This is a genomic window from Pseudomonas putida, assembly GCF_028682175.1.
Classification (GTDB): Bacteria; Pseudomonadota; Gammaproteobacteria; order Pseudomonadales; family Pseudomonadaceae; genus Aquipseudomonas; species Aquipseudomonas putida_AD.
On record NZ_JANHKS010000009.1, the window covers coordinates 112145 to 158608 of the forward strand.

Here is a 46464-nt window from a genome sequence, read left to right on the forward strand (position 1 = left end):
CGGTGAGCACGTGGCCGGAGCCGATTCCGACGCCGAAAATGGCAAAACACAGCATCCGGATATCGCTGGTCATAGGCCCGTCGCGTCTTCGGGAGGCCTTTATGGCAGGGCCAAGCAACCCGGCAAACTCACTGAAAATCGACAGCAGGGTCACCAGCAGGACCAGCAGCAGGCTGACCTTGGGAACCACTGAAAACGGCAGGAACAGAGCGGTTTCAGTCACCACGACGCTGAGTTCGCGGGCGCAGGTGCTCAGTTTCGACTGCTGCCCGAACTCCCCGGCGAGCACCGACTCGACCGCATTGAACAGCATTCGAATCAGCAGCCAGGCCGGAATCAGCAGGAACATCCAGGGATACCACGCAAAGGCCGCGACCAGGACCCCGACCGCGATGGAAATGAGGCCTGCGCACAGCGTCACGTGAATGGCGCGCACACCGTCATCGAACAGGACCTTGGCGACCGGATGCAGGATTTTCTGCAGCCAAGTTTTGAGTGTGGTCAGCATGATCGCGGGCCAGCTCCCTGTGGATAACTTTCTGGGAGCATAGTGCATCTTTGTCCTGTAGGAGTGAGCTTGCTCGCGATCGCGTCGGGTCAGTTATGTGCAGTAGTGCCTGAATGTACGCCATCGCGAGCAAGCTCACTCCTACAGGGGATTTGGAGGGTATGACTTGAACTCATACCCCCTTGAGTTTTTATGGTTACAGCCCGCGAAAATCCCGGTGATACAAATCGCATCACAGCTCACCCACAACAACAAAGAGCGCTTGCGATATGACTTCACTGCACGCCCCCATTCCGTCCAGCCCAATGCGGCGCTCTCCGACTTCCTCCATTCGCCACGCGATGCTCGGCATCCGCGTGCGGTCCTGATCACCCGCATTTCTTCCGTTTCGGAGAACACCCCCATGAAAGAACTCAACCTGTACATCGGTGAAGGCTTCGAAGGCCCAGGCGTCAACGCCGCCCACATCAACATCCTGATCGGCCCGCGCAACGGCCCTGCCGGCCAGGCCTTCGCCAACAGCCTCGCCTCGCCAAGCCAGGGTCACTGCCCGTTCATGGTCATCGCCCAGCCGAACATCCCGGTCAAGCCGATGACCCTTTACGTGAACAAGGCCGCCATTGGCAGCGACCTCCACGGTAACGCCACCTGGGGCGCGTCTCAGGCCGGCATCGCCAAGGCCGTCACCGAAGCGCTGCTCGACGGCACCCTGCCAGCCGAAGCGGAGGACGAGTGGGCGATCGTCACCGCCAACTGGGTCAACCCGGCCTGCGACGACCTGGATGCCGTCTACCTGAACAACTACAACGCCTGCCGCACCGCGATCCGCGCAGCCCTGACCGGCAAGCCCGAGCGTTCGCAACTGGCCGATGTGGTCAACCGCATCAGCAACCCTTTCTACACGCCAAAAGCCTGAGGTCCGCGCCATGCAATACATTCGTTTGGGAAATTCGGGCCTCGAAGTCTCGCGCCTGTGCCTGGGCACCATGAACATGGGCACCCCTGACTGGAAACCGTGGATCTTCGACGAGAAGAAAAGCGAGCCGATCGTGCGCCACGCGCTGGAAAACGGCGTCAACTTCATCGACCTGGCGGACTTCTACTCCGCAGGCGTCGGCGAGGAAGTGGTCGGGCGCATCGTCAAGCGTCTGGCCCGTCGCGAAGACCTGGTCATCACCACCAAGGTCGGCTACGGCACCCGCGCCGGCAAGAACGCCAGCGGCCATTCGCGCAAGCACATCATGGACAGCATCGATGCGTCCCTGAGCCGCCTGGCCATGGATTACGTCGATGTGTTCATGCTGCATTACTTTGACGTGAACACCCCGGTCGAAGAAACCATGAGCGCTATGAACGACATCGTGCGTTCCGGCAAAGCGCGCTACATCGGCGTCTCGACCATGCTCACCGGGCAGTTGGCGAAGATTCTCATGGCCTGCGAGCGCAACGGCTGGGTCAAGCCGATCAACATGCAGTTGCAACTGAACTGCGCCTACCGCGAAGAAGAGCGCGAGATGATTCCGTTCTGCCGCGACCAGGGCCTGGGCGTGTCGGTATTCAGCCCGCTCGCGCGTGGCCTGTTGACCGGCGACGTGCAGTCCACCCGCAACCAGACCGACTTCTTCACCCAGCAGATGTACAGCGACGAAGCCTCGTTCCAGATCGCCCATTCGGTGCAGCGCGTGGCCCAGCGTCGCGGCGTGTCCAACGCGCAGATCGCTCAGGCGTGGGTCGCCAACCATCCGGGTGTCGATTGCATGCTGGTCGGCGCGGACACCACGCAGCAATTCGACAGCGCCCTGGCTGCGCTGGAAACCAAACTGGATGCCGATGAACTGTACGAGCTGGAGCGCAACTACACCCCGTGCGACGTCATCAACGATTACACCGCCGGCAAACGCATCCTGCGCACCGCGCGCCCTGCCACTGAAGTCTTCAGCCTGACTGAGGCCGTAGCATGAGCGCGCTGATTCGCAACGGGCACTACATCGACGGTCAATGGACGACCGGCGGCCCAACGTACCCGGTGTCCAACCCGGCGACCGGCGAGCTGATCGCTCAGGTGCAGAAGGGTGGCGCCGAGGAAACTGATCTTGCCATCGCCGCCGCCGAACGCGCGCTGCCGGCCTGGCGCAAGCTCACGGCCAAGGAACGCAGCGTGAAGCTCAAGCGTTGGAGCGAGCTGATGCTGAGCAATCAGCGCGAGCTGGCGACCCTGCTCAGCCGCGAACAAGGCAAACCCTTTGCCGAAGCCATGGGCGAAGTGGGCTATGCCGCGAGCTTTCTGGAGTGGTTTGGCGAGGAAGCCAAGCGCGCCTACGGCGATGTGATTCCGAGCCACAAACCGGATGCGCGAATCGTCGTGACCAAGGAAGCCATCGGCGTGGTCGCGGCCATCACCCCGTGGAACTTCCCGTTGGCGATGGTCACCCGCAAGGTCGGCCCGGCGCTGGCGGCTGGCTGCACCATGATCCTCAAGCCGTCTGAAGAGACGCCGCTGTCGGCCTTCGCGCTGGCGGTACTGGCCGAGCAGGCAGGCATCCCGGCGGGCGTGTTCAACGTGGTGTCCGGCGATGCAGTCGCCATCGGCGGTGCGCTGCAAGCCTCGACCGTGGTGCGCAAGCTGTCGTTCACTGGCTCCACCCGCGTCGGCAAATTGCTGATGCGCCAGGCCGCCGACACCCTGAAAAAGGTCTCGCTGGAGCTGGGCGGCAATGCGCCGTTCATTGTCTTCGACGATGCCGATCTGGATGCCGCCGTCAAAGGCGCCATGGCCTCGAAATTCCGCAACACCGGGCAGACCTGCGTTTGCGTGAACCGCTTCTTCATTCAGGACGGCGTGTACGACGCCTTCACCCGCAAGCTGGCCGAAGCTGTGGCTTTGATGCGCGTGGGCAATGCCCTGGAAGGCGACACCGAGCAGGGCCCGCTGATCAACGACGCGGCGCTGGGCAAGGTCGAGCAGCACGTCGGCGATGCGCTGGAGAAGGGCGGCAAGTTGCTGTGCGGCGGCCAGCGTCATGCGCTGGGCGGCACCTTCTTCGAACCGACCGTGATCACTGAGGTGAACGATCAGATGCTGATCGCTCAGGAAGAGACCTTCGGCCCGGTGGCAGCGTGCTTCCGCTTCAAGGATGAAGCCGAGGTGCTGCGCCGTGCCAACGACACGCCGTTCGGCCTGTCGGCGTACTTCTACAGCCGCGACATCGGACGTGTGTGGCGAGTGGCCGAAGGCCTGGAAGCAGGGATGGTGGGCATCAACGAAGGGCTTGTTTCCACGGAAGTGGCGCCATTTGGCGGCATCAAGGAGTCGGGCCTGGGGCGCGAAGGATCGCGTTATGGTCTGGAAGACTATATGGAAATCAAATACTTGCTGATGGGTGGGCTTTAAAAGGTAACCCTTGATCGTTCCCACGCTTCGCGTGGGAACGCATCCTGCGACGCTCCGCGTCGCGACGGTGACAGGGCGCGGAGCGCCCCGATCTGCATTCCCACGCGGAGCGTGGGAACGATCAACCACTCGCTATGGAAAATTCTGGTTTCGCTTCTCCGTCAATAACAATAACTGGAGGCAAACATGTCTGTTCAACCGGTAAAAATCGATGATCTGCCCATCGGCAAGTTTCACATCAAGATCGCAGGCCTGACGTTCGGTGCGCACTTCACCGATGGCTACATCCTGGGCCTGATCGGTATCGCATTCACCCTGCTCAGCCCGCAGTTGCACCTGGATGCCTTCTGGCAGGGATTGATCGGCGCCTCCGCGCTGATAGGACTGTTTCTGGGCAGTCTGTTTTTCGGCTGGATTTCCGACCGGGTCGGGCGGCAGAAAATCTTTCTCGTCAGCTTCGTGCTCATCACCCTCGCTTCGGTCATGCAGTTCTACGCCGAAACCGCGATGCAGCTGTTCCTGTGCCGGGTGTTGATCGGCATCGGTTTGGGGGGCGACTTCAGTGTCGGCCACGCCATGCTCGCCGAGTTCTCGCCGAAGAAACATCGCGGTGTGCTGCTGGGTTCGTTCAGCGTGATCTGGACCTTCGGTTACGTGGCCTCGACCTTCGTCGGCACAGCGATGCTGTCTCTGGGCGACGACGCCTGGCGCTGGATGCTGTCGTCTTCGGCCATTCCCGCCGCGCTGATTCTGCTGGCGCGGATCGGTACCCCGGAATCGCCGCGCTGGCTGATCAACCAGGGCCGGGTTGCCGAGGCTCGTGCCATCGTCAAGAAGCACCTGGGTGACAACGTGGTGCTCGACGAAGAGCGCTCCAGCGACACCCGCTCCGGCTACGCCATTCTGTTCAGCCGCGAGTACCGTACCCGCACGCTGTTCAACTGCCTGTTCTTCGTCTGCATCGTGATGCCGTATTTCGCGATCTACACCTTCCTGCCATCGATCCTGCAGAAGATGGGCCTGGCTGAAGGCTTCGGCACCGAACTGATGCTCAACATGCTGCTGATCCTTGGTGCGCTGATCGGCATCTGGTGCACGATCAAGTTCACCCGTCGGGGTTTCCTCATCAACTCGTTCATCATCCTGGCCATCGCGCTGTTCCTGCTGGCGGTGCTGCCCAGCAGCTCGGCGGTGCTGATGGTCGCGGCGTTTGCGCTGTTCACCCTGGTGTTGTCGGCGGTGAGCAACCTCGTGGGCGTGTTCCCGGCCGAAAGCTTCCCCACCGAGGTGCGCGCCAGCGGCATTGGCCTGGCGACTGCGGTGAGCCGCCTGGGTTCGGCGATCAGCACCTTCCTGTTGCCGATCAGCGTCGCCGGGATCGGCCTGAGCCCGACCATGGGCGTGCTGGCCGCGATCCTGGCGCTCGGTGCGTTGATATCCTGGGCCTGGGCGCCGGAAACCAAGGCGCTGACCTTGAGTCAGGCGTGTACGGTGAAGGAAGAAGGAGAGCCGATGGTCGCGCCGGCGGATGCCTCGCTCACCTCGCGAGCGTAATCGATCCATCCGTAGCGGCACGGCTTGCCGGCGGGGGCGATCTTGAGGGCGTCCCCGCCGGCAAGCCGTGCTGCTACGGGGGCGCGGTTATGGGTTACTCACCAGACTCAACCACTCGGTAAACAGCTTCACCTTCGACAACCCCTGCTTGTCGTTGGGCACGTCCAGCCAGTAGCCGTAGGGGCCGAGCACTTCCACCGGGGTGATCGGCAGCAGGCTGCCATTGGCCAGTTCGCGCTCGATCATCTGCCGGTCGATGACGGCCAGCCCGCCCCCTGCCAGGGTGGTATTGATGACCTGATCCAAGGTGCTGAATTCCAGGCCCTGGGTTGCGTCGACATCGATCCTGCCTACCGCACTCAGCCAATTCTCCCAGACCTTCAACCGCTTGCCTTCGTGCAGGATATGCAGCAATGGAAAGCGCCGCAGGTCCGGCGGCTCACCGTTGTCGAACAGCTCGGGACTGGCGACGGCGATGTGCCGTTCCATGACCAGCAACTGGCTCTGGCAATGGGTATCCGCTTCAAGGCCAAAGCGGATATGGCAATCCACTTCAGCATAACCCTCGTGGCTCGCCTGGTTGGTAACACTCAGGCTGATGTCCGGATAGCGCTGTACAAAGGTGCGCAACTGGACCGACAGCCAGCGCGTCGCCCAGGTCGGTGGGGCGAGGATCCGCAGGCGCTGGCGCAGGTTCGGCACCCGCACGGCCTGCAGGGCGCGTTCGATGTGATCGAAGGCCTGTGCCAGGTTCGGTGACAGTGCCGCCCCCGACTCCGTGAGGGAAAGCCCCTGCGGGGTGCGTATGAACAGGGTGACGCCCAGGTAGTCCTCTAGCTGTTTGATCTGTCGGCTGATGGCCCCCTGGGTGACGTTCAGCGACAGCGCCGCCTTGCTGAAGCTGCGATGCCTGGCCACCTCTTCGAAGATGCGCAAGGTGTTCAGCGAGGGTAGTTGACGCATCGGGCAGGGCTCCGGCACCGACCTCTGAGACACCGACACATGCATGTCGGGAGGGGTGGGCTGTGTTGATTCTTGGCGAATTTTTTGTAGGACGTATCTGACGCTGTGACGCAGGCCGATGCAAGGCCTTGGCGTAGAAAAACCGGACCTGCTCGCGGTCGTGAGGGGCTAACCTGTCTGCTGGCTGTCTGAGTGAAGAAATCGTCATGTTTGCCCTGCAGAGCGGGACGAAAATTTCACCACAACTGTTATATCGTAACGCCCCATAAACTTTGTGTTTCATCCCGTGAATTCACCACGGGCAGCGGGGCAGGAAATGCAATGACTACAGCGTTCAGCAGGTTCTGGAGTGTCGATGCGGGTTGATCTGGATGTTGAGGGTGTTGAACCGGCGAGCCTGCCAAGGTTTCAGCGAGCGAGCTTTCAGGCGCGGCGCCTGTCCCGGCTGACATACGTGCTGGGTGGCCTTGGCGTGCTGGGGCTGGTGGTGTCGCTGTTCGTCGATCTGTTTTCCCCCAATTCGCTGTGGACGGCAGTGCTCACCAACAGCGCCGCGAGCCTGTTGGTACTGGCCTCGGCGTTGCAATCGGCCTTGGTGGTAACCCTGTGGCGCGCGCAGGTGCTGGTGCCCGTCGAGGCTGGCAGCGAGCCCGATGCCGAAGAGGCCGCGGAGCCTGGCTGGTATGACCGCCTGCTTTCGCGCATCGGCGGGGCAGGGGCGTCGATGGCGGGGCAGATCGGCGTGCCGGTGTTCTGGCTGGCGGGCTGGTCGCTGCTGGCGCTCATCAGTATTTCCATGATCTGGAACCTGAACCTGGTCGGCACCTCCGTGGGGCTTGCCGGCAGTATCGTCGCGGGCCTGTTGCTGCTGGTCGCATTCGGCTTGCTGGTGCTCGAGCGCCAGTTCAGCAACGATTCCGAAGCCAGTTGGCCGGAGGCCGAGCAACTGGCGCAGATTGCGAAGGTGGCAATCGGCACCTTGCTGGTGGCTGCGTTCTGTCTGTTCTTCTCATCGCCGGATCGCGTCTGGCCCGCTCGGTTGGCGGTGCTGATCGGACTGCTTCCCGGGCTTGTGGCGGTCGAGTTGCTGACCCGTGCGTTGCTTTCGGTCTTCAGCCCGCGCAACGAACGGCTGGAGCCACGGCTGGTCGCCAGCAGTTTCGTCGCCGGCCTGCTGCGCTGGCCACCGCGTCCGCTGATGGCGCTGCAGAACGAACTGCACAATCGCTTCGGCATCGACCTGCGTCAGGTCTGGGCCTTTACCTACATGCGCCGGGCCATTTTGCCGGTGCTGGCGGTCATTGTCGCACTGGGCTGGGCGTTGAGCGGCGTGCATGAAATCCCGATGCAGGGCCGCGGCATCTACGAGCGTTTCGGCAAGCCGGTCGAGGTGATGGGCCCAGGCTTGCACGCCGGTTTGCCGTGGCCGTTCGGTACGGTGCTGGCCGTCGAGAACGGTGTGGTGCATGAGCTGGCGACCAGCGTCTCGGAAGGCGGCAGTGGCAAAGACGCTGCTGCACAGCCGATGGCCGACCTTGCCGAAGGCCCGCCGCCGACCACCGCCAACCGCCTGTGGGATGCCACGCACATCAATGACAAATCCCAGGTCATCGCCAGCGGTTCGGGGGACAAACAGAGCTTCCAGATCGTCAACATGGACGTGCGCTTCGTCTATCGCATCGGCCTGAGCGACGAGGCGGCCATGGCCGCGACCTACAACAGTGCCGACATTCCGAGCCTGATCCGCAGCACGGCCAGCCGCATCCTGGTTCACGATTTCGCCTCGCGCACCCTCGACGAACTCCTGGGCGAGCAGCGCACGGATCTGGCCAATGACATTGGCAGCGCAGTGCAGCGCGATCTCAAGAAGCTCGACAGCGGCGTGGAAATCCTCGCCACGGTAGTCGAGTCGATCCATCCACCGGCAGGCGCGGCCAATGCCTATCACGCTGTGCAGGCGGCGCAGATCAGCGCCCAATCGCTGATCGCCCGCGAGCGCGGTGCGGCGGAGGACAAGGCCAACCTTGCGCAGTTGCACGCCAGCATTGCCCACGATCAGGCGGCGGCGAATTCCCGCGAAGTCATGTCCACGGCACAAAGTGCAGACCTGCGGTTTACCGCCGAGCAGCAAGGTTATGCCAAGGCCGGCCAGGCGTTCTTGCTGGAGCAGTACCTGAGCCAGCTGACACAGGGCATGACCCACGCCAAATTGCTTGTACTGGATCATCGTCTGGGCGGCACCAGCGCGCCCACCATCGATCTGCGTTCTTTCACTCTCCCGGTCGACCCTGCGGCGTCGTCCAAGTCAGCCGACCAGCCATTGGCTGAATAAGGAGTCATCCCTTGAGTCTGTTTCATTCCCACGATCATTCCGGCCACGACCACGGCGGCCATGGCCACCACCACGGTCACCATCATCACCACGGCGACGAGTCCGGGCCTGCGCCGTTTCCGTGGCGTCGCGCAGGGCTTGCGGCGGTGCTGATTGCCTTTGCGGTGGCGGCTGCAAGCCTGGTGCAGGTGCGATCCGGCGAGGCCACGGTGGTCACACGCTTCGGCAACCCTGCGCGGGTGCTGCTCGATCCGGGCCTGAGCTGGCGCTGGCCGGCGCCGTTCGAGGCGGCGATTCCGGTGGACCTGCGCCTGCGCACCACCTCCAGCGGTTTGCAGGATGTGGGCACCCGCGATGGCCTGCGCATCATCGTCCAGGCCTACGTGGCCTGGCAGGTGCAGGGCGACCCGGACAACGTGAAGCGCTTCATGCGCGCGGTGCAGAACCAGCCCGATGAGGCCGCACGGCAGATCCGCACTTTCGTAGGTTCGGCGCTGGAAACCACGGCGGCCAGTTTCGATCTGTCGAGCCTGGTCAACACCGACGCCAGCCAGGTGCGCATCGGTGACTTCGAAGATCAACTGCGTCAGCAGATCGACAAGCAACTGCTGACCACCTACGGCGTGCGCGTCCTGCAGGTGGGTGTTGAACGACTGACACTGCCCTCGGTGACCCTCAACGCCACGGTCGATCGCATGCGCGCCGAGCGGGAAACCATCGCCACCGAACGCACCGCCATCGGCAAGCGCGAAGCGGCGCAGATCCGTTCTGCCGCCGAGCGCGACGCCCGTATCGTTGAAGCGGATGCTGCGGTGAAGGCCGCCGATATCGAGGCGCAGTCCCGCGTGGAGGCTGCGCTGATCTACGGTCGCGCCTATGCCAGCTCGCCGCAGCTCTACAACCTGCTGCGCTCGCTGGACACTCTGGGCACGGTCGTCGGGCCGACCACCAAGCTGATCCTGCGCACCGATGCCGCACCGTTCCGGGTGCTGGTGGACGGGCCGCCGAGCCTGGATGGCAAGCCCGATGGCAAGGCTGGAACGCAGCCATGAGTGAGCAAGACTCGATGCAGGCCGAGCGCGCGCCGGTCAACAGCCCCTGGTTGCAGGCCAGCCGGTTGGCCTTCCTGGGGCTGTACGCTGTGACGCTGCTGGCCGCGCTGGGGTGGGCGGTGTCCAACGTTCGGCAGATCGACCCGCAGAACCGCGCCGTGGTGTTCCGTTTCGGTGAGCTGGATCGGGTGCAGAACGCCGGGCTGCTGCTGGCCTGGCCACAACCCTTTGAACAGGTGACGTTGCTGCCTTCGGCGGATCGGGTGATCGAGCGTCACGTCGAAACCCTGCTGCGATCACCGACTGCGCTGGCCGCTGACAAGGTCACCAGCTTCGCCACGCCCATGAGCGATGCGCTGGCCGGATCCGGCTATCTGCTGACTGGGGATGCCGGTGTCGTACAGCTCGATGTCACGGCGTACTACAAGGTCACTGACCCTCGCGAGTTCGTCCTGCAAGGCGAGCATGTGCTGCCGGCGCTGGATCGGCTGGTCAATCGCAGTGCCGTGAGCCTCACTGCCGCACGGGATCTGGACACCATTCTGGTGGCGCGCCCTGAGTTGATCGGCTCCGACAGCCAGTCTGCCGAGCGCCGCGAGCGTCTGCGTGGCGATCTGGTGCAGGGCATCAACAAGCGTCTCGAAGAGCTGACAGCCACCGGCGTCGGCCTGGGTGTCGAGGTGGTGCGCGTGGACGTGCAATCCAGCCTGCCCGCTGCGGCGGTCAATGCCTTCAACGCGGTGCTGACCGCCAGCCAGCAAGCCGATCAGGCCGTCGCCAATGCGCGCACCGACGCCGAGAAGCAGAACCAGACCGCTAACCAGCAAGCCGACCGCACGCTGCAAGTCGCCCATGCCCAGGCTTCCGAGCGGCTGGCCAAGGCGCAGACCGATACCGCGGCGGTGACCGGCCTGGCCCAGTCGATCCAGGACAAGAGCGACCCCGGCCTGCTGCTGCGTCTTTATCGCGAGCGGGTGCCGGGCATTCTCAAACAGGCAGGGTCGGTGACCACGGTCGATCCCCATGACGATTCACGCCTGATCATTCAGGGAGCCGACAAATGAGTGGCGAAGCTGTTCACAACCATGGCACCGAACATAGCCATGACCATCATCACGCTGATGCGCCCGAGCCCGGCAGCATGCTGACCAGCACCGAGCAACGCAGCGCCGCACGCCAACTGACCCTTGCAATGCTCGCCCTGGGCTTGCTGGCGCTGGGGCTGGTGTGGCGCTTCTTTGCCCCCGAGCAGGTCGGCGTCAGCCAGTTGCTGCTGGGTGCGGCCTCGCTGCTGGTGGCCATTCCGGTGGTCAGCGCGGGCTGGCACAGCCTGCGCTATCCAAGCCTGCACGGCATCACCGATCAACTGATCGCGCTGGCGATGCTCGGCGCCTGGGCCACGGGCGACCTGATGACTGCCGCCTTGCTGCCGATCATCATGATCTTCGGCCATGTGCTGGAAGAGCGCAGCGTCATCGGCTCCCAGGAAGCGATTCAGGCGCTGGGGAAACTGACTCGCAGCCATGCACGATTGATCACCGCCGACGGCTCGATCCGTGAAGTGGACAACGGCACTCTGGTCGCCGGAGACCGGGTTGAAGTGCGCGCCGGGGACCGGGTGCCCGCCGACGGCATGGTCATGTTCGGCCAGGCGAGCCTGGACACAGCGCCGATCACCGGTGAGTCGGTGCCGTTGGAAGCGCGCGCCGGCATGGAGGTGTTCGGCGGCGCGATCAACCTCGACGGTCTTTTGCGCATCGAGGTAACGCGCATCGGCAATGAATCGACCCTGGGCAAAGTCATCGCCCTGATGCAGAGCGCCGAGCGTTCGAAGCCGCCGATCACCCGGCTGCTGGAGCGTTACGCGGGCAGCTACATGGTGCTGGTGTTGCTAATCGCCGCTGTCACCTGGTTCATCACCAACAACGCCCAGGCCATGCTGGCGGTGCTGGTTGCGGCGTGCCCTTGCGCGCTGGTGCTGTCGGCGCCGGCCACGGCGATTGCCGGGATCGCTGTGGCGGCTCGCCACGGCATCCTGATTCGCAGTTCGGCCTTCCTTGAAGAACTCGCCGACCTGACATCCCTGGTGGTCGACAAGACCGGCACCCTGACTTACGGCAGTTTGCGCCTGCAATCGGTACAAGCCGAGGAGGGCGCCGGCGATGAGCTGATCCCGCTCGCTGCCAGTCTCGGTTCGGCCAGCAGCCACCCGGTCAGTCGCGCGCTGGCAGGGTTGGTCGAGAAGGATCAACTGCTGGCGCTGCAAGACATTCGCGAACGCCAGGGCCTTGGCGTCGTTGCCCAGACCGAGCGCGGAGAAGCTGCCCTTGGCCGGCCTGAGCTGTTCGCGCAACTGGGCATCGCCACCTCGCCTGTGCCCGATCACGATGGCCCCATTGCCGGGCTGTCGGTCGATGGTGTGTTCCTCGCCTGGTTGCTGCTGGCCGACAGCCTCAAGCCCGAGGCCCGTCAGGCCCTGAGTGAATTGCGTGAGTTGGGCATGGGCCGGCAACTGCTGCTGACCGGCGACCGTCAGAGTGTGGCCGACAGCCTGGCCCATGAGGTCGGCATCAGCGACATCCACGCCCAGGCCCTGCCCGAAGACAAGCTCAACCGGGTGATGGGGGAGATCAAGAGCGGCTTCCGGCCGATGGTGGTGGGTGACGGCATCAACGATTCGCTGGCCTTGAAGGCTGGCGTGGTGGGCGTGGCCATGGGTGCGGGCGGCGCTGACATCGCACTGGCCTCGGCCGATATCGTGCTGATCGGCAGCGACCTGCGCCGCCTGGGGACTTGCGTGCGCTTGAGCCGGCAGTGCCGCAGCACGTTGCAGGTCAACGTCATCATCGGGCTGGGCTGGACGCTGGCGATTGTCGCACTGGCGGCGTTCGGGGTGCTGGGGGCTGCGGGCGCGATGATCGCCGCTATCTTGCACAACCTCAGCACCTTGCTGGTGCTCGGCAACGCCGGACGCTTGCTGCGCTTCCACGAGCCTATCGGCAAAATTTCATAATTGCCTGCAAGCCTTGATTACCGGTGCTCGCGCTGTGAGCACCGGTTTTGACAGGCTTACGTAAGTATAAAAATTCGCTTGAGCTTTGAAGAACTCTGTAACAAATTATGAGTCAGTCACGAAGAGGGTGTTCCATCGCAGGCTTCGCATTGGCTGGAAATCCGGAGTACAGGGCCGTACTCGATTTCAGATTTGTCGTCGCTCTCATAACAAGCCGATAGCCTGACGGTTCCTACTCTGGAGCCGGTTTTGGACTACCCTTTTCCGTGTTTCCGGATTAGGGGGATATCTCAATGCTTGCGCAACTTCCACCGGCGTTACAAAAGCTTCATTTGCCTCTACGACTCAAGCTTTGGGATGGCAACGAGTTCGACCTTGGGTCCGACCCAAGCGTCACCATCGTCGTGAAGGACCCCGCATTGGTGTCCGATTTCAGTCACCCCAGCCTTGACCTTCTGGGCAGCGCCTTCGTTGAAGGCCGGCTTGACCTTGTGGGTTCGATCAGCGAAGTGATGCGGGTCTGTGACGAACTGACCCTGGCCCTCGCCGACGAAGACGACACCAGCGCGCCCACCCGCACGCAGCACGACAAGGACACCGACGCCAAGTCGATCTCCTACCACTATGACCTTTCCAACGACTTCTACCGGCTGTGGCTGGACAAGGACATGGTCTATTCCTGCGCCTACTTCAAGACCGGCAACGAGACGCTGGATCAGGCGCAGCAGGACAAATTTCATCACCTGTGCCGCAAGCTGCGCCTCAAGCCCGGCGAGTATCTGCTCGACGTGGGCTGCGGCTGGGGCGGCCTGTCACGTTTCGCGGCGCGCGAGTACGGGGTGAAGGTGTTCGGCATTACCCTGAGCCGCGAGCAACTGGCGCTGGCGCGGGAGCGAGTCAAAGCCGAGGGGCTGGAGGACCGGGTGGAGCTGCAGTTGCTCGACTATCGCGACCTGCCCAAGGACGGCCGCTTCGACAAGGTCGTGAGTGTGGGCATGTTCGAGCACGTCGGCCACGCCAACCTCGACCTCTACGCCAAGTGCCTGTTCGCGGCGGTGAAGGAGGGCGGGCTGGTGATGAACCACGGCATCACTGCCAAGCACACCGATGGTCGCCCTGTGGGGCGCGGGGCGGGTGATTTCATCGACCGCTATGTGTTTCCCAACGGCGAGCTGCCGCACCTGTCGATGATCACCGGCTTCATCAGCGAGGCGGGACTTGAGGTGGTGGACGTGGAAAGCCTGCGCCTGCACTACGCCCGTACCCTGGATCACTGGAGCACGCGGCTGGAAGAAAAGCTGGAGGTGGCAGCGGCGATGGTGCCGGAGCAGGCCTTGCGGATCTTCCGCCTGTACCTGGCCGGATGCGCTTATGCGTTCTCCAAGGGCTGGATCAACCTGCATCAGATCCTGGCGGTGAAACCCCGCGCCGATGGCAGCCATGATTTGCCGTGGACCCGTGAGGATCTTTACCCCTGACCCTAACCCGTAGCAGCACGGCTTGCCGGCGGGGGCGTCGTGTCAGGCGATGCATATTTGTCTGACACACCGCCCCGCCGGCAAGCCGTGCTGCTACGAGGGATGTTTGGTCTTTAGAGAATCGGTGAAATCAGCCGCGCCACGCGCATCCCCAGACGCTGCAACTGATGCGTCTCGCGACTATCCTGCGTCGAGATTTCAACCGCGTTGGCGAAGTCGTCACTGAGCATTGCCTCCACCTCCCGAGCGAAGTCTTCGTCTACGGTCAGCAGCATCAATTCGAAATTCAGCCGGAACGAGCGGTTGTCCAGGTTGGCGCTGCCGATCGCAGTGATCTCGTTATCCACCAGCACCACCTTCTGATGCAGGAACCCCGGCTGGTAGCGGAACATGCGCACCCCTGCGCGCACCGCCTCGAACGCGAACAGGCTGGAGGCGGCGTACACGGTGTAGTGGTCGGGGCGCGATGGCAGCAGCAACCGCACGTCAACGCCGCGCAGTACCGCCAGACGCAGCGCGGCGAACACTGCCTCGTCGGGCACGAAGTAGGGCGTGGTGATCCACACCCGCTCGGTGGCTGCGTGGATCGCCTCGACGAAAAACAGCGAGCAGGTCTCCTGCCGATCCGCAGGGCCGGTGGCGAGCAACTGGCAGAGCACGCCGTCTTCGGGGTAGTGCTCGGGCAGAATCAGCGGCGGCAACTCCCGGGTTGCCCAGAACCAGTCCTCGGCAAAGGACTCCTGCAGGCACGCCACCACCGGCCCGATGATCGCCACATGGGTATCACGCCAGGGTGCCAGCGGCGGCTTGAGCCCCAGGTATTCATCACCGACGTTATGCCCGCCGACAAAGCCGCGCACGCCATCGACCACCACGATCTTGCGATGATTGCGGAAGTTGATCTGGAAGCGATTGAGCCACCCGCTTCGAGTGGCGAAGGCTTTGATCTGCACGCCACCGGCGCGCAGCTTATCGACGTAGCTGGCGGGCAGGGCGTGGCTGCCGATGCGGTCGTAGAGCACGAAAATCTCGACGCCTTCCGCGGCCTTTTCCAGAAGCAGGGTTTGCAGGCGGCGGCCCAGATCGTCGTCATGGATGATGAAGAACTGCACGAATACCACACGATTCGCCGCCCGGATCGCGTCGAATATCGCGCTGAATGTCGCATCGCCGTTAATCAGCAGCTTCACTTCGTTATTGGCCAGGCACGGCATGCGGCCCAGCTTGGGCATCGCCCGCAGTGATTCGTAGGCGTCGGAGCGCCGTGCGGCGACAGCCTCTTCGATCCAGGGCTTCCAGTTGAAATCGGCGATGGCCTCACGCATCTCGGTGTTGGCCTGACGCCGCGCCTTGATATACGCATCAAAGGTGCTGCGGCCAAAGACGAGGTAGGGAATGAGGGTGATATAGGGGATGAAAATGAGCGGCATGGCCCAGGCGATGGAGCCTTGCGCGGTGCGCACCGTCAGCAATGCATGAATCGCTGCTACGATGCCCAGCAGGTGAGTGAAGCCGATCAGATAGCCGAAAAAATACGGGCTGTGATAGTCCATGAGCGACCTTGTTGCGGATTCGATTGTGTCTAACAGACCACAGCCCGCCGCGATTGTCGCTATTTAATTCGGCCTGCAACTGGTTACCGGATTTGTCGTCTAAGCGTCATTGTCTACGGTAACGACAGGCCGCAACCGAACTGTCTCAGAAAAGAAGGAAACAGGGTTCATGAAAAAGCGCGTACTGGCGTTGATGGTGGGTCTGGCAGCGCCGTTCGTTCAGGCCCAGGTGCTGCAACCCGGATTGTGGGAACTGACGTCGAGCAACATGCAGGTCGATGGACAACAGATGCCCGACATGCAGGTCATGCTCGCCCAGCTGCAGATGATGGCTCCACAGCAACGTGCGGCCATGGAACAAATGCTGGAAAAACAAGGCATTACCCTGGGTGGCAAAGGCGTGCGGGTTTGCCTGACGCCGGAGCAGGTGAAGAACGAACAGATTCCACTGACCGATCCCAAGTCCGGGTGCAGTCAGCAAATTACTGATCGCAATGGGCCGACCTGGAAATTCAAGTTCAGTTGCCCTCGTGCACAAGGTACCGGCACCGCGCAGTTCCTCAGTGATCGCGAGTTCAACACCCACGTTGTGGGCTCGTTCAATGCCACCGGACAGCAGCAGAACGGCAGCATGGACACCAAGGCCGTCTGGCTGGGCCAGAACTGTGGAACCGTTAAGCCTCGCACCTGATTGACCGTTTGTCCGAACGCCCCGTTTACCGGGGCGTTTCTGTTTTCAGCGACCAATCCCCTGTGCATGTTCCACGTGGAACATCCTCTTGTTTCACATGAGTTTTTTGCCCTTAGCCTTTGATTTGCAGCTTAAAAGTCCGGCCAATTCTGTAAAAAGCTTCATCTTCGAGTTTCTTGCGGCATGTTATATTGTTACGAACAATGGTCATGCCTACCAGAGCCGGGATGCTCGTCTTTTTTCGGAACGTGCCATGCATCGACGTCAAATGCTGCTCAATATGCTTTTGGCCAGCGCCGCTTTCGCGCTTCCTTTCTCCGTCAATGCCACGCAGATTCGCAACGCGCGACTATGGCGCTCCGAAAACAAGTCGCGGCTGGTGTTCGACCTTAGCGGTCCGGTGAAGTACAAGACCTTCACCCTGAGTGCACCTGAACGCATCATCATCGACGTCAGCGGTGCGCGACTGGAAGGCGACTTCAGTCAACTGGCGCTGGAAAACTCGCCAATCAAGGCGATCCGCTCCGGTCACTTCGGCCAGGGGGATACCCGTATCGTGCTCGACCTGGCTTCGCCCGTGCAGCTCAACAGCTTTTTGCTCGGGCCTGAGGGCGCGCAGGGCAACCGCCTGGTGGTGGACCTGGGTCATGACGTCGCCACGCACCCTCCCGTGCAGCTGGCCGCAGCAGCGCCTGCCGCCGTCGTGGCCAAAGAGCCGCCTGCGCCGGTGCCTGACAAGAATCACCCCAAGCGCGACATCATGGTGGTGGTCGATGCCGGGCACGGCGGCAAGGACCCGGGCGCCATCGGCTCCAAGGGCGAGCGCGAGAAAGACGTGGTGTTGTCCATCGCCCAGTTGCTGGCCAAGCGGCTCAAGCGCGAGAAGGGCTTCGATGTGCGCCTGGTGCGCAACGACGACTTCTTCGTGCCGCTGCGCAAGCGCGTGGACATTGCCCGCAAATACAACGCCGACATGTTCATTTCGGTGCATGCCGATGCCGCGCCGCGCCTGACTGCATCGGGCGCGTCAGTGTTTGCCTTGTCGGAGAACGGCGCGACTTCGGCGACCGCGCGTTTCATGGCCCAGCGCGAAAACGGCGCGGACCTGATCGGCGCCAACAGCTTGCTCAACCTGAAAGACAAGGACCCGATGCTGGCCGGGGTGATTCTCGACATGTCGATGAACGCCACCATCGCCGCCAGCCTGCAACTGGGCCATACCGTGCTCGGCAGCCTGGAAGGTGTGACGACGCTGCACCAGAAGCGCGTGGAACAGGCCGGATTTGCCGTGTTGAAATCCCCGGACGTGCCATCGATTCTGGTGGAGACCGGCTTCATCTCCAACAGCCGCGACAGCCAGCGCCTGGTGACCGCGCGTCATCAGCAGGCCGTGGCCGACGGGCTGTTCGATGGCATGAAGCAGTACTTCGAGCGCAACCCTCCGGCAGGTTCGTTCATTGCCTGGCGGCAGGAGCAGAAGGCGGCGGAGCAGGCGGTGGTCTGACACCGACGCTGTTCCGCTCCTTGTAGGAGTGAGCTTGCTCGCGATTTCGTAGTGTCAGGTTGCATCTCGGTAGCTGACACGCCCCTATCGCGAGCAAGCTCACTCCTACAGGAGATCAGCGGCAGCCCATTACCCGATCACAGATAATTCTGCTCCGGCTGCCGCTGGAGCTAGACACCCGGCTGATCGTCGTCCAGCCGACTTTCTGGATATACCCCACCCACGCCTCGCCATCCGAGGCGAGCCCCGTGAAGAACGTCAGCGACCCATAGCGGCTGTTGGTCTGCGCCCAGCGTCGCTTGCCGTCGCTTTCATACCCGCGCAGGTACATGGTGGTGCCTGACATCGCCACGCTGTAGCTGTTGCCATACGCATCGAGGCACGCCAGCACTGTCGCGCTGCGCGTACACAGCGCCTGATCCAGCCTGGGCGAGGGCGGTGCGGCAAACGCCTGTGTACTCAGCAGCAGAACAAGCCCCGAGAAAATACTGAAAACCCTGACCATTGAGCCGACCTTGCAAAATAAAGTTAGCAGCTTTGTATTGTTATATTATAACGTAAAAAGCATCCGAACCTGCTACCTGATGAGACCATGATGAACCGCCTCCCCGTTACCGTCCTGTCCGGCTTTCTCGGCGCCGGCAAAAGCACGCTGCTCAACCATATCCTGCGCAACCGCGAAGACCTGCGAGTGGCGGTCATCGTCAATGACATGAGCGAAATCAACATCGATGGCGGCGAGGTCCAGCGTGACGTCAGCCTCAACCGCGCGGAAGAAAAGCTCGTGGAAATGAGCAACGGCTGCATCTGCTGCACCCTGCGCGAAGATCTTCTCGAAGAAGCCAGTCGCCTCGCGCGCGATGGCCGTTTCGACTATCTGCTGATCGAATCCACCGGCATTTCCGAGCCGCTGCCGGTGGCGGAAACCTTCACCTTTCGCGATGAGGCCGGGCAGAGTCTGGCTGATATTGCGCGCCTGGACACCATGGTCACTGTGGTCGATGGCCTGAATTTTCTTCAGGACTACCAGGCTGCGGAAAGCCTCGACTCTCGCGGTGAAACCTTGGGCGAAGATGACGAGCGTTCCATCACCGATTTGCTGATCGAGCAGGTAGAGTTCGCCGACGTGATCCTCATCAGCAAGATCGACCTCATCAGCTCGGCCGAGCGCCAGGAGTTGATGGCGATTCTGAAAAGCCTCAACAGCCAGGCGGAAATACTGCCGATGGTGATGGGCGCAGTGCCGCTGGGCAAGATTCTGGATACCGGCCGCTTCGATTTCGAGCGCGCGGCCCAGGCGCCGGGCTGGCTCAAGGAACTGCGGGGTGAGCATGTGCCGGAAACCGAAGAGTACGGCATCGCCTCGACGGCCTATCGCGCGCGCCGACCGTTTCACCCGCAGCGGTTTTTCGATTTCATCAATGGCGACTGGAGCAACGGCAAACTGCTGCGTTCCAAGGGCTTCTTCTGGCTGGCGAGCAAGCATCAGGAGGCCGGCAGTTGGTCACAGGCGGGCGGGTTGATGCGATATGGCTTCGCCGGGCGCTGGTGGCGTTTCGTGCCCAAGGAGCACTGGCCGCAGGATCAGGAAAGCACCGAGGTCATCATGCGCAACTGGATGGCGCAGAGTGGGGATTGCCGGCAGGAACTGGTATTCATCGGCCAGAATATCGATTTCGCCCGGCTGAACGCCGATCTTGATGCATGCCTGTTGACCGATGTCGAGATGGCGGTGGGTGTTGAAGGGTGGAGAGAGTTGGCCGATCCGTTTGGTGATTGGCATGGGGAAGCGGCGTAGGTCCCCCGATCAAATACCCTGCACCGTCCCGTAGCAGCACGGCCGGGCGTCGCTTCGCTTGCCGGCGTCGGCGATATCGAAACCGCCGACGCCGGCAAGCCGGACTGCTACGGGAACGGAGGTGTTCTCATTGCGCCTTCCACACACCCTTGCTCTGCTGCTCGCAAAAGGGCTTGAGGAAGGCGGCATCGCTGGCCACGCCGTAATAGTGAATGTTCTGCCGATAGGGCATATTGGCGACTTGTGCGTTGCTGCACTGGCCGAAGGACCCCGAGGGGCATTGCTCCATGTAGGCGACTTCGACCTTCTGGTCCTTGAGCTGCGGTTTGCAGAAACCGTTGCGGAAGAGATCTGGCGGAATATTGAGATTTTCCTGACAGACTTTCACGTCAAGTCGCTCGGCCTGACTATGAACCACGCAGGATTCAGCCCACGCCTGACCCGACGTGACCGCCAACAGCACCAACGCCAGCCGCACGGGCAGCCAGTTTGCTCGCATCGATTACCTCCGTCTGCGCTCATTTTCGGGAGCGACGTTCAACAATGGCCGGACATGCTGCAGAACATTCCCACCCATGTCATTGCTGGGCCTTTGGGTGCAGGCAAGACCAGCCTCATCAAGCACCTGCTTTCGCTCAAGCCAGCGGGTGAGCGCTGGGCCATTCTGATCAACGAATTCGGTCAGATCGGCCTGGACGCTGCGCTGCTCAGCACGGCCGAGGATGGTATCGCACTTGGCGAAGTGGCTGGTGGTTGCCTGTGCTGCGTCAATGGCGCGCCGTTCCAGATCGGCCTGGGGCGCCTTTTGCGCAAGGCAAAGCCTGACCGGCTGTTCATCGAGCCGTCCGGGCTGGGTCACCCGGTGCAACTGATGGCGCAACTGAAAGACGCGCCGTGGGCAGGCGTGCTGGCGGTGCAGCCTTGCGTCATGGTGCTCGATGCACTGGCGCTGGTCCAGGGCAAGCCGTTGCCCGCAACCCAGCACGATGCGATGACGGACGCCGGGCTGCTGGTGCTGAACAAGTCGGCGGGGCTGGACGCAGCGGCTCGACAGGCAATCATCCACTCGCTGCCTGATCGCCCTGTGGTCTGGACCGAGTCGGGCGTCGTTGCGCTGGATCAACTGCCCGGTATCGACGTGCGTGCGCGGGAGGGTGTGGATAACTTCGTTGCGCCCAGGACCCTGGCGCAGATGCCGGCCGTCTGGACCGACCCGATGACGCCGATCTGCCTGAGCCAGGCGCAGCCCGAGGGTTGGAGCATCGGCTGGCGTTGGCATCCGGATCGGGTGTTCGACGCAGGCAAAGTGCGCGAATGGCTGCAAAGCCTTGGCTGGCGCCGCGCCAAGCTGGTTATCCACAGTCAGGATGGGTGGGTGTCGGGCAACGGGCTCGATGGCAGCGACATCCAGTGGGCGCCCAGTGAGTGGCGCAAGGATTCGCGGTTGGAGTTGATCTTTGCCGAGCCGCAGGATGAGGCGCAGTTGAGCGAGCGATTGACCGGTTGCAGGGTCTAGAGGCCGCTCACTGCTTCCACTTGTTGTGTTCCTGGCGCCACTCGTTGAGCTGGATGATTTCCGCGGTCGGCTTGGGATTCTTGATTTCGAACGGGTAGGGCGCCAGTTCGATCTGGGCGGTGTGCTTGCCGAACATGGTGATGGTGCCGGGGTGGCGTTGCTCGCCCGTCACGGTGAACTCGAAGTTGTACACCCGGGCCAGGCGTTTGCGGCCCTCGTTGTCGCGCTTGAAGGTGATACGACGCAGGGCGACGTTGCCATCGAGCAATTCGATGTCGAGCTTGGCACAGTGCTGTTTCACGCGCTCAAGGGCACGTTCGCGCAGGCCATGGGAATGCCACAGCCAGGCGCCAGCGGTTGCCAGCAGCATCAGGACGAAAATGTTGCCCAGGGTCAGCATGGAAAGAGAGCTCCAACGGAAGATGTTCAGCTTAACTGCCTCAGGTCACCGACAGCCATAGTCCGGTCGTTTAATTTCGCTTCACTTCGTCCGGCTTCACTACTAAGGTGCTTTCCCGGCTTCAGGAACCTGTCATGAAACGTTCGCCTCATTTACTCGCCATCCAGTCTCACGTGGTCTTCGGACATGCTGGCAACAGCGCTGCGGTATTTCCCATGCAGCGGATCGGCATCAATGTCTGGCCGCTCAACACCGTGCAGTTCTCCAACCACACTCAGTATGGACACTGGGCGGGCGAAGTGTTGGCGCCGCAGCAAATTCCTGCGCTGGTCGAAGGGATCGCGGCCATCGGCGAGCTGGGCAATTGCGATGCGGTATTGTCGGGCTATCTGGGTAGCGCGGCGCAGGGGCGGGCGATTCTGACGGCAGTGGCGCAGATCAAGCGCGCCAACCCCCGTGCGTTGTACCTGTGTGATCCGGTCATGGGGCACCCCGAGAAAGGCTGCATCGTGCCCCAGGAAGTCAGTGATTTCCTGCTGCAGGAAGCGGCGGCGGTGGCGGATTTCCTTTGCCCGAACCAGTTGGAACTGGACAGCTTTTCAGGGCGCAAGCCAAGCTCCTTGATGGATTGCCTAGCCATGGCCCGCGCATTGTTGGCCCGGGGGCCGAAGGCCATCGTGGTCAAGCACCTGGATTACCCCGGAAAACCTGCCGACGGCTTTGAAATGCTGCTGGTGACCGAGCACGAAAGCTGGCACCTGCGCAGGCCGCTGCTGGCCTTCCCGCGCCAGCCAGTGGGCGTGGGCGACCTGACTTCGGGGCTGTTCCTGTCGAGGGTGTTGCTGGGGGATGATTTGCGCAGCGCCTTCGAATACACGGCCTCGGCGGTGCATGAGGTGCTGCTGGAGACCCAGGCGTGCGGCAGTTACGAGCTGGAACTGGTACGCGCCCAGGACCGGATCGCGCATCCGCGCGTGAAGTTCGAGGCGGTTCGGCTGGGCGCTTGACGAAGATCCCGTAGCAGCACGGCTTGCCGGCGGGGGCGGTGTGTCAGGTTATGCATATTTGTCTGACACACCGCCCCGCCGGCAAGCCGTGCTGCTACGGATAGTGTGGCGTCAGATCAGACGCCATCCTCACGGATTTCGCGGTAGCGCTTTTCCAGTTCCTGGCGGATCTGGCGGCGTTGCTGGGCCTGGACGTAGCGGCGCTTGCCCTCGCTGGTCTCGGGCACCAGAGGCGGCACGCTCACCGGCTTGCGCTGGTCATCCACGGCCACCATGGTGAAGAAGCAGCTGTTGGAGTGACGCACCGAGCGCTCGCGGATGTTCTCGGTCACGACCTTGATCCCGACTTCCATCGAGGTGTTGCCGGTGTAGTTCACCGAGGCGAGAAAGGTCACCAGCTCGCCGACATGCACCGGCTCGCGGAAAATCACCTGATCCACCGACAGCGTCACGACATAACGGCCGGCGTAACGGGCCGCGCAGGCGTAAGCCACTTCGTCGAGGTATTTGAGCAGGGTGCCGCCGTGCACGTTGCCAGAGAAGTTGGCCATGTCCGGGGTCATCAATACAGTCATCGACAGCTGGGCGTTTCCGGGTTCCATAGCGTGCTCACGGTCAATTGAGTCAAGTTGGCACCTTGGACGGTGCTCGGGTGTGGATTGGCAATCAAAGCCAACGTTATCGGGACGCAAACCGCCGCGTCGTCGTCACGCTTGAAGCCTATCTGTTTCTATATATTGCACCGGCTTTATCGGCTTTTGTGCGGTGTTAACCTGCAAAAACCCTTGGATGGGGTAATTCCTGCGTTCCTGTCAGATTAAACCGACACCGTTGGCGGCTTTTCGCACAGCAGTCGCTTCTCTATCGAGGCGAGAACGCGCATACCATTGCTAGTGACAAGGAGCCGCGCCCATGCACGCCATCAGTTTCATTCAGGATCTGGCCGTCATCATGCTCGTGGCCGGGGTGGTGACGGTGCTGTTTCATCGTCTCAAACAACCGGTGGTGCTGGGCTATATCGTGGCCGGCTTCATCATCGGTCCGCACACCCCGCCGTTCGGCCTGATCCACGACGAAGACACCATCAAGACCCTGGCCGAGCTTGGAGTGATCTTCCTGATGTTCTGCCTGGGGCTCGAATTCAGCCTGCGCAAACTGTTCAAGGTCGGCGCCACGGCGTTCATTGCCGCGTTTCTCGAAATCATGCTGATGATCTGGATCGGCTACGAGATCGGCCAGTATTTCGGCTGGAGCACCATGGATTCCCTGTTCCTGGGGGCGATCCTGGCCATTTCCTCCACGACCATCATCGTCAAGGCCCTCAACGACCTGAAGATGAAAAACCAGCGGTTTGCCCAACTGATCTTCGGCGTGCTGATCGTCGAGGACATATTGGGTATCGGTATCATCGCCTTGCTGTCCGGCATCGCGGTCAGCGGCACGGTCAGTTCCGGCGAAGTCTTCTCCACCGTGGGCAAGCTCTCGCTGTTCATGATTGTCGCCCTGGTCATTGGCATTCTTCTGGTGCCGCGCCTGTTGGCCTACGTGGCGCAGTTCGAAAGCAACGAGATGCTGCTCATCACCGTATTGGGCCTGTGTTTCGGCTTCTGCCTGCTGGTGGTGAAGCTGGAATACAGCATGGTGCTCGGTGCGTTCCTGATCGGCGCGATCATGGCCGAATCCCGGCAATTGATGAAAATCGAGCACCTGATCGAACCCATTCGCGACATGTTCAGCGCCATCTTCTTCGTCGCCATCGGTTTGATGATCGATCCGAAGATCCTGCTCGACTATGCCTGGCCAATCGCAGTCATCACCGTGGCCGTGGTGCTGGGCAAGATGTTGTCCTGCGGACTGGGGGCATTCATTGCCGGTAACGACGGCAAGACTTCACTGCGGGTCGGGATGGGCCTGTCACAGATTGGCGAATTTTCTTTCATCATCGCGGCGCTGGGTATGACGTTGCAGGTCACCAGCGACTTCCTCTATCCGGTCGCGGTGGCTGTGTCGGCGATCACCACGCTGCTGACGCCTTACCTGATCCGGGCGGCCGATCCGCTCTCGCACTCCCTGGGCAATATCGTGCCTGCGCGCGTCGCCCGGGTTTTCGGCCTGTACGGGGAATGGCTGCGCAGCATCCAGCCCCAGGGGCAGGGCGCGTTGCTGGCATCGATGATTCGCAAGATTCTGCTGCAAGTGGGCGTGAACCTGGCGCTGGTGGTGGCGATCTTCTTCTGCGGCGGGTATTTCGGCGAGCGCATCGGCGAATACTTCAGCGAGTGGGTCAGTGAAGTCGGCCAGCAGAAGGCATGGGTCTGGGGCGCGTCGTTGCTGCTGTCGCTGCCGTTCCTGATCGCGGCCTATCGCAAGCTCAAGGCGCTGTCGATGCTGCTGGCAGAGATGGGGGTCAAGCCGGAAATGGCGGGGCGCCATACCGAGCGGGTGCGCCGGGTGATCGCCGAAGTGATCCCGCTGCTGTCGCTGTCGGTGCTGTTTGTGCTGATCGCATTGCTCTCGGCGAGCATGCTGCCGACCAGCGAGTGGCTGCTGCTGATCGTGATGGTCGCGGCGGTGGTGGCCGCCGTGCTGTGGCGCTGGTTCATCCGCGTGCACACGCGCATGCAGATCGCGCTGCTGGAGACGCTGGGCAACAACCAGGAACCTTCGGAGCGCTAAGCTCGCAAACTTGAGCCCCGAAGGTCGAAAGGTGAGGGCAGGCGCGGCTCAGCTTTCCAGCCAGACGTCCCGCGCCCAGTGCCACACCGATTCCCAGCTTTCTTCGGTGACCAGCTCTTCTTCGCCGGACCACAGCACCACGGTGCCGTCTTCCTCGACGCAGTAGTAGTCGTCACCGTCCTGGCAGATCGGGATCAGGTCGCGGGGCACGCCTGCGTCCCAGGCGTTGGCCGCCACTTCCGGCAGGTAGGTGTGCGAGCCGGGGTCGGTGACCGTGACCGGCTCCAGGCTGCCGTATACCACGTCGCTGACCGTCAGCAGAAATTCCTTGAACACGAAAGGAATGTTGATGAACAGCTCTTCTTCGATTTCGACCAGCTGATCTTCGTCCGGCAGCTCAAGCGGGACGGGAACCGGCTCATTGGCTTCACGGAGTTGTTCGATGACTTCTTCCACGACGTGGATCCTCTAACAAATTGCGCGGGTTATACAGTAGCTTAAAGACATCACCAAATTAATCGCAGAACTCAAAAAAGCAAAACCCCGAAACGAGTTCGGGGTTTTTGACTAGAGCGATGCCGCAGAGTTTCAGCCGTTCTGGCGAATACCTGCCACCAGCCAAGGCTGGTTCTCGCCCGGGGCGCGTTCCATGTTCCAGCTTTCGCTGAACACTTCACCCTGGTCGAAACGCGAAGTCTTCGAGACGCCGCTGAAGGTCAGCGTGGCAATGGTCTTGTCGGCGCGATCGTCGACACCTTCCAGTTGCACGCTCAGGTTGTCGATGTAGGTCGACTGGAAGCCGTCGCCCAGGTCGGCACGTTCCTTTTTCAGGAACTGCAGCATTTGCGGGGTCACGAACTCGGCGATCTTGTCCATCTCGTTCGCGTCCCAGTGCTGCTGCAGCGACTGGAAGTGATTGCGTGCGGCTTCAATGAAGCGCTCTTCGTTGAACCAGGCTGGTGCGTTGATCACCGGACGGGCCGACGCGGCAGGCGAACCGCCGAACATCGAGTTGGTGTTCTGCGCAGGCTGCTCGATGGTTTCACGCTGGTACGGAGCACCGGCTGGAGCCATGTGTGGCTGCTGTTTGCGACGACGGGCCGCGATGAAGCGGAAGATCACGAAGGCGATGACCGCCATGATCAGGATGTCGAAGAACTGCATGCCCTGGAAACCGCCGCCCATGAACATGGAGGCCAGCAGGCCACCGGCAGCGATACCGGCCAATGGACCCAGCCATTTGGAAGCACCGCCTGCCGCAGGCGCAGGGCGACCGGCGGCGTTAGGTGCTGCGGCTGGAGCGGATGGTGCTGTCTGACGCGCCTGGTGGCTAGGCGCCGAGCCCATGCTCTTGCCGCCACCGAAACGCGCGGCGTTGGCATCCAGACTCATGGTGAGCCCGATGACCAGCGCCAAGGCGATGCTTAGAAAACGTTGCATATAGGGAATTCCCGTTTGTGGATTGCACGCGCGCCATATTGAACAGGACAAATGTGTCTGACCAGCGACCATATGTTTCTGGCTTTTGCGTGGATCTCAATAGAGCCCGTACTACTTGGGTCGTAGGGCAGTTGAGAAAGTTCTGTAGGAAAGATGGGGGCGCAACGTAGGAATGCAAGTGGACCCTGTAGGAGCGCGCTTGCCCGCGATTGCGGTGTGTCTGAATCCGATGTGGGTCTGATACACCGCCGTCGTCCGAATGCGGCCCAGACCAAGCGCGCTCCTACAGAGGTCCGGCGTCAGACCGGAATCAAACCGGCTCCAGCTTCGCGTAGCCCAGCATCAGCCACTTGCTGCCTTCGGCGAAGTTCACCTGGACCCGCGCCTGGGCGCCCGAGCCTTCGAAGTTGAGGATCACGCCTTCGCCGAACACCGCGTGCTGCACGCGCTGGCCGAGGGAGAACTGGCTCTGGGGGATGCCTTCGCCGTCGAACAGCCGGCTGGGCGCCATGGTCTTGGAGCCGCCGAACGGGCGCGAGACGCTGTTGGACAGGCGCACTTCCTGAATCAGATTCGGTGGAACCTCGCGTACGAAGCGCGACACCTTGTTGTAGGTCTCGCTGCCGTACAGGCGTCGGGTTTCGGCGTAGGTCAGCACCAGGTGCTGCATCGCGCGGGTGATGCCGACGTAGGCCAGGCGGCGTTCTTCTTCAAGACGGCCGGGCTCTTCCAGGCTCATCTTGTGCGGGAACAGGCCTTCTTCCATGCCGACCAGGAACACGTAAGGGAACTCCAGGCCCTTGGCGCTGTGCAGCGTCATCAGTTGGATGCTGTCTTCGTGTTCATCGGCCTGGGTATCGCCGGCTTCCAGCGATGCGTGGCCGAGGAATGCGGCCAGCGGCGTCAGGTCTTCCTCGCCCTCGCTGGTTTCGAACGCGCGGGCGGCGCTGACCAGTTCCTCAAGGTTTTCTACCCGAGCCTGGCCCTTCTCGCCTTTCTCTTCCTGATGATAGGTGATCAGACCCGACTGCTCGATGACGGTCTGGGTCATCAGGTGCAGCGGCATGTCCATGACCTTGGCCGAGAGGTTCTCGATCAGCTCGATAAAGGCGCCCAGCGCACTGGCGGCGCGCCCGGTGACTCCTTTGTTGGCCACCAGCAGGCGCACCGATTCCCACATCGACACGTCGGCGTGGCGGGCGTGCTCGCGGATCGCCTCGACGGTCTTCTCGCCGATGCCTCGCGGCGGCACGTTGATCACGCGCTCAAGGGCCGAATCGTTGCCACGGCCATCGAGCAGGCGCAGATAGGCCATGGCGTTCTTGATCTCGGCGCGCTCGAAGAAGCGCTGGCCGCCATAGATACGGTAGGGGATGCGCTCGCGCAGCAAGGCCTCTTCCAGCACCCGGGACTGGGCGTTGGAGCGGTAGAGAATGGCGATATCGCTGCGCGACATGCCGGTCTTGATCGCGCTTTCGATGGTCTCGACCACGTAGCGCGCTTCGTCGTGTTCGTTGAACGCGGCGTACAGGCTGATCAACTCGCCGTCGCCGACGTCGGTCCACAGCTCCTTGCCCAAGCGGCCGCTGTTGTTGACGATCAGCCCGTTGGCGGCTTTCAGGATGCTGGCCGTGGAGCGATAGTTCTGCTCCAGGCGTATGGTTTCGGTGTCCGGGAAGTCGTCGGAATACTGATGAATATTCTCGATCTTCGCGCCGCGCCAGCCGTAAATCGACTGGTCGTCGTCGCCGACCACCATCAGACTGTCGCCGCCCTTGGCCAGCAGGCGCAACCAGGCGTACTGCACGGCGTTGGTGTCCTGGAATTCGTCCACCAGGATGTGACGGAAGCGGCGCTGGTAGTGCTCCAGCAGGCCCGGATTGTCGCGCCACAGGTCCAGCGCGCGCAGCAGCAGTTCCGAGAAGTCGATGACGCTGGCGCGCTGGCAAGCCGCCTCGTACGCCTCGTAGATCGCCTTCATGGTGCCCAGGAACATGTCGCCGGCGGCCTGGATATGCTTGGGCCGCAGGCCTTCGTCTTTCTGACCGTTGATGAACCACTGGGCCTGACGCGCAGGCCATTTCTGCTCGTCCAGGCCCATCTCGCGGATCACGCGCTTGACCAGCCGCTGCTGGTCGTCGCTGTCCAGGATCTGGAAATTCTGGTTCAGCCCCGCTTCCTGCCAGTGCGCCCGCAGCAGGCGGTGCGCCAGGCCGTGGAACGTGCCGACCCACATGCCCGCCGGGCTGATGCCCATCAGTTGCTCGATGCGATGACGCATCTCGGCGGCGGCCTTGTTGGTGAACGTCACCGACAGGACCGAGTGCGGCGAGGCGTTCTCGACCTGCATCAGCCAGGCGATGCGGTGCACGAGCACACGGGTTTTGCCGGAACCAGCGCCGGCCAGGACCAACTGACGACCCACGGAGGCGGCGACCGCCTGGCGTTGGGCATCGTTGAGGGAATTGAGCAGGAGGGAGAGGTCATCAGTATGCATCGGCGCATTCTAGGGTGCGGCGGGGATGGCGGGCAAACTCTAACGCCGGTCGGTCGAGAACATCACATTGAAAACCTGTAGGAGTGAGCTTGCTCGCGATAGCGTTCTGACAGGCGCAACTGATGTGGTGCCTGAAATGCCGTCATCGCGAGCAAGCTCACTCCTACAGGCCCGCAGCGTTCTTGGTGTCAAGTTGCGGTCCGTGGCGGCCCCCGGCCATTCATGCAATTTATTTTTCTGACTGTATGGTCCGTGCGGTGGCTTGTGTATGCTCCGCTGACGTTCAAGGCCCACTAATTACAAGAATTGCCATGATCTCCAGCAAAGACGCCCCGGCCGACTCTGTGGCGACACGCCGCGTCATCCGCAAACAGTTCGCGACCCAGCTTGCCGTCGAGCGCACACGTCTTCTTTATCAAGGCTCGCTGCTGCCGACCTTGTTCATGTTCATCAACGGCATGCTCTGCGCCTGGCTGCTCTGGAGCCCTGAACGCTATCTGTTGGTGGGCATCTGGGTCGGCTGGCTGTCGGCGCTGGTGTGTCTGCGGGTGTTGCAGGTGGCCGCGTTTCGCGCAGCACCGCCTGAGCGCCAGGCGCAGCCGATCTGGCGGCGCATGTTTCTCGCCGGGGCCTGCGTCAGCGGCCTGACGCTGGCCAGTGCGGCGCTGGTGGTGGTGCCCGTTGAAAGCTTCCTCCAGCAAGCCTGGGTCTTCGGCCTTATCGGCGCGGCGACCCTGTCGGCCAGTGTGGCTTATGCCGCCAGCATTCCGGCGTTCCTGACGTTTACCGTGCCTTGCCTGGCCCCGCCGATCGTTTACCTGTTCTGGGGCGGTGATGTGCCGTTGCGCGGCTGGGCGTGGCTGGGTCTGATCCTTCTATTGGCGCTGATCGTGGTGAGCGCGCAGGTCAACCGGTTGATCCAGCGCGGCCTGACCCGACGCTTTCAGAACCTGGCCCTGATCGAGCATCTGCAAGAGGCCCAGGCCAAAAGCGAGGCGCTCAATCAGGAGCTGGCCCGGCAGTACGAAGAACGCACCCGCTACCTGTCGCACTACGACGAACTGACCGGCCTTGCCAATCGTTCGCTGTTCAACGAGCGGCTGCGCGAGGCCAATCAGCGTGTTCGACAAGGCGGGCAGAACCTGGCCTTGCTGCACATCAACCTGGATCGCTTCAAGCTGCTCAACGACAGCCTGGGGCTGGATGTCGCTGACCAGTTGCTGCGTCAGGTCGGGCGCCGCCTGAGTGCCGAACTGTCCGACGCCGACACCATTGCCCGGCTGTCCGCCGATGAGTTCGCAGTGCTGTTCGACACCCACGGCAACCTCACCACGCTGGCCCGCACCACCACGCGCCTGCTGGCCAAGCTGCGTGCGCCTTTGTCGGTGAGTGGGCATGAACTGGTCGTCAATGCCTCCATCGGCATCGCGCTGTTGCCCGAATCGGGCAAGGACGTGGTCGCGCTGGTCAGCCAGGCCAACATGGCGATGCAACACGCCAAGCACCTGGGCGGGAACAACTTCCAGTTCTACACCGACAGCCTTCAGGCGCGCACCCTGGAGCGGTTGCAAATGGAGATTCAACTGCGCCGCGCCATCGAGGAAGGGCAGCTTGAAGTGTTTTATCAACCCAAGCTTGAGCTGGCGACCGGGCTGCTGAATTCCGCCGAGGCGCTGGTGCGCTGGCGGCATCCGGTCCGGGGCATGGTGCCGCCGGGGGAGTTCATCGGGCTGGCGGAGGAGAGCGGGCTGATCGCCGATATCGGGGAGTTCGTCCTGCGCCGCGCCTGTCGGCAGGCGTGCGAGTGGCAACGCAGCGGCCTGGCGCCGATCCGGGTGTCGGTGAACCTGTCCGTGCACCAGTTGCGTCAGGGCAAGCTGGTCAGCCTGGTGCGCCAGGTGCTCGATGAAACCGGGCTGATGCCCGAATACCTTGAACTGGAATTGACCGAAAGCCAGTTGCTCGACAGTGTCGAACACATCATCAGCACCTTCCAGCAGTTGCGTGAGCTGGGGGTGAAGCTGGCCATCGACGATTTTGGTACCGGCTATTCATCCCTGAGTTACCTCAAGCGTTTTCCGGTGGACTACGTCAAGATCGACCAGGCGTTCATTCGTGGCCTGAACGAGGGCACCGAAGACGCGGCAATCACTCGCGCCATCATCGCCATGGCCCACAGCCTGGGCCTGAAAGTGGTGGCCGAGGGCGTGGAAGACGCGCAGCAGTTGGCGTTTCTGCGGGCACATGCCTGCGATGAGGTGCAAGGCTACCTGATCAGTCGGCCGGTGGAGGCGAGTGCGATGGGCAATGTCCTGCGTGATTGTGTAGTGGGTGCCTGGAGTCATGCGTGAAAAGTCCTACACTCCACGGCGACGAGTCGCTCACAAACGATCGTTTGAGCATTGCAGGCTCGTTTAGCTGTGCGGCTTGCAGGTCATGTAGTATAACTACAAGAAAGCTACAACCCGGCCCATCCTTCTAATGAGTCCTGTCCTTTGAATCTGTTGCAGCACATCGCCCAGTCCCGCCATCTCTTGCGTAAGTCGGAGCTCAAGGTAGCCGACCATGTGCTGCTCGATCCTGCGGCAGTGATGCATAGCTCCATGGCCGATCTGGCCCATAGCGTCGGCATCAGCGAACCCACCATCGTGCGCTTTTGCCGAGCCATCGGCTGCACCGGGTTCCAGGACCTGAAGCTCAAGCTGGCCCAGAGCCTGGCCGCTGGCGCAAGCTTCGGGCAGTTCGCGATCCACGAAGACGATTCGGTCGCGGACTACAGCCTGAAAATCTTCGACACCACGCTGCACACGCTGATGGAAGTGCGCGAGAAGCTCGACCCTCACGCGCTGCAGGCGGCCGTGTCGGTGATGGCCTCGGCCCATCGGGTGGAGTTCTATGGCTTCGGTGCATCGGGAGCTGTAGCGGCTGACGCCCAGCACAAGTTCTTCCGACTGTTGCTGACGGCTGCGTCCTACTCGGATCCGCACATGCAGGCCATGTCGGCCGTGACGCTCAAGCCTACCGATGTCGCGGTGTGCATTTCGCAGTCGGGGCGCTCCAAAGACCTGCTCATCACCGCCAACCTGGTGCGTGAGAGCGGCGCCAACCTGATTACCCTGTGCCCGAGCCAGACCCCGCTGGCGGAACTGTCGACGGTCAACCTGGCCATCGACGTTCACGAAGACACCGAGATCTATACGCCGCTGACCTCGCGCATCGCGCATCTGGTGGTCATCGACGTGCTGGCTATGGGCGTCGCCATGGCTCGCGGCCCAAGCCTGGTCAACCACCTCAAGAGCGTGAAGCGCAGCTTGCGCAGCCTGCGTCTGTCGCCCAAGTCGATCAAGTCATCGGAAGATTGAAAGCCTTCACCAACTTGTAACGCTTTCGCCGCTTGATCGTCACGCCCCAAGGCCACCCTGTACTCCCGCACACGCAATGGGAGACAGGATATGCCTCGGCACTACGATGACTCACAGACCTCCAACGTCAAAACCCGCCGTCAGCAGGAAGACCAGCGCCGCATGGCGTTTCGGCGTGCGATTGAAACGCGGTTCGAAGACCGCCGCCTGACCCTCGAATTCGACGATTACCTCGATGTCTCCGGTTCCTTCTGGCAGAGCGCTAGCGCTGCGGAAGCTGGCCATCAAAACGCGCGACCAGCTCGCTGATCTGTGCACGTTCGGTGCGGATGAACGCAAGGAAGGCGTGAGCCACCGGCGATAGGCGCTTATCCCTGGCCTGTACCACGCACCAGCTGCGATACAGCGGCAGCTCGGCCACCGGCAGCTCTTTGAGGGTTGCGGTGGCCAGTTCCAGGCTCAGCGCATGCCGTGTCAGCAGGGCCACACCCAGCCCCGCCACCACGCATTCGCGCTGCGCTTCGGCCGAGGACACTTCAAGCGTGTGCTCGAAGTGAATGCGCTTTTCCTTGAAATACTCTTCACAGGCCCGGCGCGTTCCCGAGCCGTGTTCGCGAACTACCAGTGTGTGGCCTTCAAGATCCTTGAGGGTTGGATTGGCCAGCTGCGACAGCGGGTGGTCCGGACGCGCGACGGCGACAATCGGGTTATTGAGAAACGGCAGAAACTCCAGCCCCATGTCCTGCGGCACCATCGACATCACCACCAGATCGTCACGGTTGTCTGAAAGCCTGCGAATCACCTGCGCTCGGTTGACCACAGTGAGGTTGAGCATGACTTCGGGGTATTGGCGCTTAAAAGCCGCGAACAGGTGAGGAACGAAGTACTTGGCGCTGGATTCGATCGCAAGCTTGAGTTGCCCCTGCAACGAGCCCTGCATGTCGGAGAGCTGCATGTCGAGGTTTTCCAGACGCCCGAAAATGTCACGGCTGGCCAATTGCAGCGCCTCGGCGGCTTCGGTCAGGTACAGCTTCTTGCCGACGTACTCGAACAAAGGCTGCCCGATCAGCTCCTCGAGCTGACGAATCTGCAGGCTGACGGCCGGTTGCGTGAGAGACATTTCCTCAGCCGCGCGGCTGTAGGACCGCAGATCGCAGACTTCATTGAAGATCCGCAATTGACGCAATGTCATACGCATCAATGACTTACGCAATTTTCAAGCACTCCGCCAATGGCTGAAAGGTTAACTATAAGGTTTTACTTATGTTTAACCCAATTTTTACTCATTTTGGTTAATTGCTGATTCGTCATAGGGTGAGGCCATCGCTGCGACGCAACATGCCGCAACATTGATGTAGCGCAACGTCGCTTCGTACAGACCGGGTCTCCGGTCCGTCTGATCATCGGTCGAGGAAATGCCAGTGATAACAAAAATCCTGATCGCCAACCGTGGGGAAATTGCTGTTCGTATCGTGCGCGCCTGCGCCGAGATGGGCATCCGTTCGGTTGCGATCTACTCCGACGCGGACCGCCATGCGCTCCATGTGAAGCGTGCGGACGAGGCTTATGGCATTGGTTCCGAACCGCTCGAGGGTTACCTGAACCCGCGCAAGTTGGTGAACCTGGCCGTGGAAACCGGTTGCGACGCACTGCACCCAGGTTATGGCTTCCTCTCTGAAAACGCCGAACTGGCGGACATCTGCGCCGAACGTGGAATCAAGTTCATCGGTCCTTCGGCTGAAGTCATTCGCCGCATGGGCGACAAGACCGAAGCGCGCCGCAGCATGATCAAGGCCGGGGTTCCGGTCACGCCAGGCACCGAAGGCAACGTCGCGGACATCGCCGAGGCCCTGGACGAAGGCGAACGTATCGGCTATCCGGTGATGCTCAAGGCCACTTCCGGCGGTGGCGGGCGCGGCATTCGTCGCTGCAACAGTCGTGAAGAGCTTGAACAGGCGTTCCCTCGGGTCATTTCCGAGGCGACCAAGGCCTTCGGCAAGGCCGAAGTGTTCCTGGAAAAATGCATTGTCAATCCCAAGCACATCGAGGCGCAGATCCTCGGCGACAGCTTTGGCAATGTGGTGCACCTGTTCGAACGTGACTGCTCGATCCAGCGCCGCAACCAGAAGCTGATCGAGATTGCCCCGAGCCCTCAGCTGACCCCAGAACAGCGCGCCTACATCGGCGACCTGTCGGTGCGCGCGGCCAAGGCCGTGGGCTACGAGAACGCCGGTACCGTGGAGTTCCTGCTCGCCGAGGGCGAGGTGTACTTCATGGAAATGAACACCCGGGTGCAGGTGGAACACACCATCACCGAGGAAATCACCGGGATCGACATCGTTCGCGAGCAGATTCGCATCGCCTCCGGGCTGCCGCTGTCGGTCAAGCAGGAAGACATCATCCACCGTGGTTTCGCGCTGCAGTTCCGCATCAACGCCGAAGACCCGAAGAACAACTTCCTGCCCAGCTTCGGCAAAATCACCCGTTACTACGCGCCCGGCGGGCCCGGTGTGCGGACCGATACGGCGATCTACACCGGTTACACCATTCCGCCGTTCTATGACTCGATGTGCCTGAAGCTGATCGTCTGGGCGCTGACCTGGGAAGAGGCGATGGACCGTGGCCTGCGCGCGCTGGATGACATGCGCCTGCAAGGCGTGAAGACCACCGCCGCGTATTACCAGGAAATCCTGCGCAATCCGGAGTTCCGCAGCGGACAGTTCAACACCAGCTTCGTTGAAAGCCACCCTGAACTGACCAACTACTCGATCAAGCGCAAACCCGAAGAGCTGGCCCTGGCCATCGCCGCCGCCATTGCCGCCCACGCAGGACTTTGAATGCAGCTGCAAGCTGCAAGCGGCAAGCTACAAGTCAAAGCGGATCGGCTTTTTCTTGCGGCTTGTAGCTTGAAGCTTGGAGCTATGAGGAGATAAGAATGACGAAGAAGATCTTTGTAACCGACACCATCCTGCGCGACGCCCACCAATCGCTGCTCGCCACCCGCATGCGCACCGAAGACATGCTGCCGATCTGCGAGAAGCTCGACAAAGTCGGCTACTGGTCGCTGGAAGTCTGGGGCGGCGCGACGTTCGACGCCTGCGTGCGCTTCCTGAAGGAAGACCCGTGGGAGCGCCTGCGCCAACTGCGCGCTGCGCTGCCCAACACTCGCCTGCAAATGCTCCTGCGCGGCCAGAACCTGCTTGGCTATCGTCACTACAGCGACGACGTGGTCAAGGCCTTCGTCGCCAAGGCGGCGGTCAACGGGATCGACGTGTTCCGCATCTTCGACGCCATGAACGACGTGCGTAACCTGCGCGTGGCCATCGAGGCGGTGAAGGCTGCGGGCAAACATGCCCAAGGCACCATCGCGTATACCGTCAGCCCCGTGCATACCATCGAGGCCTTTGTTGCTCAGGCCAAGCAGATGGAGGCCATGGGTTGCGACTCCGTGGCGATCAAGGACATGGCTGGTCTGCTCACGCCGTTCGCGGCTGGCGAACTGGTCAAGGCGTTGAAAGCCGAGCAGTCGCTGCCGGTGTTCATCCACTCCCACGACACCGCTGGCCTGGCTGCGATGTGTCAGCTCAAGGCGGTGGAAAACGGCGTCGATCACATCGACACCGCGATCTCCAGCTTCGCCTGGGGCACCAGCCACCCTGGCACCGAGTCGATGGTTGCTGCGCTCAAGGGCAGCGAATTCGACACCGGCCTGGATCTGGAGCTGCTGCAGGAAATCGGCCTGTATTTCTACGCCGTGCGTAAGAAATATCACCAGTTCGAGAGCGAATTCACCGCAGTCGACACTCGTGTGCAGGTCAACCAGGTGCCGGGCGGCATGATTTCCAACCTGGCCAACCAGCTCAAGGAACAGGGCGCCCTTAACCGCATGGCCGAAGTGCTGGCCGAGATCCCGCGCGTGCGCAAGGACCTGGGCTACCCGCCGCTGGTGACCCCGACTTCGCAGATCGTCGGCACCCAGGCGTTCTTCAACGTGCTGGCTGGCGAGCGCTACAAGACCATCACCAACGAAGTGAAGCTGTACCTCACCGGCGGCTACGGCAAGGCGCCGGGCGAGGTGGACGAGAAGCTTCGTCGTCAGGCCATCGGCAACGAAGAGCTGATCGACGTGCGCCCGGCCGACCTGCTCAAGCCGGAAATGACCAAGCTGCGTGGCGAAATCGGCGCACTGGCTCAATCCGAAGAGGATGTGCTGACTTACGCGATGTTTCCGGACATTGGCCGCAAGTTCCTCGAAGAACGTGCAGCCGGCACCTTGGCGCCAGAGCCGCTGCTGCCGATTCCGGAGCCGGGCACCGTGGCCAGGGCGGGCGGCGAGGGCGTTCCGACCGAGTTCGTCATTGACGTACACGGCGAAAGCTATCGTGTCGACATCACCGGCGTGGGCGTCAAGGCCGAGGGCAAGCGCCACTTCTACCTGTCCATCGATGGCATGCCGGAAGAGGTGGTGTTCGAACCGCTCAACGAGTTTGTCGGCGGCGGTATCGGCAAGCGCGCCCAGGCCAGCAAACCGGGCCACGTCAGCACCACCATGCCGGGCAACATTGTCGATGTGCTGGTCAAGGAAGGCGACACAGTCAAGGTTGGCCAGGCCGTGTTGATTACCGAAGCCATGAAGATGGAAACCGAGGTACAGGCGTCGATTGCCGGCAAGATCGTGGCGATCAACGTCGCCAAGGGTGATCGCGTGAACCCGGGTGAGATTCTGATCGAGATCGAATGATCGCGATGAAGCAACGATAAACAGCCTCACGCGCATAGACGCGGGAGGCTCAATGGTTACCTCTGGGGGAGCACTCGTGGCTCCCCTTTTTTTATGCGCTCGATTTTGCGGCGCTGCAGCAGGTTCAAGGCTTTTTGTAATGCTTCTGGAAGAAGTGAAGCGCTTCCTTGAACGTCAGTTTCTTGTTGGCAACTCCAACCATGTCGTCTTCTGGCAGGTAGCTGAACTTGAGATACAGAACGTCTCCCTTGGCCTTGTCCTGATGCAGGATGCCATCGATAGCCTTCTTGAGGTCAGGCAATTTATCAAGTGCGCCGATCAGGCTTGCCCAATCAGGTGTCTTGATATAGGCGCTGTTGAGGAGAGCGGCGACCTTCACCAGCAATTCATTGACCGGGAATATGCCGGTGAAACGGGTTTTAGGCTTGAATGGGCTGATTCCCATGTAGATCTTGGGAAGCTTGGCGATCTGCGATTCAACCCCGTGTTGCTGGTGGTTGAGGAGAAACTCAGTGATCTGCACCGGGGTGCCGACGATGACCAGTGATTGCACGCCAGCTCCGGTTTCAGAAAACAGGTAGTTGCCGTTCGTGGCGGCCACGGCTTTCTTCAGCTCGCCGCGATCAATGATGACGCTGTGGAGTTTGCCCACTTTCAGTTCTGGAGCGGGGACGCGCCATGGGTTTTGAGGTTGCATATATTCTTCCTTGAATGAATCGGGTTAAGTAGGTTCGCATCCTGCGAACACTCTCACCTTAGCCTCGCATTAGCCTGCTGCTCTGTCCTTACGTGGTATTCAGCCGATTCCTACAGTGATTGCGGTGGACGGCCTCGTTTGTATTCACCGGCCGTCCGGCATGACGTTTCAAAATCGCAGGGTTACAACGCTCGGAAATGGGCAAGCGTGTCGATCTGTTTCCCGTCCTTGAAGTTATCCACAGCCAGCCAGCCGGCAAATGCCGGCTCGATCTGCGGCCATTCGCTGTCCAGGATCGAGTACCAGGCGGTGTCGCGGTTCTTGCCCTTGACGATCATGTGCTGGCGGAAGGTGCCTTCGAAACTGAAACCAAAGCGCTCGGCAGCGCGCATGGAGCGGGCGTTGTTGGCGTTGCACTTCCACTCCAGGCGGCGGTTGCCCAGCGCGAAAGATTCCTTGGCCAGCAGGTACACGGCCTCAGTGCTTTTAGGTGTGCGCTGCATCGATGCGCCGAAGGTCACGTGGCCGATTTCGATGCGCCCGGCGCTCGGCACGATGGACATCAAGCTCAGAAAGCCGTCGATAGCGCCGCTCTGCTGGTCGATGACGGTGTAGAACCAAGGGTCGGTGCTGGCTTGCAGGCCCGCGAGGTAGTCATCGAATGCTGCGCGCTCGGTGAAAGGACCGACGGCCAGGTAATCCCAGAGCTTCGGGTCCGCGCCGGGGCCTTCCAGTGCTTCCCACAGGCCGGCTGCGTGCCTGGCGGCGTCGAGTTTTTCCAGGCGTACGAAGCGTCCGTTGAGGGTGTGGGTGTCCGGCAGTTTCGCCGATTGCCAATGTGCAAGATCTGACATGTTCAGGGTATCCGTACTTACAGCGGTTTGCGGAACTGGATGAAGCCAGGGCGCTCTGCGATGCGTTCGTACAGCTGGATCGCCGTGGCGTTGGTTTCGTGGGTCAGCCAATGCACCTTGTCGGCACCGCCTTTTTTCGCGGCGTCGTAGACATACTCGATCAGCTTGCGACCCACACCGGTGCCGCGCTGGTCGGGCGTTACCAACAGGTCCTGCAGGTAGCAGGAGTAGTTGATGCTCCAGTTGGAGCGGTGATAAATGAAATGGACCATGCCGACCGCCTTGCCGTCTACCCAGGCAAGTGCCGCGTTGGTGGGCTCGTTGCTGTCCAGAAAACGCTGCCAGGTGCTTTGGGTCACGGCGTCCGGCAACTCGGCCTTGTAGAAGGTCAGGTAAGCCTTCCACAGTGGCAGCCAGCTGGCGTGATCGTCTGCGGTGACGGGGCGGATGTGTACGTCAGACACGGTTTTCTCCTTGGCTCATCAAGCGTGCGATTTGCTGATCGTTCTGATCCTGGCTTTCGGCCAGGCCTTTGCTCACGCCGGCGATGTCTTCGGCGCTGCGGTTCTGGTTAAGTTTGCGTTTACCTTCCAGGCGCTCGATGGGGATGGCAAAGCCGACGATGCCCTTGAGCATGCTCTGAATATAGTCGGCGGGCGCATCGCTCACGGCCCAGGGCTGGGCGCGGGCGGCTTCGTGCTTGTCGGTAAGTCCGCTGACGATGGCCAGCAACGGTTCGGGATCGGTAATGACGTGTGGCCGTCCGTACGCATGCACGGCCAGGTAGTTCCAGGTGGGCACCACTTTGCCGTGCTCGGCCTTGGCGGCATAGAACGACGGGCTGATGTAGGCATCGGCGCCCTGAAAGATGACCAGAACCTCGGCGCCGTTCGCCAACGCCTGGCATTGCGGGTTGGCCTTGGCCAGATGCCCGGTCAGGGTGCCATTGGGGCCTTGCGTCGGGTCGAGCAACAGCGGCACGTGGCTGGCCACAAGCCCGGTTTCGTCGAACGTGACCAGAGTGGCCAGGCGCGTACCTTCGACTTGCCGGAACAGGCTGGCCTGGTCCTCATCTTTGAAGTGGCGGGGTGTGTACATGGGATTTTCCTTGGCGATTGGCTCAATCCTAGGCAGGCTATTGGTCTGATGTAAGAACCATTCATGGTCAATTTCATAGGGCCAATCCAATGCCTGCCATCACCCCTTCATTGACGTTCGATTTCGCCGGCATCGAACTCGACCGCCGCCAAGGCTTGAGCCGACAGCTATACCTGGCGCTGCGCCAGCGCATCCTTGACCGGCGTCTGCGCAGCGGTACGCGGTTGCCGGCGAGTAGGGATCTGGCCAGTGCATTGTCGATATCGCGCAACAGCGTCATGCGCGCCTATGACCAGCTGTACGCCGAAGGCTTCACCGAGGGGCGGGTGGGAGATGGCACTTATGTCGCCAGCTTTGCTGATAAAACCGTCGCTTCGAAAAAACTATCCACAAAATTGTCCACAGGGTTATCCCTAGGCTTATCAACAGGTTTATCCACAAAATCGACCGATGGCACTGGAGATTTAGCCAGTAAAGTTATCCACAGTGCATCGCTGGAGCGGCTGCAGCGGCATCATTTGAGTGCGCCAAAAACCGGATTGCCAAGGGCATTTCGGGTTGGGGTGCCGGCGTTCGACCTGTTCCCGTTCGATGTGTGGGGCAAGCTGCACGCGGCTTTCTGGCGAAAACCCGGCCTGCATCAGCTCGGTTATGGCGACCCGGCAGGCGAGTGGCGGCTGCGCGAACTGATCGCCGTGTATTTAAGAACGTCTCGTGACATGCACTGCCTGCCTGAGCAAATTGTGATCACCAGCGGCGCACAGCAGGCAATCACCCTTTGTGCACAGTTGCTGCTCGATGAGGGCGATAGTGTCGCCATCGAGAATCCGGGCTATCGCGCCGCAGGGCATGCCTTTGCCGTGGCCGGCGCCCGGTTGCGTGGAATGCCCATCGATGCCCAGGGCATGCGCGCGCCCGAGCCCGATGACCGCAGTTGCAAGCTGGCGTACGTCACGCCGTCGCACCAGTACCCCTTGGGCGTGACCATGAGCCTGGCGCGCCGAGTCGAGTTGCTGGCCTGGGCAGAACGCACCGGCGGCTGGATCGTGGAGGACGACTACGACGGCGAGTATCGCTACAGCGGCGCGCCACTGGCACCGCTGGCTGCCCTGGACCGCAGCGGGCGAGTGCTCTACGTCGGTACTTTCGGCAAGGTGGCGTTCCCGGCGCTGCGCCTGGGGTATCTGGTGTTGCCGCTGGATCTGGTCCAACCGTTCAGCCAGCGCCGGGCTGTGGACATGCGTCATTCGGAGATCGGCACTCAGGCGGTGATGGCCGAGTTCATTGCGGCGGGACATTTCCAGCGGCATATCCGCAGGATGCGCCGTGCGGCCCTGAGCCGGCGCGATGCCTTGCTGGCGGGCTGGCCGCAGGATCTGCCCGGTTGCAGTCCGATGCCCAAGCCGTTGGCGGGGTTGCATGTGTCGGTGGCGGTGGACAGCCTGGAGCGGGAGCGCGAGCTGGTGGCCAAGGCTGAACGCGTCGGTGTGGAAGTGGCGCCCTTGAGTGGTTACTGGCTGCCCGACTCCCCCGAGCCTGTGGATAACCGGGCAGGGCTGGTGCTGGGGTTCGCGGCGGTGCCGGAGGCGGACATCGCGTCGGCGCTGATGCGGTTGCGGGAAGCTTGGGGCGTGTAACCCAATCTCACCCCCAACGCATACCTGTAGGAGTGAGCTTGCTCGCGATGGCATAGTGTCAGCTTGCACATCTGGCACTGACAAAACGCTATCGCGAGCAAGCTCACTCCTACAGGGGCGGGTCCGCAGGTTGTCGGGGTATACTCGCGCCCATCGCAAATTTTCCCGAGATACATCATGAGCCTCCCTCTTTCTGCGTCTCCCGAGCGCAAGTTCGGTACGCCGCTGATCGCTTTCATTCTGTTGGTGGTCGGTGCGTTGTTTCTTCAATCGGCCGTCGGCGGCAAGCAGGTGCTGTTGCTGATCGTCGGCGCCGCCCTGGGCCTGACCCTGTACCACGCGGCGTTTGGCTTCACGTCCGCCTGGCGGGTGTTCATCAACGAGCGCCGTGGCGCGGGCCTGCGGGCGCAGATGGTCATGCTGGCCATCGCCGTGGTGCTGTTCTTCCCGGCGTTGGGCGCGGGCACGCTGTTCGGCACGCCGGTTAATGGCCTCGTCGCGCCTGCCGGTGTTTCCGTGGTGTTCGGTGCGTTCATCTTCGGCATCGGCATGCAGATGGGCGGCGGCTGTGCATCGGGCACGCTGTTCACCGTGGGCGGCGGCAATGCGCGGATGCTGGTGACGCTGCTGTTCTTCATCATCGGCTCGCTGATCGCCACGCACCATGTCGACTGGTGGTTCTCGCTGCCTTCGTTCCCCGCGACCTCTATCGTCAAGACCTTCGGCGTGATGCCTGCGCTGGTCATGAGCCTGGCGCTGTTCGCGGTGATCGCGCTGGTGACCGTCAAACTTGAAAAGCGCCGCCACGGCGAACTGGAAGCTGCGGTGACCAGCGAGCACGTTGGCTTGCGCCGCTTCCTGCGCGGACCGTGGCCATTGGTGTGGGGCGCGATTGCCCTGGCGCTGCTCAACTACGCGACGCTGGCGCTGGCTGGCCGTCCGTGGGGCATCACCTCTGCATTTGCTCTGTGGGGCGCGAAAGTCGCCGGTAGCCTGGGTGTGGACGTTGGCAGCTGGGCGTTCTGGCAAATGCCGGCCAACGCGAAGGCACTGGCTGCGCCAGTGTGGGAAGACATCACCACGGTCATGGACATTGGCATCATGCTGGGTGCGGCAGTGGCGGCCGGGCTTGCAGGACGTTTCTCGCCAAGCCTGAAGATTCCGACCCGCTCGCTGGTTGCAGCGGTGATTGGTGGTCTGCTGCTGGGTTATGGCTCGCGTCTGGCCTATGGCTGCAACATCGGCGCGTATTTCAGCGGCATTGCTTCGGGCAGCCTGCATGGCTGGTTGTGGCTGATCGCAGCGTTCGCCGGCAATGCGGTGGGCGTGCGGATTCGTCCGTTCTTCTTCGAAGGTGAACGCCGCCCGGTGGTTTTGAGCGGCTGCTGATCTTCATCTGACAACGGACCGTAGCAGCACGGCCGGGCGGCGTTCCGATGCCGGCGGGGGCGTCCTTGAAATCGCCCCCGCCGGCAAGCCGTGCTGCTACGAGAAGCGGTGTATCTGATACAAGGTATGTGTCAGTTACACCATCATCGCGGGCAAGCGCGCTCCTACAGTTGGAGCTGGGCCTTGGCCACCTTCACGATGTTATCCACCGTGAACCCGAACTTGGCCTGCAGCTTGTCGATCGGGGCTGAGGCGCCGAAGGTGTTCATCACGATCTTCGCGCCGCTCTGGCCGACATAACGGTCCCAGCCCACCGGTCCTGCCTGTTCCACCACCACCCGCGCCTTCACGCTAGGCGGGAACACTTCATCGCGGTAGGCCTTGCCCTGGTGCTCGAACAATTCCCAACTGGGCATCGACACCACGCGCGCCTTCACGCCCTCGGCCTTGAGCTTCTCGAACGCTTCCACCGTCATACCAACTTCACTGCCGGTGGCGATCAGGATCACCTCTGGCTGCTCATGCCCCGAGTCGGCGAGCACGTACGCGCCTCGGGCGAGGCCTTCGGCGCTGGCGTAGATCGAGCGATCCAGCGTCGGCATCGGCTGGCGTGACAGCACGATACAGCTGGGCCGGTGGGTCTGCGCCAGCGCGACTTTCCAGGCTTCGGCGGTTTCGTTGGCATCGCCCGGGCGCAAGGTGAGCAAGCCTGGGGTGGCGCGCAGTTGCGTCAGATGCTCGATGGGCTGGTGAGTCGGGCCGTCTTCGCCGACGCCGATGGAGTCGTGGGTGAAGACGAACACCACCGGCAATTCCATGATCGCGGCCAGCCGGATCGGCGGCTTCATGTAGTCGCTGAAGACCAGGAACGTCGAGGTGTAGGGGCGGATGTAGGACAGCGCCAGGCCATTGGCAATCGAGCCCATGGCATGCTCGCGTACCCCGAAATGCAGATTGCGGCCGTTGTAGCTGCCGGCCTCGAAGCTGCCTGCGCCTTCAAAGGTGAGGTTGGTCTTGGTCGAGGGCGAAAGGTCCGCCGAGCCACCCATCAGCCAGGGGATCTGTTGCGCGAAGCCGTTGAGCACCTTGCCGCCGGCAGCCCGGGTGGCGATGCCCTTTTTGTCGGCATCGAAACTCAAGGCCGTGTTGCGCCAGCCCTCGGGCATCTCGCCTGCGCGCATGCGTTGCAGTTGATCGGCCAGCTCGGGTTGGCTTTCTTCGAACTCGGCGAAGGTTTTCTGCCAGGCAATATAGTCGTCCGCGCTGCGCTCCAGCATGGCGTCGCGCAGGTGATGGCGGGCGTCTTCGGGCACCAGGAAACTGCTGTTCTCGTCCCAGCCGTAGGCCTTCTTGGTCAGTTTGATTTCGTCCTCGCCCAGCGGCTCGCCGTGGGCGGAAGCGGTGTTGTGTTTGTTGGGCGAGCCATAGCCGATCACGCTGTCGACGACGATCAGCGTCGGCGCATCGTCGGTCTGCTGGAAAGCCTTGATCGACCTGGCCAGTGCGGCGCCGTCGTTGGCGTCCTTGACGTGATGAGTCTTCCAGCCATAGCCCTCGAAGCGCTTCTGCACGTCGTCGCTGTAGGCCAGTTCCGTGTGGCCTTCGATGCTGATGGTGTTGTTGTCGTAGATCCAGCACAGGTTCGACAACTTCAAATGCCCGGCAATCGACGCAGCTTCGGCAGTCACGCCTTCCATCATGTCGCCATCGCCGCAGAGCACGTAGACGTTGTAGTCGAACAGCTTGGCATCCGGCTGGTTGAAATGCTCACCCAGCCATCGCTCGGCCATCGCCATGCCGACGCTGTTGGCGCAGCCCTGGCCGAGGGGGCCGGTGGTGGTCTCGACCCCCGTGGTCATGCGGTATTCGGGGTGGCCCGGGGTTTTCGAGCTCAACTGGCGAAACTGTTTGATGTCTTCAAGGCTGATCGCAGGCTTGCCCGAGCGCTTGCCATGCTCGTCAATCTCCACCACGCCCGCCAGGTGCAGCAGCGAATACAGCAGCATCGAAGCATGGCCCACCGACAGCACGAAGCGGTCGCGGTTTGGCCAGTCAGGGTGTTCCGGGTGGTAGCGCAAGAAATCCTTCCACAGCGTGTAGCCCACCGGGGCCAGCGCCATGGGCGTACCGGGATGGCCGGAATTGGCCTTCTGCACCGCATCCATGGCCAGGGTGCGGATGGTGTTGATGGTCAGTTGGTCGCGTTCATTGGCGTTCGACGTAGCAGGCGAGCCCATGTTGATCTCCTCGTGACGTGTGGCAGTGGCATCCAGATAGATGTCGAGCACGGGGAGGGCGGGATCGTTCCATGAATGTTTGTGGCGAACGATCGGGCCTGAATGCATTCGAATCCCCTGGGGCTTGAATCACACGACAGGGGGTGACCATTGAAGGACACGATCATCAAGAAATACCGCGCCATGATCCGGACCTTTACCTACATCGGTTGGTCGCTGTTCTGGCTGCTGATCTGGGACGTTATCGTGACGGTGGATTTCATGCTCTACCTGGAGCGCAAGATCACCTTGCCGTCGATGCCGCTGACGCTGCTGGGTTCGGCGCTGGTGGTGCTGACCAGTTTTCGCAACTCCAGTGCCTACAACCGCTGGTGGGAAGCGCGCACGCTATGGGGCGCGCTGGTGAACAATTCCCGCAGCTTCGCGCGGCAGGTGCTGACGCTGATCGACGACGAGGGCGACATCAACCCGGTAAAACCCTTGCTGCTAAGGCGGCATGTGGCCTACGTGGAATGCCTGTCGGCGCATCTGAAGGGCGGCGACTGCGGCGAGGAAGTGACGGCCATGATCCCTCGGGAAGAGTACGACCGGCGCACGCGCACCAATAACTTCCCCAACGCGATTCTCAATGAATCGGCGGCGATCATCGCCCATGAGTACAAGGCTGGTCGGCTGGATAGCATCCGGCTGGAGCGCCTTGAAGCGACCCTGGTGGAAATTTCCAACTGCCAGGGCGGCATGGAGCGCATCGCCAATACACCGTTGCCTTACCCCTACGTGACCTTTCCGCGGCTGTTCATCACGATGTTCTGCATCATCGTGCCGATTGGCCTGGTAGAGACGCTGGGGTGGTTTACGCCATTGGCCTCGACCGTGGTGGGCTTCATGCTGCTGGCCATCGAGAAGATCGGCACCGACCTGCAAAGCCCGTTCAAGGCGTCGGAGCATGAGATTCAGATGAAGGCATTGTGTGAAAACATTTCAGGGAATCTGAATTCGATGTTGCGGGATGCGACAGAAAAACAGCGTTGACCGCAGTACCCGTAGCAGCACGGCTTGCCGGCGGGGGCGTCCTT

At 61.8% G+C, this 46464-nt stretch carries 39 protein-coding genes (1 of these 39 running past the window's edge); 23 read left to right on the forward strand and 16 right to left on the reverse strand.

All coding sequences use genetic code 11. The features are described from left to right. Positions 1-508, reverse strand: the 5' portion of a protein-coding gene (locus tag NPS29_RS09140) for a CDP-alcohol phosphatidyltransferase family protein (protein ID WP_274132124.1). The gene continues 134 nt to the left of window position 1, outside the view; 508 of the gene's 642 nt are visible here — the first part of the coding sequence; it begins with the start codon at positions 506-508; its stop codon lies off the left edge, out of view. A 403-nt stretch (positions 509-911) separates the two neighbouring features. Here NPS29_RS09140 and fae point away from each other — a divergent pair, with 403 nt between their 5' ends. From fae to NPS29_RS09160, 4 genes are all read left to right on the forward strand, one after another. Next, entirely contained in the window at positions 912-1424 is a 513-nt protein-coding gene (gene fae / locus NPS29_RS09145; protein ID WP_274132125.1) for a formaldehyde-activating enzyme, read from the forward strand. Between the two features lie 10 nt (positions 1425-1434). After that, positions 1435-2469 carry an aldo/keto reductase gene (locus NPS29_RS09150; RefSeq protein ID WP_274132126.1) on the forward strand — a complete coding sequence of 345 codons (1035 nt, stop codon included), beginning with the start codon at positions 1435-1437 and terminating at the stop codon, positions 2467-2469. After that, entirely contained in the window at positions 2466-3899 is a 1434-nt protein-coding gene (locus tag NPS29_RS09155) for an NAD-dependent succinate-semialdehyde dehydrogenase (protein ID WP_274132127.1), read from the forward strand. Before NPS29_RS09150 ends, NPS29_RS09155 begins: the two co-directional genes overlap by 4 nt. 186 nt (positions 3900-4085) lie before the next feature. Then, a complete protein-coding gene (locus NPS29_RS09160) occupies positions 4086-5453 on the forward strand; it encodes an MFS transporter (protein WP_274132128.1) in 1368 nt (455 codons plus the stop codon). 87 nt (positions 5454-5540) lie between these two features. Here NPS29_RS09160 and NPS29_RS09165 read toward each other — a convergent pair whose 3' ends face one another. Next, complete coding sequence (locus tag NPS29_RS09165; RefSeq protein WP_274132129.1) at positions 5541-6416, reverse strand: LysR substrate-binding domain-containing protein; 876 nt, start codon at positions 6414-6416, stop codon at positions 5541-5543. A 355-nt stretch (positions 6417-6771) separates the two neighbouring features. Between NPS29_RS09165 and hflK the strand changes: the two genes are divergently transcribed. The 5 genes from hflK (at position 6772) to cfaB (ending at position 14291) form a co-directional block, all read left to right on the forward strand. Then, positions 6772-8748 carry a protease modulator HflK gene (gene hflK / locus NPS29_RS09170; RefSeq protein ID WP_274132130.1) on the forward strand — a complete coding sequence of 659 codons (1977 nt, stop codon included), beginning with the start codon at positions 6772-6774 and terminating at the stop codon, positions 8746-8748. 11 nt (positions 8749-8759) lie between these two features. Beyond that, positions 8760-9800, forward strand: a complete 1041-nt coding sequence (hflC, locus tag NPS29_RS09175) for a protease modulator HflC (protein ID WP_274132131.1) — start codon at positions 8760-8762, stop codon at positions 9798-9800. Beyond that, entirely contained in the window at positions 9797-10864 is a 1068-nt protein-coding gene (locus NPS29_RS09180) for an SPFH domain-containing protein (protein WP_274132132.1), read from the forward strand. Before hflC ends, NPS29_RS09180 begins: the two co-directional genes overlap by 4 nt. Further along, positions 10861-12813 carry a cation-translocating P-type ATPase gene (locus NPS29_RS09185; protein WP_274132133.1) on the forward strand — a complete coding sequence of 651 codons (1953 nt, stop codon included), beginning with the start codon at positions 10861-10863 and terminating at the stop codon, positions 12811-12813. Before NPS29_RS09180 ends, NPS29_RS09185 begins: the two co-directional genes overlap by 4 nt. A 293-nt stretch (positions 12814-13106) precedes the next feature. Then, positions 13107-14291: a C17 cyclopropane fatty acid synthase CfaB gene (gene cfaB, locus NPS29_RS09190; RefSeq protein ID WP_274132134.1), complete on the forward strand. Its 1185-nt coding sequence runs from the start codon at positions 13107-13109 to the stop codon at positions 14289-14291. A gap of 113 nt (positions 14292-14404) precedes the next feature. Here the strand turns inward: cfaB and cls are convergent, their stop codons facing one another. Then, positions 14405-15844, reverse strand: a complete 1440-nt coding sequence (gene cls, locus NPS29_RS09195; RefSeq protein WP_274132135.1) for a cardiolipin synthase — start codon at positions 15842-15844, stop codon at positions 14405-14407. Positions 15845-16013: 169 nt separating this feature from the next. On the opposite strand from cls, the gene NPS29_RS09200 reads away from it, so the two are divergent. Further along, entirely contained in the window at positions 16014-16535 is a 522-nt protein-coding gene (locus NPS29_RS09200) for a DUF3617 domain-containing protein (protein ID WP_274132136.1), read from the forward strand. Between the two features lie 253 nt (positions 16536-16788). Further along, a complete protein-coding gene (locus tag NPS29_RS09205) occupies positions 16789-18039 on the forward strand; it encodes an N-acetylmuramoyl-L-alanine amidase (RefSeq protein WP_274132137.1) in 1251 nt (416 codons plus the stop codon). A 115-nt stretch (positions 18040-18154) separates the two neighbouring features. Here the strand turns inward: NPS29_RS09205 and NPS29_RS09210 are convergent, their stop codons facing one another. Continuing rightward, a complete protein-coding gene (locus tag NPS29_RS09210) occupies positions 18155-18544 on the reverse strand; it encodes a glutamine synthetase (RefSeq protein WP_274132138.1) in 390 nt (129 codons plus the stop codon). 87 nt (positions 18545-18631) lie between these two features. Between NPS29_RS09210 and zigA the strand changes: the two genes are divergently transcribed. Beyond that, the gene (gene zigA, locus NPS29_RS09215; RefSeq protein WP_274132139.1) at positions 18632-19837 is read left to right on the forward strand and encodes a zinc metallochaperone GTPase ZigA; all 1206 of its coding nucleotides are present in this window, start codon (positions 18632-18634) and stop codon (positions 19835-19837) included. 127 nt (positions 19838-19964) lie between these two features. Here the strand turns inward: zigA and NPS29_RS09220 are convergent, their stop codons facing one another. Further along, positions 19965-20336, reverse strand: coding sequence for an NADH:ubiquinone oxidoreductase (locus NPS29_RS09220; RefSeq protein ID WP_274132140.1), 372 nt, complete (start codon positions 20334-20336; stop codon positions 19965-19967). Positions 20337-20390: 54 nt separating this feature from the next. Here NPS29_RS09220 and NPS29_RS09225 point away from each other — a divergent pair, with 54 nt between their 5' ends. Beyond that, on the forward strand, positions 20391-21353 hold the full coding sequence (locus NPS29_RS09225) for a CobW family GTP-binding protein (protein ID WP_274132141.1): 963 nt from the start codon (positions 20391-20393) through the stop codon (positions 21351-21353). A 7-nt stretch (positions 21354-21360) separates the two neighbouring features. On the opposite strand, the gene NPS29_RS09230 is transcribed toward NPS29_RS09225, so the two are convergent. After that, positions 21361-21753 carry a DUF3301 domain-containing protein gene (locus tag NPS29_RS09230; protein WP_274132142.1) on the reverse strand — a complete coding sequence of 131 codons (393 nt, stop codon included), beginning with the start codon at positions 21751-21753 and terminating at the stop codon, positions 21361-21363. Between the two features lie 134 nt (positions 21754-21887). Here NPS29_RS09230 and pdxY point away from each other — a divergent pair, with 134 nt between their 5' ends. Beyond that, a complete protein-coding gene (gene pdxY / locus NPS29_RS09235) occupies positions 21888-22760 on the forward strand; it encodes a pyridoxal kinase PdxY (RefSeq protein WP_274132143.1) in 873 nt (290 codons plus the stop codon). 116 nt (positions 22761-22876) lie between these two features. Here the strand turns inward: pdxY and NPS29_RS09240 are convergent, their stop codons facing one another. After that, positions 22877-23362 (reverse strand): acyl-CoA thioesterase, encoded by a 486-nt coding sequence (locus NPS29_RS09240; protein ID WP_274132144.1) that lies wholly within the window; start codon positions 23360-23362, stop codon positions 22877-22879. A 310-nt stretch (positions 23363-23672) separates the two neighbouring features. Between NPS29_RS09240 and NPS29_RS09245 the strand changes: the two genes are divergently transcribed. Next, on the forward strand, positions 23673-25436 hold the full coding sequence (locus NPS29_RS09245; protein ID WP_274132145.1) for a cation:proton antiporter: 1764 nt from the start codon (positions 23673-23675) through the stop codon (positions 25434-25436). A gap of 48 nt (positions 25437-25484) precedes the next feature. On the opposite strand, the gene NPS29_RS09250 is transcribed toward NPS29_RS09245, so the two are convergent. The 3 genes from NPS29_RS09250 to uvrD form a co-directional block, all read right to left on the reverse strand. After that, positions 25485-25892, reverse strand: coding sequence for an SMI1/KNR4 family protein (locus NPS29_RS09250; RefSeq protein ID WP_274132146.1), 408 nt, complete (start codon positions 25890-25892; stop codon positions 25485-25487). A 132-nt stretch (positions 25893-26024) separates the two neighbouring features. Continuing rightward, positions 26025-26876 (reverse strand): Tim44 domain-containing protein, encoded by an 852-nt coding sequence (locus NPS29_RS09255; RefSeq protein WP_274132147.1) that lies wholly within the window; start codon positions 26874-26876, stop codon positions 26025-26027. Positions 26877-27186: 310 nt separating this feature from the next. Beyond that, entirely contained in the window at positions 27187-29373 is a 2187-nt protein-coding gene (gene uvrD / locus NPS29_RS09260) for a DNA helicase II (protein ID WP_274132148.1), read from the reverse strand. 311 nt (positions 29374-29684) lie between these two features. Between uvrD and NPS29_RS09265 the strand changes: the two genes are divergently transcribed. The 3 genes from NPS29_RS09265 to NPS29_RS09275 all read left to right on the forward strand — a co-directional run bounded on the left by NPS29_RS09265 (position 29685) and on the right by NPS29_RS09275 (position 33044). Further along, positions 29685-31724, forward strand: a complete 2040-nt coding sequence (locus NPS29_RS09265; protein WP_274132149.1) for a putative bifunctional diguanylate cyclase/phosphodiesterase — start codon at positions 29685-29687, stop codon at positions 31722-31724. Between the two features lie 144 nt (positions 31725-31868). Next, positions 31869-32735 (forward strand): transcriptional regulator HexR, encoded by an 867-nt coding sequence (gene hexR / locus NPS29_RS09270; RefSeq protein ID WP_274132150.1) that lies wholly within the window; start codon positions 31869-31871, stop codon positions 32733-32735. Positions 32736-32897: 162 nt separating this feature from the next. Continuing rightward, the gene (locus NPS29_RS09275) at positions 32898-33044 is read left to right on the forward strand and encodes a PA3496 family putative envelope integrity protein (RefSeq protein ID WP_400779230.1); all 147 of its coding nucleotides are present in this window, start codon (positions 32898-32900) and stop codon (positions 33042-33044) included. Here NPS29_RS09275 and NPS29_RS09280 read toward each other — a convergent pair. Next, entirely contained in the window at positions 32998-33948 is a 951-nt protein-coding gene (locus NPS29_RS09280; RefSeq protein WP_274132152.1) for a LysR family transcriptional regulator, read from the reverse strand. The two genes, NPS29_RS09275 and NPS29_RS09280, sit on opposite strands and share 47 nt — an antisense overlap. Positions 33949-34156: 208 nt before the next feature. On the opposite strand from NPS29_RS09280, the gene NPS29_RS09285 reads away from it, so the two are divergent. Further along, entirely contained in the window at positions 34157-35572 is a 1416-nt protein-coding gene (locus NPS29_RS09285) for an acetyl-CoA carboxylase biotin carboxylase subunit (protein WP_274132153.1), read from the forward strand. Positions 35573-35670: 98 nt separating this feature from the next. Beyond that, a complete protein-coding gene (gene oadA / locus NPS29_RS09290; protein WP_274132155.1) occupies positions 35671-37476 on the forward strand; it encodes a sodium-extruding oxaloacetate decarboxylase subunit alpha in 1806 nt (601 codons plus the stop codon). Positions 37477-37600: 124 nt separating this feature from the next. Here the strand turns inward: oadA and NPS29_RS09295 are convergent, their stop codons facing one another. From NPS29_RS09295 to NPS29_RS09310, 4 genes are all read right to left on the reverse strand, one after another. Continuing rightward, positions 37601-38173: a hypothetical protein gene (locus NPS29_RS09295; RefSeq protein WP_274132157.1), complete on the reverse strand. Its 573-nt coding sequence runs from the start codon at positions 38171-38173 to the stop codon at positions 37601-37603. A gap of 182 nt (positions 38174-38355) precedes the next feature. Continuing rightward, positions 38356-39027, reverse strand: a complete 672-nt coding sequence (locus NPS29_RS09300) for a GNAT family N-acetyltransferase (protein WP_274132158.1) — start codon at positions 39025-39027, stop codon at positions 38356-38358. A 17-nt stretch (positions 39028-39044) separates the two neighbouring features. Further along, positions 39045-39491: a GNAT family N-acetyltransferase gene (locus NPS29_RS09305; protein WP_274132159.1), complete on the reverse strand. Its 447-nt coding sequence runs from the start codon at positions 39489-39491 to the stop codon at positions 39045-39047. Then, on the reverse strand, positions 39484-40125 hold the full coding sequence (locus NPS29_RS09310; RefSeq protein WP_274132161.1) for an FMN-binding negative transcriptional regulator: 642 nt from the start codon (positions 40123-40125) through the stop codon (positions 39484-39486). The genes NPS29_RS09305 and NPS29_RS09310 overlap by 8 nt, the downstream gene beginning before the upstream one ends. Positions 40126-40214: 89 nt before the next feature. Here NPS29_RS09310 and NPS29_RS09315 point away from each other — a divergent pair, with 89 nt between their 5' ends. Together NPS29_RS09315 and NPS29_RS09320 are read left to right on the forward strand one after the other, a co-directional pair. Next, positions 40215-41762: a PLP-dependent aminotransferase family protein gene (locus tag NPS29_RS09315; RefSeq protein ID WP_274132163.1), complete on the forward strand. Its 1548-nt coding sequence runs from the start codon at positions 40215-40217 to the stop codon at positions 41760-41762. Positions 41763-41939: 177 nt separating this feature from the next. After that, on the forward strand, positions 41940-43151 hold the full coding sequence (locus NPS29_RS09320) for a YeeE/YedE family protein (protein WP_274132164.1): 1212 nt from the start codon (positions 41940-41942) through the stop codon (positions 43149-43151). Between the two features lie 164 nt (positions 43152-43315). On the opposite strand, the gene tkt is transcribed toward NPS29_RS09320, so the two are convergent. Further along, entirely contained in the window at positions 43316-45388 is a 2073-nt protein-coding gene (gene tkt, locus NPS29_RS09325; protein WP_274132173.1) for a transketolase, read from the reverse strand. A 150-nt stretch (positions 45389-45538) separates the two neighbouring features. Between tkt and NPS29_RS09330 the strand changes: the two genes are divergently transcribed. Continuing rightward, on the forward strand, positions 45539-46420 hold the full coding sequence (locus NPS29_RS09330; RefSeq protein WP_274132165.1) for a bestrophin family protein: 882 nt from the start codon (positions 45539-45541) through the stop codon (positions 46418-46420). Positions 46421-46464: the final 44 nt, after the last annotated feature.

Excerpts from the sequence above, each read along its gene's own strand:
- NPS29_RS09210 (WP_274132138.1), bottom strand. The coding sequence starts at position 18,544 with ATGGTCAGGGTTTTCAGTATTTTCTCGGGGCTTGTTCTGCTGCTGAGT.
- tkt (WP_274132173.1), bottom strand. The coding sequence starts at position 45,388 with ATGGGCTCGCCTGCTACGTCGAACGCCAATGAACGCGACCAACTGACC.
- NPS29_RS09315 (WP_274132163.1), top strand. The coding sequence starts at position 40,215 with ATGCCTGCCATCACCCCTTCATTGACGTTCGATTTCGCCGGCATCGAA.
- NPS29_RS09240 (WP_274132144.1), bottom strand. The coding sequence starts at position 23,362 with ATGGAACCCGGAAACGCCCAGCTGTCGATGACTGTATTGATGACCCCG.
- cfaB (WP_274132134.1), top strand. The coding sequence starts at position 13,107 with ATGCTTGCGCAACTTCCACCGGCGTTACAAAAGCTTCATTTGCCTCTA.
- NPS29_RS09225 (WP_274132141.1), top strand. The coding sequence starts at position 20,391 with ATGCTGCAGAACATTCCCACCCATGTCATTGCTGGGCCTTTGGGTGCA.
- NPS29_RS09160 (WP_274132128.1), top strand. The coding sequence starts at position 4,086 with ATGTCTGTTCAACCGGTAAAAATCGATGATCTGCCCATCGGCAAGTTT.
- NPS29_RS09180 (WP_274132132.1), top strand. The coding sequence starts at position 9,797 with ATGAGTGAGCAAGACTCGATGCAGGCCGAGCGCGCGCCGGTCAACAGC.
- NPS29_RS09310 (WP_274132161.1), bottom strand. The coding sequence starts at position 40,125 with ATGTACACACCCCGCCACTTCAAAGATGAGGACCAGGCCAGCCTGTTC.
- hflK (WP_274132130.1), top strand. The coding sequence starts at position 6,772 with ATGCGGGTTGATCTGGATGTTGAGGGTGTTGAACCGGCGAGCCTGCCA.
- NPS29_RS09165 (WP_274132129.1), bottom strand. The coding sequence starts at position 6,416 with ATGCGTCAACTACCCTCGCTGAACACCTTGCGCATCTTCGAAGAGGTG.
- NPS29_RS09300 (WP_274132158.1), bottom strand. The coding sequence starts at position 39,027 with ATGTCAGATCTTGCACATTGGCAATCGGCGAAACTGCCGGACACCCAC.
- NPS29_RS09255 (WP_274132147.1), bottom strand. The coding sequence starts at position 26,876 with ATGCAACGTTTTCTAAGCATCGCCTTGGCGCTGGTCATCGGGCTCACC.
- cls (WP_274132135.1), bottom strand. The coding sequence starts at position 15,844 with ATGGACTATCACAGCCCGTATTTTTTCGGCTATCTGATCGGCTTCACT.
- pdxY (WP_274132143.1), top strand. The coding sequence starts at position 21,888 with ATGAAACGTTCGCCTCATTTACTCGCCATCCAGTCTCACGTGGTCTTC.
- NPS29_RS09200 (WP_274132136.1), top strand. The coding sequence starts at position 16,014 with ATGAAAAAGCGCGTACTGGCGTTGATGGTGGGTCTGGCAGCGCCGTTC.
- NPS29_RS09295 (WP_274132157.1), bottom strand. The coding sequence starts at position 38,173 with ATGCAACCTCAAAACCCATGGCGCGTCCCCGCTCCAGAACTGAAAGTG.
- NPS29_RS09150 (WP_274132126.1), top strand. The coding sequence starts at position 1,435 with ATGCAATACATTCGTTTGGGAAATTCGGGCCTCGAAGTCTCGCGCCTG.
- fae (WP_274132125.1), top strand. The coding sequence starts at position 912 with ATGAAAGAACTCAACCTGTACATCGGTGAAGGCTTCGAAGGCCCAGGC.
- uvrD (WP_274132148.1), bottom strand. The coding sequence starts at position 29,373 with ATGCATACTGATGACCTCTCCCTCCTGCTCAATTCCCTCAACGATGCC.
- NPS29_RS09265 (WP_274132149.1), top strand. The coding sequence starts at position 29,685 with ATGATCTCCAGCAAAGACGCCCCGGCCGACTCTGTGGCGACACGCCGC.
- NPS29_RS09320 (WP_274132164.1), top strand. The coding sequence starts at position 41,940 with ATGAGCCTCCCTCTTTCTGCGTCTCCCGAGCGCAAGTTCGGTACGCCG.
- NPS29_RS09220 (WP_274132140.1), bottom strand. The coding sequence starts at position 20,336 with ATGCGAGCAAACTGGCTGCCCGTGCGGCTGGCGTTGGTGCTGTTGGCG.
- NPS29_RS09155 (WP_274132127.1), top strand. The coding sequence starts at position 2,466 with ATGAGCGCGCTGATTCGCAACGGGCACTACATCGACGGTCAATGGACG.
- NPS29_RS09185 (WP_274132133.1), top strand. The coding sequence starts at position 10,861 with ATGAGTGGCGAAGCTGTTCACAACCATGGCACCGAACATAGCCATGAC.
- NPS29_RS09245 (WP_274132145.1), top strand. The coding sequence starts at position 23,673 with ATGCACGCCATCAGTTTCATTCAGGATCTGGCCGTCATCATGCTCGTG.
- oadA (WP_274132155.1), top strand. The coding sequence starts at position 35,671 with ATGACGAAGAAGATCTTTGTAACCGACACCATCCTGCGCGACGCCCAC.
- zigA (WP_274132139.1), top strand. The coding sequence starts at position 18,632 with ATGATGAACCGCCTCCCCGTTACCGTCCTGTCCGGCTTTCTCGGCGCC.
- NPS29_RS09205 (WP_274132137.1), top strand. The coding sequence starts at position 16,789 with ATGCATCGACGTCAAATGCTGCTCAATATGCTTTTGGCCAGCGCCGCT.
- NPS29_RS09230 (WP_274132142.1), bottom strand. The coding sequence starts at position 21,753 with ATGCTGACCCTGGGCAACATTTTCGTCCTGATGCTGCTGGCAACCGCT.
- NPS29_RS09275 (WP_400779230.1), top strand. The coding sequence starts at position 32,898 with ATGGCGTTTCGGCGTGCGATTGAAACGCGGTTCGAAGACCGCCGCCTG.